Origin of the sequence: Pseudomonas sp. LRP2-20, from assembly GCF_024349685.1 — a bacterium.
Lineage (GTDB): Bacteria > Pseudomonadota > Gammaproteobacteria > Pseudomonadales > Pseudomonadaceae > Aquipseudomonas.
Genome location: NZ_AP025944.1, coordinates 2,646,986 through 2,704,656, shown reverse-complemented (window position 1 = coordinate 2,704,656; position 57,671 = coordinate 2,646,986). Strand labels below are relative to the sequence as shown.

The 57,671-nt window shown below is 64.3% G+C and carries 46 protein-coding genes and 1 pseudogene (1 of these 47 cut by a window edge); 21 read left to right on the top strand and 26 right to left on the bottom strand.

Annotated elements, in window-relative coordinates; all coding sequences use genetic code 11:
• Positions 1–1,052: the 5' portion of an MFS transporter gene (locus OCX61_RS11940; protein ID WP_261943989.1), read on the bottom strand. Its footprint begins 148 nt before the window's first position; 1,052 of the gene's 1,200 nt are visible here — the first part of the coding sequence; it begins with the start codon at positions 1,050–1,052; its stop codon lies off the left edge, out of view.
• A 113-nt stretch (positions 1,053–1,165) separates the two neighbouring features.
• On the bottom strand, positions 1,166–2,065 hold the full coding sequence (locus tag OCX61_RS11935) for a LysR family transcriptional regulator (protein ID WP_261943988.1): 900 nt from the start codon (positions 2,063–2,065) through the stop codon (positions 1,166–1,168).
• 118 nt (positions 2,066–2,183) lie between these two features.
• Here OCX61_RS11935 and OCX61_RS11930 point away from each other — a divergent pair, with 118 nt between their 5' ends.
• From OCX61_RS11930 to OCX61_RS11920, 3 genes are all read left to right on the top strand, one after another.
• On the top strand, positions 2,184–2,537 hold the full coding sequence (locus OCX61_RS11930) for a cupin domain-containing protein (RefSeq protein ID WP_261943987.1): 354 nt from the start codon (positions 2,184–2,186) through the stop codon (positions 2,535–2,537).
• Between the two features lie 218 nt (positions 2,538–2,755).
• The gene (locus tag OCX61_RS11925) at positions 2,756–5,173 is read left to right on the top strand and encodes a glucose/quinate/shikimate family membrane-bound PQQ-dependent dehydrogenase (protein WP_261943986.1); all 2,418 of its coding nucleotides are present in this window, start codon (positions 2,756–2,758) and stop codon (positions 5,171–5,173) included.
• Between the two features lie 99 nt (positions 5,174–5,272).
• Positions 5,273–6,541 (top strand): carbohydrate porin, encoded by a 1,269-nt coding sequence (locus OCX61_RS11920; protein ID WP_261943985.1) that lies wholly within the window; start codon positions 5,273–5,275, stop codon positions 6,539–6,541.
• Between the two features lie 87 nt (positions 6,542–6,628).
• On the opposite strand, the gene argE is transcribed toward OCX61_RS11920, so the two are convergent.
• Positions 6,629–7,789 (bottom strand): acetylornithine deacetylase, encoded by a 1,161-nt coding sequence (gene argE / locus OCX61_RS11915; protein ID WP_261943984.1) that lies wholly within the window; start codon positions 7,787–7,789, stop codon positions 6,629–6,631.
• Positions 7,782–8,459: a DUF1028 domain-containing protein gene (locus OCX61_RS11910; protein ID WP_261943983.1), complete on the bottom strand. Its 678-nt coding sequence runs from the start codon at positions 8,457–8,459 to the stop codon at positions 7,782–7,784. Before OCX61_RS11910 ends, argE begins: the two co-directional genes overlap by 8 nt.
• Positions 8,460–8,752: 293 nt before the next feature.
• On the opposite strand from OCX61_RS11910, the gene OCX61_RS11905 reads away from it, so the two are divergent.
• Both OCX61_RS11905 and OCX61_RS11900 read left to right on the top strand, forming a co-directional pair.
• Positions 8,753–10,072, top strand: a complete 1,320-nt coding sequence (locus tag OCX61_RS11905) for a flavin-containing monooxygenase (protein WP_261943982.1) — start codon at positions 8,753–8,755, stop codon at positions 10,070–10,072.
• Positions 10,072–10,488, top strand: a complete 417-nt coding sequence (locus tag OCX61_RS11900) for a RidA family protein (RefSeq protein WP_014590706.1) — start codon at positions 10,072–10,074, stop codon at positions 10,486–10,488. The genes OCX61_RS11905 and OCX61_RS11900 overlap by 1 nt, the downstream gene beginning before the upstream one ends.
• A 121-nt stretch (positions 10,489–10,609) precedes the next feature.
• On the opposite strand, the gene OCX61_RS11895 is transcribed toward OCX61_RS11900, so the two are convergent.
• Both OCX61_RS11895 and OCX61_RS11890 read right to left on the bottom strand, forming a co-directional pair.
• The gene (locus tag OCX61_RS11895; RefSeq protein ID WP_103447619.1) at positions 10,610–11,515 is read right to left on the bottom strand and encodes a LysR family transcriptional regulator; all 906 of its coding nucleotides are present in this window, start codon (positions 11,513–11,515) and stop codon (positions 10,610–10,612) included.
• Positions 11,516–11,930: 415 nt separating this feature from the next.
• A complete protein-coding gene (locus OCX61_RS11890) occupies positions 11,931–12,851 on the bottom strand; it encodes a LysR substrate-binding domain-containing protein (protein WP_261943981.1) in 921 nt (306 codons plus the stop codon).
• A 150-nt stretch (positions 12,852–13,001) separates the two neighbouring features.
• Here OCX61_RS11890 and OCX61_RS11885 point away from each other — a divergent pair, with 150 nt between their 5' ends.
• The 4 genes from OCX61_RS11885 to OCX61_RS11870 all read left to right on the top strand — a co-directional run bounded on the left by OCX61_RS11885 (position 13,002) and on the right by OCX61_RS11870 (position 16,992).
• A complete protein-coding gene (locus OCX61_RS11885; RefSeq protein ID WP_261943980.1) occupies positions 13,002–13,751 on the top strand; it encodes an SDR family NAD(P)-dependent oxidoreductase in 750 nt (249 codons plus the stop codon).
• A 75-nt stretch (positions 13,752–13,826) separates the two neighbouring features.
• Entirely contained in the window at positions 13,827–15,125 is a 1,299-nt protein-coding gene (locus tag OCX61_RS11880) for an MFS transporter (RefSeq protein ID WP_261943979.1), read from the top strand.
• Positions 15,126–15,148: 23 nt separating this feature from the next.
• The gene (locus tag OCX61_RS11875) at positions 15,149–15,997 is read left to right on the top strand and encodes a transketolase (RefSeq protein WP_261943978.1); all 849 of its coding nucleotides are present in this window, start codon (positions 15,149–15,151) and stop codon (positions 15,995–15,997) included.
• The gene (locus OCX61_RS11870; RefSeq protein ID WP_261943977.1) at positions 15,994–16,992 is read left to right on the top strand and encodes a transketolase family protein; all 999 of its coding nucleotides are present in this window, start codon (positions 15,994–15,996) and stop codon (positions 16,990–16,992) included. Before OCX61_RS11875 ends, OCX61_RS11870 begins: the two co-directional genes overlap by 4 nt.
• Positions 16,993–17,010: 18 nt before the next feature.
• On the opposite strand, the gene OCX61_RS11865 is transcribed toward OCX61_RS11870, so the two are convergent.
• The gene (locus OCX61_RS11865) at positions 17,011–17,475 is read right to left on the bottom strand and encodes a hypothetical protein (RefSeq protein WP_261943976.1); all 465 of its coding nucleotides are present in this window, start codon (positions 17,473–17,475) and stop codon (positions 17,011–17,013) included.
• Between the two features lie 212 nt (positions 17,476–17,687).
• Here OCX61_RS11865 and OCX61_RS11860 point away from each other — a divergent pair, with 212 nt between their 5' ends.
• Positions 17,688–18,074 (top strand): VOC family protein, encoded by a 387-nt coding sequence (locus tag OCX61_RS11860; RefSeq protein ID WP_261943975.1) that lies wholly within the window; start codon positions 17,688–17,690, stop codon positions 18,072–18,074.
• A gap of 75 nt (positions 18,075–18,149) precedes the next feature.
• Positions 18,150–18,719: a hypothetical protein gene (locus OCX61_RS11855; protein WP_261943974.1), complete on the top strand. Its 570-nt coding sequence runs from the start codon at positions 18,150–18,152 to the stop codon at positions 18,717–18,719.
• Between the two features lie 98 nt (positions 18,720–18,817).
• Here the strand turns inward: OCX61_RS11855 and OCX61_RS11850 are convergent, their stop codons facing one another.
• The 4 genes from OCX61_RS11850 to OCX61_RS11835 form a co-directional block, all read right to left on the bottom strand.
• Positions 18,818–20,491, bottom strand: a complete 1,674-nt coding sequence (locus OCX61_RS11850; RefSeq protein WP_261943973.1) for an MFS transporter — start codon at positions 20,489–20,491, stop codon at positions 18,818–18,820.
• 189 nt (positions 20,492–20,680) lie between these two features.
• On the bottom strand, positions 20,681–21,460 hold the full coding sequence (locus OCX61_RS11845; RefSeq protein ID WP_261943972.1) for an alpha/beta fold hydrolase: 780 nt from the start codon (positions 21,458–21,460) through the stop codon (positions 20,681–20,683).
• A complete protein-coding gene (locus OCX61_RS11840) occupies positions 21,457–21,876 on the bottom strand; it encodes a VOC family protein (RefSeq protein ID WP_261943971.1) in 420 nt (139 codons plus the stop codon). The genes OCX61_RS11845 and OCX61_RS11840 overlap by 4 nt, the downstream gene beginning before the upstream one ends.
• 76 nt (positions 21,877–21,952) lie before the next feature.
• On the bottom strand, positions 21,953–22,879 hold the full coding sequence (locus OCX61_RS11835) for an alpha/beta fold hydrolase (protein WP_261943970.1): 927 nt from the start codon (positions 22,877–22,879) through the stop codon (positions 21,953–21,955).
• 254 nt (positions 22,880–23,133) lie between these two features.
• Here OCX61_RS11835 and OCX61_RS11830 point away from each other — a divergent pair, with 254 nt between their 5' ends.
• A complete protein-coding gene (locus OCX61_RS11830; RefSeq protein WP_261943969.1) occupies positions 23,134–27,873 on the top strand; it encodes a leucine-rich repeat domain-containing protein in 4,740 nt (1,579 codons plus the stop codon).
• Positions 27,874–27,876: 3 nt separating this feature from the next.
• Here OCX61_RS11830 and OCX61_RS11825 read toward each other — a convergent pair whose 3' ends face one another.
• A complete protein-coding gene (locus OCX61_RS11825) occupies positions 27,877–30,288 on the bottom strand; it encodes a UvrD-helicase domain-containing protein (RefSeq protein ID WP_261943968.1) in 2,412 nt (803 codons plus the stop codon).
• 220 nt (positions 30,289–30,508) lie between these two features.
• Here OCX61_RS11825 and OCX61_RS11820 point away from each other — a divergent pair, with 220 nt between their 5' ends.
• Positions 30,509–31,207: a pirin family protein gene (locus tag OCX61_RS11820; protein ID WP_085677671.1), complete on the top strand. Its 699-nt coding sequence runs from the start codon at positions 30,509–30,511 to the stop codon at positions 31,205–31,207.
• A gap of 137 nt (positions 31,208–31,344) precedes the next feature.
• Here the strand turns inward: OCX61_RS11820 and pgm are convergent, their stop codons facing one another.
• The 6 genes from pgm to OCX61_RS11790 form a co-directional block, all read right to left on the bottom strand.
• Positions 31,345–32,982 carry a phosphoglucomutase (alpha-D-glucose-1,6-bisphosphate-dependent) gene (gene pgm, locus OCX61_RS11815; RefSeq protein ID WP_261943967.1) on the bottom strand — a complete coding sequence of 546 codons (1,638 nt, stop codon included), beginning with the start codon at positions 32,980–32,982 and terminating at the stop codon, positions 31,345–31,347.
• A gap of 86 nt (positions 32,983–33,068) precedes the next feature.
• Positions 33,069–35,330, bottom strand: coding sequence for an ATP-dependent DNA helicase (locus tag OCX61_RS11810; RefSeq protein ID WP_261943966.1), 2,262 nt, complete (start codon positions 35,328–35,330; stop codon positions 33,069–33,071).
• Positions 35,327–36,976 (bottom strand): VRR-NUC domain-containing protein, encoded by a 1,650-nt coding sequence (locus OCX61_RS11805; protein WP_261943965.1) that lies wholly within the window; start codon positions 36,974–36,976, stop codon positions 35,327–35,329. The genes OCX61_RS11810 and OCX61_RS11805 overlap by 4 nt, the downstream gene beginning before the upstream one ends.
• Before the next feature lie 85 nt (positions 36,977–37,061).
• Positions 37,062–38,375: an aminotransferase class I/II-fold pyridoxal phosphate-dependent enzyme gene (locus OCX61_RS11800; RefSeq protein ID WP_261943964.1), complete on the bottom strand. Its 1,314-nt coding sequence runs from the start codon at positions 38,373–38,375 to the stop codon at positions 37,062–37,064.
• Positions 38,375–39,721: a hypothetical protein gene (locus OCX61_RS11795; RefSeq protein ID WP_261943963.1), complete on the bottom strand. Its 1,347-nt coding sequence runs from the start codon at positions 39,719–39,721 to the stop codon at positions 38,375–38,377. Before OCX61_RS11795 ends, OCX61_RS11800 begins: the two co-directional genes overlap by 1 nt.
• Positions 39,722–40,182: 461 nt before the next feature.
• Positions 40,183–41,205 (bottom strand): zinc-dependent alcohol dehydrogenase family protein, encoded by a 1,023-nt coding sequence (locus OCX61_RS11790; RefSeq protein ID WP_261943962.1) that lies wholly within the window; start codon positions 41,203–41,205, stop codon positions 40,183–40,185.
• A 206-nt stretch (positions 41,206–41,411) separates the two neighbouring features.
• Between OCX61_RS11790 and OCX61_RS11785 the strand changes: the two genes are divergently transcribed.
• A complete protein-coding gene (locus tag OCX61_RS11785; RefSeq protein ID WP_261943961.1) occupies positions 41,412–42,326 on the top strand; it encodes a LysR family transcriptional regulator in 915 nt (304 codons plus the stop codon).
• Positions 42,327–42,529: 203 nt separating this feature from the next.
• On the opposite strand, the gene OCX61_RS11780 is transcribed toward OCX61_RS11785, so the two are convergent.
• From OCX61_RS11780 to OCX61_RS11765, 4 genes are read right to left on the bottom strand one after another with little or no spacing between them, the layout of a single operon-like run.
• Entirely contained in the window at positions 42,530–43,015 is a 486-nt protein-coding gene (locus OCX61_RS11780; RefSeq protein WP_261943960.1) for a GlcG/HbpS family heme-binding protein, read from the bottom strand.
• A 60-nt stretch (positions 43,016–43,075) separates the two neighbouring features.
• Positions 43,076–44,407: a cytochrome c gene (locus OCX61_RS11775; RefSeq protein WP_261943959.1), complete on the bottom strand. Its 1,332-nt coding sequence runs from the start codon at positions 44,405–44,407 to the stop codon at positions 43,076–43,078.
• Between the two features lie 10 nt (positions 44,408–44,417).
• Positions 44,418–46,043 (bottom strand): GMC family oxidoreductase, encoded by a 1,626-nt coding sequence (locus OCX61_RS11770; protein WP_261943958.1) that lies wholly within the window; start codon positions 46,041–46,043, stop codon positions 44,418–44,420.
• Complete coding sequence (locus OCX61_RS11765) at positions 46,036–46,539, bottom strand: sugar dehydrogenase complex small subunit (protein WP_410011106.1); 504 nt, start codon at positions 46,537–46,539, stop codon at positions 46,036–46,038. The genes OCX61_RS11770 and OCX61_RS11765 overlap by 8 nt, the downstream gene beginning before the upstream one ends.
• 765 nt (positions 46,540–47,304) lie before the next feature.
• Here OCX61_RS11765 and OCX61_RS11760 point away from each other — a divergent pair.
• The 3 genes and pseudogenes from OCX61_RS11760 to OCX61_RS11750 form a co-directional block, all read left to right on the top strand.
• A pseudogene (locus tag OCX61_RS11760) lies at positions 47,305–47,589 on the top strand (SDR family oxidoreductase); the annotation flags it as partial.
• A gap of 303 nt (positions 47,590–47,892) precedes the next feature.
• A complete protein-coding gene (locus tag OCX61_RS11755; RefSeq protein ID WP_261943956.1) occupies positions 47,893–48,432 on the top strand; it encodes a type 1 glutamine amidotransferase domain-containing protein in 540 nt (179 codons plus the stop codon).
• A gap of 141 nt (positions 48,433–48,573) precedes the next feature.
• Positions 48,574–49,431 (top strand): SDR family oxidoreductase, encoded by an 858-nt coding sequence (locus tag OCX61_RS11750; protein ID WP_261943955.1) that lies wholly within the window; start codon positions 48,574–48,576, stop codon positions 49,429–49,431.
• A 16-nt stretch (positions 49,432–49,447) separates the two neighbouring features.
• Here OCX61_RS11750 and feaR read toward each other — a convergent pair whose 3' ends face one another.
• The gene (gene feaR / locus OCX61_RS11745; protein ID WP_313712979.1) at positions 49,448–50,347 is read right to left on the bottom strand and encodes a transcriptional regulator FeaR; all 900 of its coding nucleotides are present in this window, start codon (positions 50,345–50,347) and stop codon (positions 49,448–49,450) included.
• Positions 50,348–50,611: 264 nt separating this feature from the next.
• On the opposite strand from feaR, the gene OCX61_RS11740 reads away from it, so the two are divergent.
• Positions 50,612–51,238, top strand: a complete 627-nt coding sequence (locus tag OCX61_RS11740) for an NIPSNAP family protein (protein ID WP_261943954.1) — start codon at positions 50,612–50,614, stop codon at positions 51,236–51,238.
• Here OCX61_RS11740 and OCX61_RS11735 read toward each other — a convergent pair.
• Together OCX61_RS11735 and OCX61_RS11730 are read right to left on the bottom strand one after the other, a co-directional pair.
• On the bottom strand, positions 51,224–52,165 hold the full coding sequence (locus OCX61_RS11735) for a ketopantoate reductase family protein (RefSeq protein ID WP_261943953.1): 942 nt from the start codon (positions 52,163–52,165) through the stop codon (positions 51,224–51,226). The two genes, OCX61_RS11740 and OCX61_RS11735, sit on opposite strands and share 15 nt — an antisense overlap.
• 83 nt (positions 52,166–52,248) lie before the next feature.
• Positions 52,249–53,460 (bottom strand): MFS transporter, encoded by a 1,212-nt coding sequence (locus tag OCX61_RS11730; protein ID WP_261943952.1) that lies wholly within the window; start codon positions 53,458–53,460, stop codon positions 52,249–52,251.
• Between the two features lie 293 nt (positions 53,461–53,753).
• Between OCX61_RS11730 and OCX61_RS11725 the strand changes: the two genes are divergently transcribed.
• Genes OCX61_RS11725 through OCX61_RS11715 form a run of 3 tightly spaced genes read left to right on the top strand, consistent with a single transcriptional unit; the run spans position 53,754 to position 56,667 of the window.
• Positions 53,754–54,893: an ornithine cyclodeaminase family protein gene (locus tag OCX61_RS11725; RefSeq protein ID WP_261943951.1), complete on the top strand. Its 1,140-nt coding sequence runs from the start codon at positions 53,754–53,756 to the stop codon at positions 54,891–54,893.
• 33 nt (positions 54,894–54,926) lie between these two features.
• Entirely contained in the window at positions 54,927–55,349 is a 423-nt protein-coding gene (locus OCX61_RS11720) for a Rid family hydrolase (protein ID WP_261943950.1), read from the top strand.
• A 22-nt stretch (positions 55,350–55,371) separates the two neighbouring features.
• Entirely contained in the window at positions 55,372–56,667 is a 1,296-nt protein-coding gene (locus OCX61_RS11715; RefSeq protein ID WP_261943949.1) for an NAD(P)/FAD-dependent oxidoreductase, read from the top strand.
• Here the strand turns inward: OCX61_RS11715 and OCX61_RS11710 are convergent.
• On the bottom strand, positions 56,643–57,605 hold the full coding sequence (locus tag OCX61_RS11710; protein ID WP_261943948.1) for a helix-turn-helix domain-containing protein: 963 nt from the start codon (positions 57,603–57,605) through the stop codon (positions 56,643–56,645). The genes OCX61_RS11715 and OCX61_RS11710 overlap by 25 nt on opposite strands.
• Between the last annotated feature and the right edge of the window lie 66 nt (positions 57,606–57,671).

The following is a 57,671-nucleotide window of genomic DNA, read 5'->3' as shown; positions in this document are numbered from 1 at the left end:
ATGTACAGCGCATTCAGCCGCCCGCGGCTGGCCGGGTCCAGTGCATACACCTCACGCTGACCAATCACCATGTTCATCTGCACCGCAAAATCCAGCAGTACCCCGGTCAGCCCCAGGCCGATCACGCTGTAACCGGGCGTGGTCAGCCCCAGCAGCAGTGCCACCGGTGCCAACACCAGCGCCAGCAACGAACCGGCCCGGGCATGGCCGGCGTCGGCCAGGCGGCCCGCGATCGGTGCAGCGATGGCGCCAACGGCACCGACCAGGGCAAACAAGGCGATCTGGCTCTGCGACAGGCCATGCTCGCTGGCCAGGGCCAGCGGCACCGCGGTCCAGTAGAGGCTGAACGCCGCAAACATCAACGCCTGGTACAGCGAGCGCTGACGCAGCACCGGGTGCTGACGCAGCAGTGCGACCAACGACAGCATCAGGCCGGCATAACTCGCTTTGTGCTCTGGCACCCGGCGCGGCAGCGTCAGCGCCAGCAACAGGATGATTGCCAGCATCAGGCCGGCAGCGCCGATGAACACCGTGCGCCAGCCAAAGTGGTCGGCAACCAGGCTCGACAACGGCCGCGCCAGCAGAATGCCCAGCAGCAGGCCGCCCATGATGTTGCCGACCACCCGCCCGCGCTCCTGCTCAGGGGCCAGGTGCGCAGCCAAAGGGATGAGCATCTGCACAGCCACCGAACTGAAACCGATCAGCAAGGCATAGGCCAGGAACAGCTGCCCCTGGCCACTGCTGCTGGTCCCTGCCAGCAACAGGCTGACGCAGGCCAGCACGGCGGTGATGATCATCAACCGGCGGTTTTCCACCAGGTCGGCCAGTGGCACCAGCAACAGCAGGCCCAGTGCGTAACCCAGCTGGGTCAGCGACACGATCAGGCTGGCGCGCTCGGTGGACAGGCCCAGGTCCGGGGCGATCAGCCCGACGATGGGCTGCGCGTAATAGATATTGGCGACGATCGCGCCGCAGCAGAATGCCAGCAGCGCGACCAGGGCACGGCTCAGGCTGGCATGGGCTGGCTGGGCAGCAGCAAGGGAGGAATTCATGCGAGGTACCTCGGCATCGGGTTGGAATATGCCTGGCACCTTACCGAGCGCTTGCCGCTGCGAGAATCCGGCAGCGGCGCAACGGGGCTTTGCGCCAGGCGCAACGCTGGGGATCAGGGGTTGAGCAGGCCTTCGCAAAAGCCGATGAACGCGTTGACCCGCCGAGAGCCGCGATGGTTGGGCAAGTACAAGGCATTGATGCTGTCGTTGGCGGTACCGGGGCTGACCTGCCACTGCGCGAACAACCGCTGCAGACGCCCGGCCGCGACATCCTCGCGCACCAGCCAATCAGCCAGCAAGGCGATACCGCTACCGGCCAGCGCCGCTTCGCGCAACAGGTCGGCGTTGGCGCTGCGCAGCGGTCCGCTCACTTCCAGTTCCAGCACCTCATCCGCGCGTTGCAGGCGCCAGGCGCGCGCCTTCTGCCCATAGCGAAAACGCAGGCAGGCCTGCTGCAGCAACTGCTCGGGGTGCAGCAGCGCGTCACGCTTGGCCAGGTAGTCCGGGCTTGCCACCAGCCAGCGCTGAAAGCGGCCCAGTTGCCGGCACACCAGTTCGTCGTTCGGTGACGGGTCGCCGAGGCGAATGGACAGGTCGTAGCGGCCGTCGAGCAGGTCATCGAGCCGGTCGCTCATGTCGATGTCCAGCTCCAGCGACGGGTAACGGGCCAGGAATGGCCCCAGGTGCGGTGCGATCACCCGCCGGCCGAACTCCACCGGCAGGCACAGGCGCAGCACGCCGACTGGCTCATCGCCGCGGTCGGCGACGCTGGCGTCTGCCTCCTCCAGCGCGTCGAAGATTTCTCTGGCGCGCGCATAGTAACGTGCGCCCGCTTCGGTCAGGCTGACCTGGCGTGTGGAGCGATTGAGCAGGGTCGTACCAAGTTCCGACTCCAGCGCATCGACCAGGCGCGTCACCGACGAGGTAGCCACGCCAAGCCGACGCGCCGCTGCGGAAAAGCCTTGTGCATCGACTGTCGCGGTGAACATCTGCATCGCCAGGAGCTTGTCCATAGCTACTCCAATTTTCAGATTTCGGAACACTCCTACAATCCACAAGGCGGGTCAAGAAGCGCGCAACAGAGCGATCAGGTCCATAGTGGAAGCACCTCCATCAGAGCGAGAATTTCCCATGACCATTACCAATCTGCTCAATGCCCTGCCCCATTGCGACCCGGCCGCTGGCGAGCGGGTCGATGAACTGCTGCAGCGCCCTGGCCTGCGCATCGAACGCATCGTGTCCTGCGGCCAGGCCAGTCCGCCCGGTTTCTGGTACGACCAGGCCGAAGGCGAATGGATCATGTTGTTGGCCGGCAGCGCAGGGCTGCGCCTGGAGCATGAGGACTACACCCGCTTGCTGGCCCCGGGCGACTGCCTGGACATTCCGGCGCATTGCCGGCACCGCGTGGAATGGACTGCAAAGGGGCAGCCGACCATCTGGCTTGCCGTGTTTCATGGCATCGACACACCCTGGCCGAGCCATTGAAACACCCATCGTTCATGCTACAAAAGTCTAAGCCGTCACATTTACATGCCGCCTAAACACTGCGTTTACTGCAATTTTCAGAACGTGTTCTAGACTTTTAGTCGCATATTCGCAAGTTCAGCCCTGCGACAATCAGCCTCAGAAAATTATGTACCAACTTGTTAATTAGCAAGCTAAGGGCTTAAACTGCGCACATTCCACCTGCTGAGATCCCTGGCATGAACGAAACACCGCGCGCCTCTGGCGCTACAAAAATCATTCTGGTCGGCTTGGGCGTGATCGTCGCCCTGCTCGGCCTGCTCCTGGCTGCTGGCGGCGTCAAGCTCGCCGGCCTGGGCGGTTCCTGGTACTTCCTGATCGGCGGCCTGGCCATGGCCATCGCCGGTATTCTCATCGCTCGCCGCAAGCAGGCCGGCGCCTGGCTGTACGCGGCGTTCCTGGTCGGTACCGCGATCTGGGCACTGAGCGACGCCGGCCTGGTGTTCTGGCCACTGTTCTCGCGCCTGTTCATGTTCGGCGCGATCGGCATGGTGGTGGCGCTGGTCTACCCGATGCTCGCCCGTGCCAATGGCGCCAGCGCCGGCCGTGGTGCCTACGGCATCGCCGGCGTGCTGGCCGTGGCGCTGGTGATCGCCGTCGGCAACATGTTCGTCGCGCACCCAAGCGTTGCTCCAACCGGCAAAGGCCCGGGCATGACCCCGGTCGAAGCCGGCAAGGAGCAGAAGGACTGGGCCCACTACGGCAACACCGAAGGTGGCAGCCGCTTCGCCGCGCTGGACCAGATCAACCGCGACAACGTCAACAAGCTCAAGGTGGCCTGGACCTACCACACCGGTGACGTCGCCATCAGTGACGGCAACGGTGCCGAAGACCAGCTGACCCCGCTGCAAATCGGCAACAAGGTGTTCATCTGCACCCCGCACAACAACTTGATCGCCCTTGACGCCGACACCGGCAAAGAGCTGTGGAAGAACGCGATCAACGCGCAGTCCAAGGTCTGGCAGCGTTGCCGTGGCATGGCCTACTTCGACGCCACCGCCGCGATCGCCCAGCCGACCCAGCCGAACAGCTCGCCTGTCACCAGCGTCAGCGTCGCAGCCGGTGCCAACTGCCAGCGTCGTCTGCTGACCAACACCATCGACGGCCGCCTGATTGCCGTCGACGCCGACAACGGCGAGTTCTGCCAGGGCTTCGGCAACAATGGCCAGGTCGACCTCAAGGCCGGCCTGGGTGACGTGCCGGACTCCTACTACCAGCTGTCCTCCGCGCCATTGATGGCCGGCACCACCGTGGTGGTTGGCGGCCGTGTCGCTGACAACGTCCAGACCGACATGCCTGGCGGCGTGATCCGTGGTTTCGACGTGATCACCGGTGAAATGCGCTGGGCCTTCGACCCGGGCAACCCGGAAGACCGAAAGGCGCCAGAAGGCGACAGCACCTATGTGCGCAGCACCCCGAACAGCTGGGCACCGATGTCCTACGACCCAGCGATGAACACCGTGTTCCTGCCGATGGGCTCGTCGTCCACCGACATCTACGGTGTTGAACGCAGCAAGCTGGACCACACCTACGGCGCGTCCGTCCTGGCGCTGGACGCCACCACCGGCAACCAGAAGTGGGTCTTCCAGACCGTGCACAACGACCTCTGGGACTTCGACCTGCCGATGCAGCCAAGCCTGATCGACTTCACCAAAGACGACGGCAAGTCCGTGCCTGCGGTGGTGATCGGCACCAAGGCCGGGCAGATCTACGTGCTCGACCGTGCTACCGGCAAACCATTGACCCAGGTCGACGAAGTACCGGTCAAGGCGAGCAACATCCCCAACGAGCCGTACTCCCCGACCCAGCCTAAATCGGTAGGCATGCCACAGATCGGCGCGCAGACCCTGAGCGAATCGGACATGTGGGGTGCCACGCCGTATGACCAGCTGCTGTGCCGTATCGACTTCAAGAAGATGCGCTACGACGGCCTGTACACCGCGCCGGGTACCGACCTGTCGCTGAGCTTCCCGGGTTCGCTGGGTGGCATGAACTGGGGCAGCATCTCCACTGACCCGGTACATGGTTTCATCTTCGTCAACGACATGCGCCTGGGCCTGTGGATCCAGATGATCCCGTCGCAGAACAAAGGCAACGCCGCTTCCGGCGGTGAAGCGCTGAACACCGGCATGGGCGCCGTACCGCTCAAGGGCACCCCGTATGCCGTGAACAAGAACCGCTTCCTGTCGGTTGCCGGCATTCCTTGCCAGGCTCCGCCATTCGGCACCCTGACCGCCATCGACATGAAGTCGCGCCAGGTCGCCTGGCAGGTACCGGTCGGTACCGTGGAAGACACAGGTCCCCTGGGCATCCGCATGCACCTGCCGATCAAGATCGGCCTGCCGACCCTCGGCGGCACCCTGTCGACCCAAGGCGGCCTGGTGTTCATCGCCGGTACCCAGGACTTCTACCTGCGCGCCTACGACAGCAGCAACGGTAACGAAATCTGGAAAGCCCGCCTGCCAGTGGGCAGCCAGGGTGGCCCGATGACCTACGTTTCGCCGAAAACCGGCAAGCAGTACGTGGTGATCACCGCTGGCGGTGCGCGCCAGTCGACTGATCGTGGCGACTACGTGATTTCTTACGCGCTGCCGTAAACCGCGTCGCTTCTGCAACGACCAGGCCCGCCCCCATCGATCCATATGGGGGCGGGCCTGATCGCGAGTGGGCCCTGAACAACAACACGAGACACAGCAATGCCATCCGCTATCCGTATCACTCCAACCCTGCTCCTGGCCCTGGCCAGCACCCCTGCCCTGGCCGACGGCGACCTGCTCAACCGCAGCACCATGACCGGTGACTGGGGCGGCCTGCGTCACCAGCTCGAAGAAGACGGCGTCAAGATCACCGGCGACTACAGCGGCGAAACCGCCTACAACACCCACGGTGGCCTGCACCGTTCGGCGCGCTACTCGCAGAACATCAAGCTCGGTGCACAGTTCGACCTGTCGAAACTGTACGGCCTGGAAAACGGCGGCAAGGTCCAGTTGACCATCAACGACCGCCGCGGCAACAGTGCCTCGGAAGACCTGGTCGGCAACCGCCTGCCGATCCAGGAAAACTACGGTGGCCTGTACACCCGCCTGACCGAACTGAGCTACGAGCGCACCCTGTTCACCCCGGCACTCAACGTCAAGCTTGGCTACATGGCCATGGGCAACGACCTCGGCGGCCTGGACAGCGGCATCCTGTGCAACTTCATGAACGCCGGCTTCTGCGGCCACCCGCTGAACATGTCCGGCGGCAGCGGCTGGACCAACTACCCCAACGCCCACCTCGGCGTGCGCGTCAAATACGACCTGTCGCCGTCCTGGCAGCTGCGCGTGGCGGCGTTCAACGTCGACCCGGAAAGCAACGGCAACTCCAGCCGCGCCTGGCACCTGGGGCCCAAGCACACCACCGGTACCGTGGTGCCTGTGGAGCTGGTGTACAAGCTGCAGGGCGAACTGCCAGGCGAGTACAAGCTGGGTTACTACTACGACAGCTCCGACGTGAAACGCGTCGACAGCAGCAAGGAAGTATCCGGTCGCGGCGGCCACTACCTGCTGGTCGACCAGGCGGTATGGAATGACGCCGGCTCGCCGGGCCGTAGCCTGCACGCCTTCGGCCAGTACTCGGCCGCGAGCGAGGCTGCTTCGCCGTTCACCAAGTGGTATGGCGCCGGTGTGGTGCTGTACAAGCCGTTCGAAGGCCGCCCGCGCGATACCGTGGCCCTGGGTTATGGCCGCGCCGTGCCGAACCCGCGCAGCCGCGATGTGCTGGAAGACGCCGCCTTCAACGCCGGGCAGCAGTTCCCCAACATCGACAATGCCGAGCAGCTGATCGAACTGAGCTATGGCTACCAGGCCACGCCGTGGCTGAACCTGCGCCCGGATGTGCAATACATCATCGAGCCAGGTGCGTTCTCCGGTAAAGACATCGACAACGCGCTGGTGGTGGGCCTGCAGGTCAAGGCTACCTTCTAAAACTGCCGGGGCCGCTCTGCGGCCCCTTCGCGGATAAATCCGCTCCTACAGGTACGGCACGGCGCGCAAGGGCGGTGATATACCCGCTCAAGCCTGCCTGAGGTAATCCACCAGCCTCTCCAACATCGCATCACAGCCCTGCAGTTGCTCGACGCTGACGAACTCGTCCGGCTTGTGCCCTTGGTCCATGCTGCCTGGCCCACACACCACAGTGGGTATACCAGCCTGGTCGAACAAACCGCCTTCGGTGCCAAACGCCACGGTACCGAAATCATCCGAGCCACTGAGCAAGGCCACCAACCGCGCGGCTTCGCTGTCAGCTGGCGTGGCCAGCCCTGGATACGCACTGAGCGGTTGCAGGCGAATTGCACTGGCCGCGTTGACCTTGCGCATGCGCGGCAGCAACTCGGCCTCGGCGTAGGTCTGCAACTGGTCGGCCACGGCCTGTGCTTCGTACCCCGGCAAGGCGCGCACTTCGAAATCGAATGCGCATTCCTCCGGCACGATGTTCAGTGCCCTGCCGCCTTTGATCACCCCGGTCTGCACCGTGGAGAACGGCGGGTCGAAGCGCTCGTCATGATGCGCCGGCAAGGCCAGCGCCTCACCGATCTCGCCCAGCTTGCCGATCAGCTTTGCGGCGTACTCGATGGCATTTACCCCGTAAGGGGCGTACGCCGAGTGGCACGCCGCGCCATGCACTTCGCAACGCACCGCCAGCTTGCCCTTGTGGCCAAGCACCGGCTTGAGTTCGGTGGGCTCGCCGATCAGGCACAGCCGCGGCTTGTGCGGGCGTTGTTGCAGTGCGGCCAGCATCGAGCGCACGCCCAGGCAGCCGACTTCCTCGTCATAGGAGAACGCCAGGTGCACCGGCAGGCGCAGCGGTTGCGCAAGGAACGCCGGCACCGCAGCCAGCACCGAGGCAATGAAACCCTTCATGTCAGCCGTGCCGCGGCCATACAGGCGCCCATCGCGCTCGGTCAGGGCAAAAGGCGGCAGCGTCCAGGCCTGGCCTTCCACCGGCACCACATCGGTGTGCCCGGACAGCACCACACCGCCGACATCCTGGGGGCCGATGGTGGCGAACAGGTTGGCTTTGGTGCCTTCCGGGTTGTGGAACAGCTCGCACTCCACGCCAAACCCGGCCAGGTAGTCGCGGATGAAACCGATCAGTTCGAGGTTGGAATCGCGGCTGACCGTGGCAAAGCCGATCAGCCGCTCCAGCAAGGCGCGGCTGCTGAATTCACTCATCGCCCGGCACCCCGTAGCTCGGCGCGGCGGTCGGGTCGAGGGCGCGGGTGACATAGTCCTGCATCTGCGGGCGGTACGCCTGCCACAGGCCATCGAGCACGCCGATCGGGTCTTCCTCAGCCCAGTCGACACGCAGGTCAACCAATGGCCAGGTCAGCTCGCCGGCGATCTTCAGCGCCGCCGAGTGCACCGGGCCGGCTTCGCCACCGGCCGCCATCGCCGCATGCATCGCCGCCAGCAGGCGGTCAGCCAGATGCCCGCCGGCCTGTTCGAAAGCCTGCACCATGGCCTCGATCACCTGCAACGAGGACAACAGGTTGCCAGCGGCCGCACATTGCTCACCCGCCACGGCGTTATGCACGCCCAGCGCCTCCTTGCCGGTGAACAGCGCCACCTGGCCCTGGCTGTCGATTACCGTGACCTGGCGATACTCGCTCCAGCCATTGGCGCTGAGTACCCGGTCCAGCGCGGCGGCTGGCGGCAACTGGCCCTGCTCGAGGGCATCGAGGATCTGCGGGCCGAGTGCCGGCAAGGTGATGTTCTGGGTGGACACGGCGCCGACACCGGCACGTACCCAGGGGCAGCGGGCGCCCACGGCGATGCTCGACGAGCTGATGGCGATACCGACCTGGCCGGTTTCCTGGCAGCGACCGATGATGGAGAAGGTCATGGTAGAGCTCCTGTTGTTCTGTGCGATGCCCAGCATTCTGGGCGGAACCTTCAGGGCCACGAAACCAACATTTTCCTGTGCCTTGAACAGGAAAAAACTAAGGCCCGCCAATACACCTGGAAAAGCCCTGAGAACCCCAGTCAAGCCCTTGCAAATCGGGGCCTTCGCCGTTTTATCGGCAAGCCCCAGCTAAATACTATTTTCGCGAATTTCCAGGCGTCCCTAGTCTGGCCCCAGGCAACGGCGGTCCTCCAAACCGACCTGACAAAAACCGCCTGAACAAGGGCTCGGACATGACACTGAACAACATCGAAATCGACACCCTCGTGGTTGGCGCCGGCCAGGCCGGCGTGGCCATGAGCGAACACCTGAACAAGCTTGGCGTGCCGCACCTGGTACTGGAGCGCAAGCGTATCGCCGAGGCCTGGCGCACCGGCCGCTGGGATTCGCTGGTGGCCAACGGCCCGGTCTGGCACGACCGCTTCCCGGGGCTGGAGTTCAACCTCGACGCCGACGCCTTCGCTGGCAAGGACCAGGTCGCCGACTACTTCGAACAGTACGTTCGCAAGTACAACCTGCCGGTACGCACCGGCATCGAAGTGAAGAAGGTGGTGCGCAACGCCGACCGCCCCGGCTTCACCATCGAAACCAACGAAGGCGTAATCCGCGCCAACCGCGTGGTGGCCGCCACCGGCCCGTTCCAGAAGCCGGTCATCCCGGCCATCGCGCCGAAAGACGCCAACCTGCACCAGATCCACTCTGCTGCCTACTACAACCCAGAGCAACTGCCTGAAGGTGCCGTGCTGGTGGTGGGCGCCGGTTCCTCTGGTGTGCAGATCGCCGAAGAACTGATGCGCGCCGGGCGCCAGGTGTACCTGTCGGTCGGCGCCCACGACCGACCGCCTCGGGCCTACCGCAACCGCGACTTCTGCTGGTGGCTGGGCGTGCTCGGCGAGTGGGACGCGGAAATCGCCAAGCCGGGCCGCGAGCACGTGACCATCGCCGTCAGCGGCGCCCGTGGCGGCCACACCGTGGACTTCCGCGCCCTCGCCCATCAGGGCATGACCCTGGTTGGGCTGACCCAGTCGTTCGAAAACGGCGTAGCGCGCTTCCAGGACAACCTGGTCGAAAACATCAACCGTGGCGACGAAAACTACCTGGCCCTGCTGGACGCCGCCGATGCCTACATCGAGCGCAACGGCCTGGACCTGCCGCAAGAGCCCGAAGCGCGCAAGCGCCTGGCTGATCCGCAATGCATGGTCAACCCGCTGCAGCAACTGGACCTGGCCCAGGCCGGCGTCACCAGCATCATCTGGGCCACCGGCTACGGTGTCGACTTCAGCTGGCTGCAGGTCGACACCTTCGATGCCAACGGCAAGCCCCAGCACCAGCGCGGCGTAGCCCGCGAGCCAGGCGTGTACTTCCTCGGCCTGCCCTGGCTGTCGCGCCGTGGTTCATCGTTCATCTGGGGCGTATGGCACGACGCCAAGCACGTCGCCGGCCATATCGCCACGCAACGCACCTACCTGGCCTACCGCGACCGCGAGCAGCGCGAAGCGGATGCCCAACAAGACCACTCGATCAGCAACGTCAGCACCCTCGGAGCCCACTGATGCCTACCCATACTCGCATCCGCATGTTCAACACCAAGGAAACCTACCCCAACCAGACCCTGGACAACGACCTGTGCCAGGCCGTGCGGGCCGGTAACACCATCTACGTGCGCGGCCAGGTCGGCACCGACTTCGAAGGCAAGCTGGTAGGCCTGGGTGACCCTCGGGCGCAGACCGAGCAGGCGATGAAGAACGTCAAGCAACTGCTTGAAGAGGCAGGCTCGGACCTGTCGCACATCGTCAAGACCACCACCTACATCACCGACCCGCGGTTCCGCGAGCCGGTGTACAAGGAAGTGGGCAAATGGCTCAAGGGGGTGTTCCCGATTTCCACCGGGCTGGTGGTGGCCGGTCTGGCCCAGGCCGAGTGGCTGATGGAAATCGATGTGATTGCGGTGGTACCGGATCAGCAGTGATCCTGTGAAAACGCCGGGGGCGCTCTGCGCCCCATTCGCGGGCAAGCCCGCTCCCACAGGTACCGCGCAGACCTAAGGTTCGGCGCAACCCTGTGGGAGCGGGCTTGCCCGCGAAGCATTTTCAGAACTTGGCCAGTTCTTCGCGGCAGAACTCGACGAACAACTGCGCGGGTTTGGTCAGCTGCACCCGCTTCAGGTGCGCCGCCGCCAACCCCGACAACGCCACCGGCTCGGCGATGTCGATCATCACCAGCTTCTGCCCGTCATAGGTGCATTCCGAATGCGGCCGGGTCACCAGCAGCGAAAAGCCGAAGCCCTGCCCCACCATCCCGCGCACCATCTCGATCGACGGCGAACTGAAGACGATGTTCGGCGTCAGGCCCATTTCATTGAACAAGCTGACGAAGTAGGTCCGGCTCGGCGCCACGTCCAGCAAGATCATCGGCTCCGGGCACAGGTCGCGCAGCGACACCTGCGCCTGGCCGGCGAAGCGGTGCTTCTCGGGCAGCAGCACGTAAGGCTTCTGCGGCGGCATCAAGGGTTCGGCTTCGATGGTGCCGTCCAGATCATGGTCATACAGAAACGCCAGGTCGAAGGTGCCGGCGGTCAGGCCCTGGATCAGGTCTTGCTGCTCGCCGTCGCGCAGGCGGATGTCCACGCCCGGATAGCGTTCGCGAAAGCCGGCGATCAGCCGCGGCAGGTACAACGGCGCCACGGTCTCGAAGCAACCGATGTCGATCTGCCCGGCCACTGTGTCGTTGTCGGCCAGGGCGTTCTGCTCGAACTCGTGGGCCATCTGCAGCAGCGACTTGGTCTTGGCGTAGAAGCGCTTGCCGCTAGGGGTCAGCGACACCCCTTGGGCGTGGTGGCGGATGAACAGCTGCACGCCGAAGCTTTCCTCCAGGCTCTTGATCGCCGTGGAGATCGACGGCTGGGCGATGTACAGCTGGCGCGAGGCCTCGGCGACGCTGCCGGCCTCGACGGTGGTGACGAAGTATTTGAGTTGTCGCAGGGTGTAGGAAGCCACAGGCACCTCGTTGGCGCCCTGGGCGGGCGCCTTGGTATTTTCCTGTCACTTTACCTTGTGGCCTGATTCAGCGGGCTGCTGGGTGATGAAGGATTTGCCTAAGGCTTGCACATAGTTTTTTTATTCCTCGAATGGCTTGCCCTCTTCGGCGCCTGTGAGATCGAGCGCCGCCCGCGCGGCGCATCGCGAGCTTTGCTCGCTCCTACGTTTGTTTCGGGCCAATTATTCCTGGCGGATTTGCGCGCGAACGCTTTGGTGCATGACGCGATATCGCGTCGTACAAACAAGGCGGTCGCGCGCGCCTGTCACAGGCGTTACTGGCCCGAAACAAACGTAGGAGCGAGCAAAGCTCGCGATGCGCCGCGCAGGCGGCGCTCGATCTCCACAACACCACAACTACAACGTCAAACACACCTCAATAACTGAAATCATGCCCCAACTGTCCCTGCATCCACTGCAGGAACGTGCGCACCCTGGCCAACTCGGCATGCCCCCGCGGAAACACCAGGTGGTGAGCACTCACCGGGCTTGCCTGGTCGGTACCGAACACCGGCACCAGCTGCCCCCTGGCCACGTAGTCCTGTGACAACAGTGAGCTTTCCAGGGCGAACCCGTAGCCATGGCTGGCCGCCTCCAGGCTCATGTACGAACGGTCGAAGCTCAAGGCGAACGGCGCCTGTGGCAACGATACGCCTTGTTGGGCAAACCACTGCGGCCATTGCACCAGCGCCGATTCGGAGAGAATCAGGTTCTGCCCCAGCAGGTCGGCAGGCTGGTGGATCGGCTGGCGGGCCAGCAACACCGGCGACGCCAGCACCGTGGCCCGCTCGTAGCGGATGGTGCGCACCTCCAGGCTCGGCCAGTTGGGGTAGCCATGGCGGATATCGACGTCGATCTGATGGCGGCCAAAGTGCAGCGTTTCATAGGAACACGACAGGTTGATCTGGATATCCGGGTGGCTGGCGCGAAAATGTTCCAGCCGCGGCAACAGCCAGAGCAGGCCGAAGCTCGGCGCCGAATGCAGGCGCAGGCAGTCGAAGCCGACCGCGCTGCCAGCCCGCTCGGTGGCCATGGCCAGGCTCTGCAGTATGCCCGATACCTCGCGCAGGTACTGGTCGCCTGCCGCCGTCAGCGTCACCCCCTTGGCCGTGCGCAGGAACAACGGCCGGCCGATCAGCGCTTCCAGGTTGGCGATCTGATGGCTGACCGCCGACGGTGTCAGGTTGAGCTGTTCGGCGGCGCGCGCGACGTTGCCAAAGCGCGCCGCCTGCTCGAAGGCCTGAATCGCTTTCAGCGGCGGCAGTTGCAAGGGCTTCTTGCCCGGATCGTGGTTCATCGCATTCCTTGGGTGTAACGGGCCTCGAACGTGGTCACGCCCCTGCCCTGTGCTGAATTTTTTTCAGCATAGGCTGAAGTGCACTGCGTTGCCCAGCCCTCGCGTGGGTCCCAAGCTGTACCCACAACAACAAACATCCGGAGTACACCCATGCTGCTCGAAGGTAAAATCGCAATCGTCACCGGTGCCGCCTCTGCCCGCGGTATCGGTCGCGCCACCGCCCAGGCCTTTGCCGACCAGGGCGCCAAGGTGGCCATCCTCGACCTCGACCTGCAAGCCGCCCGTGACGCTGCCGCGCAATTGGGCGCAGGCCACCTTGGCCTTGCCGCCAATGTCGCCGACGAAGCCCAGGTGCGCGACGCGGTGGCCGAGGTGCTGGCGTACTTTGGCCGCATCGACGTGCTGGTCAACAACGCCGGTATCACCCAACCGGTGAAAACCCTGGAAATCACCGGCAAGGACTACGAGCGCATCCTCGACGTCAACCTGCGCGGCACACTGTTGATGTCCCAGGCCGTGCTCCCTGCCATGCGCGCCCAACGCTCGGGCAGCATCATCTGCATGTCGTCGGTGTCGGCACAGCGTGGCGGCGGCATCTTCGGCGGCCCGCACTACAGCGCCGCCAAGGCCGGCGTACTGGGCCTGGGCAAGGCCATGGCCCGCGAATTCGGCCCGGACAATGTGCGGGTCAACGCCATCACGCCCGGCCTGATCCATACCGACATCACGGGCGGGCTGATGCAAGATGAGCGCCGTCACGCCATCATCGATGGCATCCCCCTGGGCCGACTGGGCGAAGCCCGCGACGTGGCCAACGCCGCGCTGTTTCTGGCCAGCGACCTCTCCAGCTATCTCACCGGCATCACCCTGGACGTCAACGGAGGCATGCTGATTCACTGATCGACCCTGGCACTGTGTTTTGCATCTGAGCCCCGCCACGCGGGGCGATCGATAACAACAAGAGATCAGATCGACATGACCCTCCTAACCCTCGACGCGGCCACGGTCGCGCGTAGCAATGCCTATCGCAAGACCGCCTGGCGGCTGATGCCCTTTCTCATGCTGTGCTACCTGTGCGCCTACCTCGACCGGGTCAACGTCGGCTTCGCCAAGCTGCAGATGATGGATGACCTGGCCCTGTCCGAAGCGGTCTACGGCCTGGGCGCCGGGATGTTCTTCATCGGCTACTTCCTCTGCGAGGTGCCGAGCAACATCATCCTGCACAAGGTCGGCGCACGGCGCTGGATCGCCCGCATCATGATCACCTGGGGCCTGATCTCGGCCCTGTTCGCCTTCGTCGAGACGGCCTGGCAGTTCTATGTGCTGCGTTTCTTACTCGGCGTCGCCGAAGCCGGCCTGGCACCCGGCCTGCTGCTGTACCTGACCTACTGGTTCCCGTCCTACCGGCGGGCGAAGATGACCGCGCTGTGGTTCATCGCCATCCCGCTCTCGGGCATGGTCGGCGGGCCGCTGTCGGGCTGGATCATGGAGCGTTTCGCCGGCGTGCATGGCTGGGCCGGCTGGCAGTGGATGTTCGTCCTCGAGGCCGTTCCGACCGTGCTGGTGGGCATTCTGGTACTCAGCTACCTCAAGGACGGTGTCCATCAGGCGCACTGGCTCAACGATGAAGAAAAGGCGTTGCTGCGCAAGGAGCTGGCCGAGGATGAGCAGCACAAGGTGCAGCACGGCTCGGTGGCCGACTTCATCCGTGACCGTCGCCTGTGGCTGCTGGCCGGTATCTACTTCTGCGTAGTCATGGGCCAGTACGCGATCACCTTCTGGCTGCCGACCCTGGTGCGCAATGCCGGCGTCGCCGACCCGCTGCACATCGGTTTGCTCACCAGCCTGCCCTACCTGTGCGCCATCGGTGCCATGCTGCTGGCCGGACGCAGCGGCGACCGCCACCGCGAGCGGCGCTGGCACCTGGCAATCCCGATGCTGGCCGGCGCCCTGGGCCTGACCTTGGCCGCCGTGTTCGCCAGCCACCTGAGCCTGTCGATCCTCAGCCTGTGCCTGGCGGCATCGGGCATCCTCTCGGCCTCGTCACTGTTCTGGATGCTGCCGACCACACTGCTCGGGGGTGTTTCAGCCGCCGCCGGCATCGCCGCCGTCAACAGTTTCGCCAACCTGGCCGGGTTCTGCTCACCGTTCCTGATCGGCTGGGTCACCAGCACCCTGGGCAACAACGCCATCGGCATGTACCTGATCACCGCCGTGCTGATCTTTGGTGCCGCCCTGGTGTTCCGCGTGCCGGCGAGCCTGGTCAACCGTTAATTTCCCTGTAAAGGAGTCACCCCATGAATGCCGTACCCGCTACCCCGGGTGCGCGGCCTCTGGCTGCGCGCGCCCACAACATCCGCCGCAATGCCCTGCGCATGGGCCAGGTCCAGGGCCAGGGCTACATCGGCCAGGCCCTGGGTGCTGCCGACCTGCTGGCCGTGGCCTACTTCCACGCCCTGCGCCTGGACCCGGCCAACCCCGAATGGGAACAGCGCGACCGCTTCTACCTGTCCATCGGCCATTACGCCATCGCCCTGTACGCGGCGCTGATCGAAGCCGGGGTGATCGCCGAAGACGAACTGGAAAGTTACGGTTGCGACGACAGCCGCCTGCCGATGTCCGGCATGGCCGCCTACACCCCCGGCATGGAAATCACCGGTGGCTCGCTCGGCCACGGCCTGGGCATCGCCGTCGGCGCCTGCCTGGGCCTCAAGCGCAAGGGCTCGGCCAGCTGGGTGTACAATCTGCTGTCCGACGGCGAACTGAATGAAGGCTCGACCTGGGAAGCGGCGATGTCCGCCAGCCACTGGCAGCTGGACAACCTGATCGCCATCATCGACGTCAACAACCAGCAGGCCGACGGCCACTCCAGCGAGATACTGGCCTTCGAGCCGATCGTCGACCGCTGGCAGGCTTTTGGCTGGCATGTGCAGCGGGTCGATGGCAACGACCTCGACGCCTTGGTCCAGGCCTTCGACCAGGCCCGCGCGCACCGCGGCGCGCAACCGCGGGTGATCATCTGCGACACGCGCATGGGCAAGGGCGTGCCCTTCCTCGAGAACCGCGACAAGACCCACTTCATCCGTGTCGACGAACACGAATGGGACCTCGCCCTGCAAGCACTGGACGCCGGGAGCCGCGCATGAACAGCCAGACCGCACCTGCCAAACGCCTGACCACTTCGGCGATGATCGCCTCGATCGCCGCCGAAGGCCAACCCACCCGCCCGGCCCCCTTCGGCCATGCCCTGACGGCGCTGGCCGAACAGCGCCAGGACATCGTCGGCCTGAGCGCCGACCTGTCCAGGTACACGGACCTGCACATCTTCGCCAAAGCCCACCCACAGCGTTTCTACCAGATGGGCATGGCCGAACAGCTGCTGATGAGCGCCGCAGCGGGCATGGCGCGCGAAGGCTTCACCCCGTTCGCCACCACCTATGCGGTGTTCGCATCGCGGCGCGCCTACGACTTCATCTGCATGGCCATCGCCGAGGAGAACCTCAACGTCAAGATCGTCTGTGGCCTGCCCGGCCTGACCACCGGCTATGGCCCCAGCCATCAGGCCACCGACGACCTGGCGATCATGCGCGCCATGCCCAACCTGATGGTGGTCGACCCTTGTGATGCCCTGGAGATCGAACAGGCCGTACCGGCCATCGCCGCTCACCAGGGCCCGGTGTACATGCGCCTGCTGCGCGGCAACGTGCCGCTGGTGCTGGACCGCTACGACTACCGCTTCCAGCTGGGCAAGGCCCAGGTGGTGCGCGGCGGCCGCGACGTGCTGGTGATTGCCAGCGGGCTGATGACCATGCGTGCGCTGGAGGCAGCCGAACAGCTGCACAAGGATGGCGTGGACGTGTCGGTGCTGCATGTGCCGACCATCAAGCCGCTGGACGAGGCAACCATCCTGGCCGAGGCGCGCAAGCCGGGGCGGCTGGTGGTGACGGCGGAGAACCACTCCATCGTCGGCGGGTTGGGTGAGGCCGTGGCCGGCGTGCTGCTGCGCAATGGCGTGACCCCGACCTTCCGCCAGATCGCCTTGCCCGATGCATTCCTCGATGCCGGGGCGTTACCGACCTTGCATGATCGCTATGGCATCTCCACCGCGGCGGTGGCGCGGCAGATCAAGGGCTGGCTGTAGCCTGCGCAGACGCTGCCGTCAGGGTTGCTGCCAGCGCACGCCGGCATGATCGGTAGCGGTGTTCGCAGCCTGCACGAAGCTGCCATGCTGTGGTGGAATGCCCTGGTCCGAATGGGCCAGGGCTTGCTGCGTGAACACCTGCGTCTGGTTGTCGAAGGTCAGATCGTGCCTGGCGACATTTCCGCCCCAGTCTTCGGAGGGTAGTGAGATGTAGCTGATCTTGTACACCTCGTCGGTCGACTGCCCCTCGATCACATACACGCCATAGTGATCTTCGCCCGGCGACACGATCTTGTAGATGCCATTGTCGTAGTAGTAGATGGTCGCAAGCTCGAATGGCTTTTCGCTGTACATCACCTGGTACTTCAAATGATGCACAATGGTCGGCGCCCCGACGGCGACCGTGATCGGGGTAGCTGTGGCAGCGTGGGTGATCGCGCAAATACCTGTGGCGACGGCAGCGAGCATGGATCGGAGTTTCATGGCTGGACCTCGTGCGGTTGAAAAGAAGCCGCAAGATAGCGGGATAAGCAACGAAACAAAGCGGCCTGGCGCAGATAGCGAACAACCGTACATCCTTAAGCGACTGCTCTTACAAGTGTGAGGCCTAGCGAAGTGCTTCTTGCCCTTCGCTGGAGAAATGGGCCAGAGCGTCTTTACTGTCAGGTAACGACCCGCAGGAACGGTGTGCGCCTATGAAGATCGTTGTCACCAGCATCCTCGTCGACGACCAGGCCAAGGCCTTGGCTTTCTACCATTACGTACTGGGCTTCGAGCCCAAGCACGACGTCCCCATGGGCCAGCATCGCTGGCTGACGCTGACCTCACCCAACGACCCCAATGGTGTCGAGCTGCTGCTGGAGCCCGATGCGCACCCGGCGGCCAAGGTCTACAAGCAAGCGCTGAAGCAGGACGGCATTCCCGCCACTTCCTTCGGCGTGCGGGATATCCAGGCCGAGTACACGCGGCTGTGCAAGGCCGGCGTGAAGTTCACCAAGGCGCCCACCGACCTGGGCCCAGTCACGGTCGCGGTGTTCGACGACACCTGCGGCAACCTGATCCAGATCGCCCAGAAACACTGAGCCGCGGCCATGGCAGCCGATGCTGCCATTGGCTACATTGCAGCTGTATCCCGTGCGCCACAATAAGGAAAACAGATGCGCCACGAATTCAGCGAAGTGCTCAATGACTTGGTCGACTACTTCCTGCTGGGCGATATCCAGCTGCTCGACCGCTTCAAACATGACAACAACCTGTCCGACGACCTGGCCCGCGAGTTCACCCGCAACGACAGCGGCGACAGGGCCGTGGCCGAAGGTGTGGTGATACCGCTGGCGGGGGTCGACAACCTGCCCTACCACATCCTGTTCACCCTCGATGGCTCCACGCCCGCCCTGCTCGAACCCGGCAGCCGCCTCAAGCACCGGCGCAACGGTTATGTGCTGCAAGTCGAGAACCGCGCGGTGATGCTCTACACCTGGCGCATCCTGCAGCACTTCACCCCCAAGACGCTGGGTGACCTGATCGCGCGCTATCAGGTGCCGGGGCGGCCGATCATCGAGCTGGACAATGGCTGGTATGACGTCGAGGTGCTGGCGGGAGCGCTGATCAGGGATGGGTTGTACGAGCCGGCGTTCGAGTTCGTACTGAAAAAGCGCTGGAGCCGGGGTGAAGCCAAGGGCGTGGATACCGGGTATGCCTTTAGCCTGCGGGGCTACTTCGATTGATGTGTACCTGTGCCGGCCTCTTCGCGGCTGAAGCCGCTCCCACAAGGCCTGCGCGGCACCTGTGGGAGCGGCTTTAGCCGCGATGGGGCCGGACCTGCCTAAGTGATATCCCGGTCCTTGGTCTCCGGCAGGAAGAAGATCCCCAGCACCGCCGTCATCACCGCAATCACGATCGGGTACCACAGCCCGTAGTAGATATCCCCGGTTGCCGCCACCATGGCGAACGCCACTGTCGGCAGGAAACCGCCGAACCAGCCGTTGCCGATGTGGTACGGCAGCGACATCGAGGTGTAGCGGATGCGTGCCGGGAACAGTTCCACCAGCCAGGCGGCGATCGGCCCGTAGACCATGGTCACGTAGATCACCAGCAGGGTCAGCAACAACAGCACCATCGGATAGTGAATCTTCGCCGGGTCGGCCTTTTCCGGGTAACCCGCTTCTTTCAGGGCGCCAACCATGGTCGCGGTGAAGGCGTCACTCTGGGTCTTCAGGTCGGCGGCCGCCAGGCTGCTGCCGTCGATGCTCGGGATCACCCGCTCACCGATGCGAACCTGCGCCACGCTGCCAGGCTCGGCCGCCTGGTTGGTGTAGGGAATCGCCCGTTTGGCCAGCAGGCTCTTGGCGATGTCACAGGAGCTGGTGAATTTGGCCTTGCCCACCGGGTCGAACTGGAAGGCGCACTGGCCAGGGTCGGCCACTACCACCACCGGGTTCTGTTCCTGAGCGACGAACACGTCCGGGTTGCCGTACTCGGTCAGTGCCTTGAAGATCGGGAAGTAGGTCAGCGCGGCGATGATACAGCCGGCCATGATGATCTTCTTGCGGCCGATGCGGTCCGACAGGCTGCCGAAGAAAATGAAGAACGGCGTGCCGATCAGCAAGGACCCGGCGATCAGCAGGTTGGCGGTCTGTGGGTCGATCTTGAGCATCTGCAGCAGGAAGAACAGCGCATAGAACTGCCCGGTGTACCACACCACCGCCTGCCCGGCGGTGCCACCGAGCAGCGACATGATCACCACCTTGAGGTTGTCCCAACGGGCGAACGACTCGGTCAGCGGCGCCTTGGACGCCTTGCCCTCGGCCTTCATCTTCATGAACACCGGCGACTCGTTGAGCTGCATGCGGATGTACACCGAGATCGCCAGCAGCAGAATCGACAACAGGAACGGCACCCGCCAGCCCCAGGCTTCGAACACCTCGGTGCCCATGGCGGTGCGGCAGGCCAGGATCACCAGCAGCGAGAGGAACAGGCCGAGCGTGGCGGTGGTCTGGATCCACGCGGTGAAGAAGCCACGCCGGCCCTTGGGCGCGTGCTCGGCCACATAGGTGGCGGCACCGCCGTACTCGCCGCCCAGCGCCAGGCCCTGGAGCAGGCGCAGGGTGATCAGGATGATCGGTGCCGCCACGCCAATCGCTGCATAGCTGGGCAAAAGCCCCACCACGGCGGTGGACAGGCCCATGATGACGATGGTGATGAGGAAGGTGTACTTGCGCCCGATCATGTCGCCCAGGCGGCCGAACACGATGGCGCCGAACGGCCGCACGGCAAAGCCGGCGGCAAAGGCCAGCAAGGCGAAGATGAACGAGGTGGTTTCATTGACGCCGGCAAAGAAGTGCTTGGCGATGATCGCCGCCAGCGAGCCGTACAGGTAGAAGTCGTACCATTCGAACACGGTGCCCAGCGAGGAAGCGAAGATGACCTTGCGCTCCTCTTTGGTAATGCCCCGTTGGGGCGCGCTACTGCCCGTGGAAGCGCTATCGAGTACCGCCATGGGGTGCCTCCGTCTTGTCGTTGTCGAAGGCCGGAGTACCTCACACCCATTTCACCGTCGCACCCAGGCCCTAGGGCTAGCATTGGTTGCGCGAAGCACGACGAGGCTGGCCGCCTCGAATCGCAGCAAGGTAACTGAAGCATAATCGGCTTTGCCGCAATATCCACTTGCCAGCATCCCCATATTCCGTCACCCCAGAAACCGCTGCACCTCGGCCAGCACCACTTCGGCTTGCTCCCGGTGCGGGACATGCCCGCAGCCCGGCAGCAGGCGCATCACGCTCGGCCCGGCGGCCAACGTGGTGAAACGCCGGGGATGCGCTGGCGAACCGAATTCATCCTGGTCGCCATGCAGGCTGAGCAGCGGGCAATGCACCTTCGCCAGCAGCCCATCCAGGTTCCAGTCGGCGAAGGCTTCGTCAAGCCAGGTGTCCACCCAGGCGCGCAGCACCCATTCGGCCTTGTCGCCGTGGTAGCGCGCCAGGCGCTGCAACTGCCCTGGCTCGGCGAACTGCCGATTGGCATCAGCAATACCCTGCAAGGTCAGGTCTTCGACAAAGGCCTGGGCCGATTCGGTGATCAGGCCTCGACAATGGTTGCCATGGGTCGCGGCGCAGCCGACGGCCATGCCGCCGCCGACGCTGTGACCAAAGACGATGAAATCGCCGATCTCCAACTGCCGCCGCAACGCCGCGAAGCCCAGCTGCGCCTCGGCCTCGACAAAGCCCCGGCGCAAGCGGCCCGGGTGCGCATCGGAGCGGCCAAAGCCCAGCCGGTCATAGGCAATCACCCAGTGCCCGGTCGCCACTGCCAGCCGTTCGGGGAAGTCACGCCACAAGGCAACGCAACCCAGCGAATCGTGCAGCAGTATGATCGGCACGCCCGGTGCGTTTTGTGGTCGCCAGTGCTGGGCGAACAGCGTGCCGTCGGGCGTATCGATCCAGTGCTCGGCCAGGGTGATCTGCGTCATGCCGCCCCCTCGACCGGGCCCTTGAGTTCGACTTGATTGCCATCAGGGTCGAAGCAGTACAGCGACAGCCCCTCGCCTTCAGCGCCATAACGTTTTTCTGCCGGCTCGACCGCTACCCCAGCCGCGTGCAGGTAAGCCGTCAGCGCCTGCTCGTCGAACCGGTCGATGCGCAGGCAGAAGTGGTGCAGGTTGCGACCTTCCGCGCCCGGCGCCGCACCACCGGGCAGGCCCAGCGGGCCGTCGAGCGTCACCAGGTCGATCATTGCCGACCCGGTTGCCAGGTGAACCATGCCCAGATCCGGGCGTTCACGGCTGACGGTGCAACCCAGCAGGTCGCGGTAAAAAGCCACGCTGCGCTGCAAGTCGGTGACCCGCAGTACCAAATGGTCGATGTGCTTGATGGCGAACGGCCGCATGCCAGGTCTCCTTGTGGCGATTGCCCGATAGCGTTCGCCACCATAGCCCAGGACCTGGTCCGCTGGCCATTACCCGCTACTCATTCACCAGCCGCTGCAACAGACCGCCCTCATGCCGGGCGAGGATGCGCAGGATCTGGTCGACCAGCGCCCGGTCCGGCGCCTCCAGGTGGAAATGGTGCCCACCGGGGTGCCAGGATACCTTCGCGTGGCCGGGCAACGCCGCCTGGCGCTTTTCGAACCCATTGCCAGCAAAAGCGCCCTGCCTGCCGAACATCAGGTACAACGGGCAACGGACTTCCCGCAGCAGGTCGCAGGCCTCGCGTTCGGTCAGCGGCATCGGCTCGGGCAGCACCAGGCGCGGGTCGTGGCGCCAGCAATAGCCTTCGGCCAGTTGCAACAGGTCGCGCAAGGCCAGCAGTCGTGCGGCGTCTTCCGCCAACTCGCCATCCAGGCGCTTGCGCCGTTGCTCGAGCGCGGTTTCCAGGTTGTCGAATCGGCTGTTGGGGGTTTCGGCAAAACCTTGCAACTGGCTGCGCTGGACCATCCGCTTGAGGCGGTAGGCACGTGCCAGGTGCTGCACGCGGTCATCCTCGGCCACGGTGAATGGCGCCCCCATGCCATCGAGGAAGATCATGCTGGCAATGCCGCTGGTCATGGCGGCGAGCAGCGAGGCAATGCCGGTCCCCATGCCATGGGCGAGTACATGAAACTGGGACAGGCCCAGGCTATCGGTGACCGCCAGCATGTCCTCGGCATGCTCCCAGAGGTAGTAACCGCTGTCGTGGCGGCGGTGATCGGAACGACCGTGGCCGACCAGATCAGGGGCTACCACGAAGCAGCCCTCCAGCAATGGCCCCAGGCGCTCGAACGAAGCGGCGTTATCCAGCCAGCCATGTACGGCCAGCACCGGAATGCCATCTTCCGGCCCCCAGGTGCGTACCGCTATTTCAATACCGTCGAGGTCCAGCAGGTGATCCTTGGGACTGCACAGCGAATGCATCGAAGTTCTCCCTGACAGAGTGCCGGCCCGTGGCCAGGCATCACGTGGCGTCGGCCCACTCCCCGTGCGCCGACGCCACCCACACGGCATGCCCACGCCATGCCGTACTCCACCATCCCCCAGGCAACCCGTCCACGCTGCTCCCCTACCGACCCTCGCGTGCACAGGACCGACCTGCGCATGCAATTAAATACCACCACAGCGCCAGGCGATACCGGTCGACTGATGCCTCCCTCAACCACGGAGCATCGCGCATGAACAGCACTACCGTGCCCTATCACCAGGCCCAGATTGTCCGCACCCTTCCCGCCTGGGCTCGGACCCTGCACCCCGAACACATCAGCCGCATCGTGCAGCGCGTACGCAAGGACTACCTCGACGAAAACGGCTCGCCCCATGCCTGGTTCGCCGCCGCCAGCGCTGAAGATCAGACTCAAGTTCGCCAGCTCATCGCGTTGCGCGATATGCAATACAAGGCGCTGCGAACAGCGCTCAAGGACTTCAGGCAGATCGGCGAATTCTGCAAGCCTTTGCTGGAGCGCCGGCTGGCCCAGGCTATCGACGTCGAAAAAGCCCAATACCTGCACCAGCCGTTCAAGGTCTATACCACGCAGCAAAATCCCCCTGGCCTGGATTTCGGCAATGAGCCTGAACTGATCAAGCGCCCTGATGGGCCGGCACAAAGGCGCTCATTACTGGAGGCCGCACTGCACAATTTTCAGGGGCCAGACGACCTGGGCCCGTTCGACGCCCTGACCGTTGGCCCGAACAACGACGCACCGCTGCCCGACCTCGAACTTCAAGCGTTCGTCGACCTTTGCCGTGATCTGGACCTGGGCCGCCAGTATCAGGAACACCTGCAGAGTATTTACGACGGCCCGGCACAGGCGACGATCCAGCAGCTGTGGATAGACGCAAGCCGACAGGCGTTGAGCACCGAGGCAGAGATCGCTGCACTCAAAGACCTGCTGTCGAGCAAAGGTCGCGATGCCCTGGCTCAACTGTGCGACGGCACCAGCACGCCACGCTACGGTGAGCACACGCTGCACTGCTGGCGCTTCAGCCTGTTCGACATCCCGATACATGATGTTCTGCTGATCGGCCCGGATGAGGCCAGCCAGATCAACCCCTGCATTCTCTACATCCCCCAGGACAGCGAGCACCCGGTAAGGGAATTTGCTTCATCGGCAGAAGCCCGTGCGCACCTGCGCCAGCGCTTGCCGCAAACCACCTTCCGCCAGCGTCTGGTCGGTTTCGCAGAGAAGAACAACCAAGCCGAACTCAGCCGCAAGTTCGATGACGCCTTGTTCGAAACTCGCGACGGGGTGCGCAAACTGCGCAAGAAGCCCGAGCTGCGTTTCAACCGAACCCGCCTGGTCTTGTCCATCTGGCCAGTGCTGTTCCACAGCCACAAGCGCCGCCTCAAGGCAGATGCCCGCGCCATCGCAGTGCCCACCGCCGATGCCAACGCCAAGGCCCGCAAGGCGCGGCTGCAGCAATGGGTGGACGCAGGCATGAACCTGCTAAATGTCGCCGCTTTCTTCGTCCCCGGGCTGGATGCGGTGATGCTCGGGGTGTTTGCCTACGACTTGATGGACTCGGTATTCACCGGTTTCGAGGCGTGGGAAGAAGGCGACACCCACGAGGCACTGCAGCAACTCGAGTCGTTGGCCATCAATGCCGTGGTGGCGGCTGGTTTCGCGGGTGCCAGCAAGGCGCTCAAGGCATCGGGGTTCGTCGACGCGCTGGAAAGCGTCAGGAAAGAAGGCAAGGAGGTACTTTGGAACTCCGACATGACCGGCTACTTCAGCGACATGACCTTACCCGAGTCCGTGCTGCCTGATGATCAAGGTCTCTACCACTGCGACGGCAAGACCTATGTGCAACTTGATAACCAGCTTCTCGAGGTCTTTGAGGAGCGCTCGGGTCAGTGGCATGCCCGTCACCCCAGCGACCCGACGGCCTATTCCCCGCAGCTGCACGGCAACGGCCAGGGAGCCTGGCGCCTGGCCCACGAGCAGCCCCATGACTGGAATGATGCAAAGCTCCTGCGCCGCCTGACGCCGTTTGCCAACGTACTTGAGGATACCGAACTGACCGGCGCCCTGCGCTGCACCGGCATCGACATCGCCACCTTGCGTCGGGTGCACCTGACCAGTGAGCCTGCTCAGGCGCGGTTACTGGATGCCTTACAGCGCCTGACTTGGGACCACGAGGCAGACCAGATTGCCGAACGCGTCCGCCAGAGCAAGCCTTTGGTCGCTTACAAGCACTATGCATTGCCGCAACTGCTGCAATTGACGGGCTGGCCGGACAATCACGTGCTCAAGGTATTCGAAGGCCCGGAGCCTTTTGGCAACCATGTGCGCCTGGGCGCACCGTGGGCCCCTGGCCAGATGGAGATCGAGATCACCCTGAACGACCTGGAGAGCGGCGAATTGTGCCAGGCAGTCACGCGCCAGCTGAGTGACGATACCCTGCGCGCCCTGCTGGCCGACACGCCAAGGGCGCAACAGGCAAAAGCGCTGGCCGGCAAGCTCGGTGACCAGTTGCAGGGCAAGCGCGCAGCGATCTTCGACAGCTTGGTGGCGAGCAACCGCCAACCTCTCGATCCTGCCCAGACCGCATTGGGCAGACAGTTCCCGCGCTTGCCCGACAGAGTACTGCAAGAGATCGTCAGCCTGGCCAGTCCCGATGAGCGGGAGCGCCTGACGCTATCGCGCGTACCGCTGCGCATCGCCGAACAGGCGCGTCTGCAGCAAGCCGCTGTGCAACTGGACCGCGCCTTGCTCGGCTTGCTTCGCCCATCGCTGGCCAATACCGACAGCCTCAAACTGGACGCGGCCCTGCAGGCTCAACACCCAACCTCAAATGCAGCGCAACGTTTCGAAATGATAGCTGCCGACCGCGTCCAGGCTGCTCGCCTGCTCGGTCAACGCGCGATCAAGCCGCGTTTCGTGGCGCCGCATCGGCTGCCAGAGGGTCGCCTCGGCTATCCCCTGGCGGGCTGGAAAAGCCTCAAGGCATGGGCTGGTCTGGGCCAACAGGGCATAGAACAGCGCCGCCTGCAGCGGCTGTACCCGACGCTCGACGCCACCCAGCGCGATGCCTTGCTGGCCACATTGCGCCAACGTGGCAACGTAGGTGAACAGATCACTGCCCTGGAACGGGAACAGCTGAATCTGGATGACCATCTTCGTACGTGGGTGGTCGCCGGCACCCCCGAGCAAAAGGCATCACGTGCACGCCTGCGAGAACAGATCAACCGCGTCTGGCGCCGGGACTTCTCTGAGCGCTTCACCCTCGAATCCATGCACATCGAAATCCTGCCCTCCCTGCCAGCAAGGATGGATCACATCGTCCGCCTGGATATTGATGCGATCGGCCTTGAACAAATACCGGCAGACTTCCTGCAGAGTTTTCCGAACCTGCGCCACCTGAGTGTGTCTGGCAACCCCCGGTTACAAGTGCCTTCGCTGCTCGCGGCGCTGGCCAGCGCCCGCAACCTGCGCGCTCTCGACCTGAGCAACAATGGGCTGACGGAGCTGACGATCACCGAGGGCGATTCGCTTGCCTCAATGCCTGACCTGCAGTCGCTCGGTCTGCACGGAAACCCGATTCGCAGCCTGTCAGGCCTGGAGCACCTGGCGCATCTGGCCACATTGAACCTCAACGATTGCGGCCTGAGCGTCTGGCCAGGCGGATTGACAGCGCTGATGGAACGACCGGCACCGGGTTTACACACGCTGGAACTGAACGGCAATGCCTTGACCGAAATACCGGATCTGCAGCGCGTACTGCAGAGTCCCTTCGTGGCCGCACTACGCACCGCTCAGGAGCCGACCCGCTGGCGTTTCCGGCAGAACGACCTGGCTGACGCCATTGCCCAGCAGCTCGCAGAACGGGGTGTACAAATTGAAGCCAACCGCTGGCTACTCGGCGCCAACCAGGCACGGCGGGCACTCTGGCAGCAGCTGTTTGACAATGACGGACACCCGCTGCTGGAAGACCTGATGATCCGCGTTGCCGACATTCACGCAAGGGGGATAGACGTCGATGTTTGGCCCCTGCTAGAGCAGGTCAGCGAAAACCGCACCCGGGCGGGTACCCTCGGCAACCCGGACCTTCCGAGCCATATGAGGCAACGCCTGGAGACCGTTGCTGGCCGCTTCGAGTTCGCAGAAGGCAACACGTTGGCAGACGCCTTGAGCAGTGTTCGGGTGCTGGTCGATACTCACATGGAGCTGGTGACCAATCGTAACCCCCATAGCATGTTCCTGGCCATGAGCCGGCTGTACGCCCGCGAAAATGTGAATGCCTGCGCGCGTGCCATCCATGAAGGCCGAGAAGCCAGCCGCGCCCAGCTCAGGCAAGTGCTGGAGCGCGAGCCGCACGCAGATATCTCGGTATTGCAATTGCCGCACCTGGCCCACCTGGATGATATCGCCCCCGACCTGGTGCTGCGTGACGATGCCGACCTGGAGGAAATTCGCCTGAGCCTTCGTGAAGAGCTCGCAGACTTTCTCGACTTCCCGGAACCCGGCCCAGCCCAGTGGTTCGGCGCAGCACCGCCGCTGTCGGCCACCACCTACTTCAACATAGAGCAGCACGTGCAGAGCCTGGTTGACGACCGCGCGGGGTGCCGCGCGTGGATCGCACGCGATCCGGATTGGCGCATCTACCTGCGTACTCGTTTTGCCCAGCGCTTCGAGGCGCTGAGCAATCGCTGGGTCGACGTGATGAGCCATTTGCAAAGCTTGCTGGAGGCCCCCTCCGCGGATGACAGCGACCTGACCCCTGAAGTACGCGACGGGGTGATCGACCTGCTGCGCGAGGTACTGCCAGAATCTCCGGTAGACGACTCGGGTCGGCTGAAACCGGTCACCTTCAATGAGGGCCACTACCTTGCAGCTTACAACCTTACGCCTGCCAGGGTCGCGCAAGAGCAAACTGCCCTGATCGAGCAGTTGACCGCTGACGCCGACCCGGACTGAAGCCTATTGACCACGCAGGTCTTCGAAGAAGGCCTGCCGCCCATCCACCTGGCTGGACGCACGCGGCGCTGCCGCCGCGTCACCATTGGCCGCCTCGACATGCCAATAGCAGTGCCTGACAGCGCGGGTCACCGCCACATAGGCCAGGCGCTGCACCTCCTCCTTCTGCGCAGTGTCGAACGGCTGTGCATCACCGGCCTTGCCCAGGCCGGCCTGCTGGTACACCTGGTTCTTGTAGGGCGAGCTGGTCAGGTACTGGCAATCGCCCAGCATGAACACGGCATCGGCCTGCAAGCCTTTGGCGCTATGGTAGGTCAGTTGGCGCAGGCGCCGTTGCTCGGCGGGCAACTGGGCTTCGGCGTTCAGGACGCTGTGCAGGTGCTCGTTCATCAGGGCTTTGTCGCTGCCCTTGCGGTACAGCATCATCACCGACTCGCCGCGCTGGTAATGCTCGATCAGCGTCTGGCCCAGCGCCGCCTCGTCACGGTCGAAGACCCGTACGGGCGCGCCCGGCAGCTCGGCGGCCGGCCCACTGGCCCGCGCCTTTTTGCCGGCAATGGCCGGCGTGCCCTTCACCAGGTGCTCGGCGGCATCGATCACCTGCTGCTGGCAGCGGTAGTTGTCGACCAGCATCACGCGGGTGTTGGCCGGTGACGGGAAGGCCTTGGTGAACTCCATGAAATACTTCGGCGAACTGCCGCGCCAGCCATAGATCGACTGCCAGTCGTCGCCCACACACATCAGCGATGAGTGCTGGGCATTGCGCCCGGTATGCATGGCCGGGCCACGGCGGCGGATTTCCGCAAGGCTGGCGCGCAGCCAGCTGACGATTTGAGGCGAAACGTCCTGGAACTCATCGATCATCAGGTGCGCCAGCGGCCTGAGCAGCGAGTCGGGCAGCAACTGCAGGTTTTCCGGGTTGTTCTCGCCGAACAGGGCGAACATGCGGTTGTAGCTCATCACCGGTGGCGACTGGTCGAGCAGGTGCGCCTCCAGGGCTTTCCAGTACAGGGCCAACGCCTCGAAGAACAACGCATCGGGATCGCCGGACGGGAAGCTCATGGCCGCCACGGCCGGGTTCACCTCAAGGCCCAGGTTCTCGATGAAGTTGGCGGCGCCGACAAAGGCATCGAGCAGCGGTGCCGGGGCCAGCTCGCCCTTGACCTTGTACTCGAAACCGGGCCCGGCCACGGCATCGCCGGCCAGTGAGGCGGCCAGGCGCCGGGCCATGGCGTAGTTGTCGAGCCAGATCAGCGGCTTGTCGCAGAACGCCTGCAACAAGGTGCGCTTGACCGCCCACTCGGCACGCACCGCCAGCTTGGCGCCGGGCCGTTGATACTGGGCACTTTCCGCCGGGTCGAAGCCCAGCACCACCCAGGCATCGAGGCCTTCCAGGCGGCCATGCACATGGAAGCGGCTGCCGCGGATCTGGACCGTTTCGCGGCAGGGCTCGATACCCTTGATCGGCCAGGCGCCAGCGGCGAACCACAGGTCTTCGATCACGTCGCACAGTTCTTCGTCACGCTGGGCGGCCAGCTGGGTGACCTGCACGCGCTTCTGCACATCCGGGTGGTCCGGGTCCAGCGGCTTGAGTTGCAGGGCCTCGCGGCGCAAGGTGGCGACGATCTCGGCGAAGCGCGGGCTTTGCCCGAGCAACTGGCTGTAGCACTGGTTGAGCTGCTGGCGCTGGGCATCGTTCAGGCGCAGGTCGAACGGGTTGCTGTCGGCCTCGGCCTCGCGGCCAGCCGGCATCTCGTTGCCCAGGGTCTCGAACGCGCGCACCTGGCCGAAACCCGGCAGGCTGCGCACCAGCGGCAGGATCCGCGAATGGAAGGTGCGCACCAGCTCGCGCGCCTTGGCCGGTTGCAGGTCAAGCTGCCAGAGGGCGAACACCTGCACCAGGCGCTTGATGAAATCCTTGCGCGACTCACGGGTGAAGGTGACCACGGTCATCGCGTCCAGCTCGTAGCCCAGGTAGTGGCGCAGCAGCAGGATGCGCAGCACCAGCGAGGTCGACTTGCCCGCCCCGGCACCGGCCACCACGCAGGTGGACGGCGTGTCGCTGAAGATCAGCTTCCACTGCGCCGCGCTGGGCTGGGCCTCGCCAGGCAGGCGCTGGGCAACGTCGGCCTTGAAGCGCTTTTTCAGCTCCGCAGTCAGGGGCAGGCGCCAGTCATCGAAGAGGTTGTCGTCCCGGTCGGGCACGGCGGCGGTATCCGGCCGTGAATCGCGGATCACCAAAACCTGGCGACCGGCTTCATAACCCTGTGCGTGGCCGAGGTTCCAGGATTCGCGATGTTGCGCCTGCAGGCGGTTCAGGCCACGGCCCAGCAAGCGGGCAGCCAGGCGGCGAAACCAGGGCAATTGGGCGGGCGGGGTCAGTTCGGCGAGGGCCTGGGGTTGCTCGTTGGCCACGGTCACTCCGTTGAAGATCGAATCAGCGGACCATGGTGGCTGGATCCGCCGAAAATCGCCAGCGAATGCTTGCAGATCAGTGCATTAGGCGATGAATCGCATAATCCACATCGCCATTATCAATCCGCTAAACTGATCATAATCAGCCGATATTTACGCTTATTTTCGATCTATTTTTGTCGCATCATGGCTCCATTCCACTGATTCAAGGAGCACGACCATGCTGCAACTGCGACCGTTCGAAGGCCTCGGCCACGCCAACCACGGCTGGCTTGACGCTCACCACCACTTCTCGTTCGCCGAATACTACGACCCGGCGCGCATGCACTGGGGCAACCTGCGGGTCTGGAACGACGACCTGATCGCTGCCGGCAGCGGCTTCCCGCCGCACCCGCACCGCGACATGGAAATCATCACCTATGTGCGTGAAGGCGCCATTACCCACCAGGACAGCCTGGGCAACAAAGGCCGTACCGAGGCTGGCGACGTGCAGGTGATGAGTGCCGGTAGCGGCATCGTGCACAGCGAGTACAACCTCGAAGAGGTCGATACCCGCATCTTCCAGATCTGGATCGTGCCGGAGCGTACTGGTGATGCGCCGTCGTGGGGGACCCGCCCGTTCCCGAAAGGTGAGCGCGGCGAAGGCTTCGTGACCCTGGCCAGTGGCCGTGCCGGTGATGAAGACAGCCTGCAGATCCGTACCGACGCACGGTTGGTGGCCGCGACGCTGCGCGCTGGCGAAACCGCCGAATACCGCTTCGACGCCGGGCGCCGGGGTTACCTGGTGCCGGCCAAGGGGCTGGTGGAGGTCAATGGGCTGCGTGCCAAGGGCCGGGATGGGGTGGCGATCGAGCAGGAGGAAGTGCTCAAGGTCACCGCGATCGAGGACAGCGAAATCGTCCTGGTCGATGTCGCGTAAGTGAAGGGGGCCGCTTTGCGGCCCAATCGCCGGCAAGCCGGCTCCCACAGAGACCGCACATACCTTGAGACTTGTGCAGTTTCTGTGGGAGCCGGCTTGCCGGCGATTGGGCTGCAAGGCAGCCCCGCTCAGGTCATTCAGGCAATCGCCGCATCCACCAGCACCTGCGCCTCTTCCACCAGGCGCTTGAGGTGCGCCTCGTCGACAAAGCTCTCGGCGTAGATCTTGTAGATGTCTTCGGTGCCCGATGGCCGCGCGGCGAACCAGCCGTTGGCGGTCATCACCTTCAAGCCACCGATCGCCTGGCCATTGCCCGGCGCATGGCTGAGGATCTGCACGATCGGCTCACCGGCCAATTCGGTCGACTTCACCTGCTCCGGTGCCAGCTTGCTGAGCGCCGCTTTCTGCCGTGCATCGGCCTTGGCCTCGACGCGGGTGGAGAATGGCTTGCCAAGCTTGTCGGTCAGGTCGTTGTAGGCCTGGCTCGGGTTGCGCCCGGTGCGTGCAGTCATCTCGGCTGCCAGCAAGGCCGGGATCAGGCCGTCCTTGTCGGTGGCCCAGACCGAGCCGTCCTTGCGCAGGAACGATGCGCCAGCGCTTTCTTCGCCGCCAAAGCCCAGCGAACCTTCGAACAGCCCCTGGGCGAAGAACTTGAAGCCCACCGGCACTTCGAACAGCTTGCGGCCCAAGGCCTGGGTGACGCGATCAATCAGGCCGCTGGACACCACGGTCTTGCCCACCGCTGCGTCGCTGCGCCATTGCGGACGGTGGCGGTACAGGTAGTCGATGGCCACCGCCAGGTAGTTGTTCGGCTGCAGCAAGCCGTCTGGCGTGACGATGCCGTGGCGGTCGTGGTCCGGGTCGCAGGCGAAGGCCACGTCGAAACGCTCGCGCAGGCCGATCAGGCCTTGCATTGCGTAAGGCGAGGATGGGTCCATGCGGATCTGGCCGTCCCAGTCCACGCACATGAAGCGGAAAGTCGGGTCGACTTCGGTGTTCACCACTTCCAGGTTCAGCTGGTAGCGCTCGGCGATCGCCGACCAGTAGCGCACCCCTGCCCCGCCCAGCGGATCGACGCCCAGGCGCAGGTTGGCGCCACGAATGACGTCGAAGTCGATGACATTTTCCAGATCGGCCACGTAGTTGGCCACGTAGTCATGGCGCTGGGTGGTGGCAGCTTGCAACGCCTGGGCATGTTCCATGCGCTTGACCCCGGCAAGGCCGGCGGCCAGCAGTTCGTTGGCCTTGGCCTCGATCCACTTGGTCACATCGCTGTCGGCCGGGCCGCCGTTGGGCGGGTTGTACTTGAAACCACCGCTTTGTGGCGGGTTGTGCGACGGGGTGATGACGATGCCATCGGCCAGGCCCTGGCTGCGGCCACGGTTGTAGCAGAGGATGGCATGGGACACCGCCGGCGTCGGGGTGTATTCGTCGTCCTTGGAGAGCATCACCTGCACGCCATTGGCGGCCAGCACTTCCAGCGCACTGGCCGCAGCTGGCGCAGACAGCGCGTGGGTGTCAGCGCCGATAAACAGCGGGCCATCGATGGCTTTTTCCTGGCGGTACAGGCAGATGGCCTGGGTAATCGCCAGCACATGGAACTCGTTGAAGCTCAGGTCGAACGAGCTGCCCCGATGCCCCGAAGTGCCGAAGGCCACGCGCTGGGCCGCCACGGCGGCGTCAGGGCGGCCGGTGTAGTAAGCGGTGAGCAGGCGGGTAATATCGACCAGCACGCTGGCCGGAGCCGGCTTGCCTGCCAAAGGACTGAGCGTCATGCAAAAACCTCGAGTTCAACAGATGTTGGTGTTGGAACACGCAGTGTACTGGGAGTTGCAATGCCGTGCGATGGGGCCGCCCAGGATTATTTAACGGCCACCTGCCACCAGGCGGGGAACATCTGTTGTACCCGTTGTTCGGCGAAACGTTCGTCGATCAGCACCAGCACGCCACGGTCCTGGTCGCCACGAATGACCCGCCCGGCGGCCTGGATGACCTTGCGCACGCCGGGGTACAGGTAGGCGTAGTCGAAACCGGCGCCAAACTGCCGACCCAGGCGCTGCTTGAACTGTTCGTTGACCGGGTTGACCTGGGGCAGCCCGAGGGTGGCGACAAAGGCCCCGATCAGGCGCGTGCCAGGCAAGTCGACGCCCTCGCCGAATGCCCCGCCGAGCACGGCAAAGCCCACCCCCTGCCCGTTTGCCACGAAGCGATCGAGAAAGGCCTGGCGCGCGGTTTCGTCCATGCCTGGCGCCTGGGCCCACAGCGGGATACCAGGAAAACGTTCGGCGAGCAGGCTGGCAACCTGCTGCAGGTATTCGAAGCTGCTGAAGAACGCCAGGTAGTTGCCGGGCTGGCGCTGATACTGGTCGGCAATCAGCTCGGCGATCGGCGCCAGTGACGCCTGGCGTTCGCGGTAGCGGGTCGAGATCTGGCTGGCGATGCGCACCTCCAGCTGCTCGGCGCGAAACGGTGCCGCCACCTCCAGCCAGGCGGTATCGGCCGGCATGCCGAGCAGGTCGGTATAGAAATGCCGTGGGCTCAAGGTGGCGGAAAACAGCGTCACACTGCGCGCCGCCTGCATGCGCGGCGCAAGCAGCCGGGCCGGGGTGACATTGCGCAGGCACAGGCTGGCCAAACGTCGCTTGCGCGGGCCTTCACGCAGGCTGACATCGAACAGGAAATGCTCATCGAACAGCTCGGCCACGCGGCTGAACTGCAGCGCCTGGTAGAAAAACTGCAACACCTGGGCATCGACCTCGGCGGGTTTTTCGTTCATGCGTTCCTGGATCAGCCCGATACACTGTTGCAGGGCCCGCAGAAAGGCCTCCGGCAGCTGCTCACTGGCCTGGTACGGGGCCTGCTGCGCCTTGTACAGCGCGTTCCACTGCCGATTGAGCCGGTCCAGGGCGCTGCCGAGCCCTTGCGGTTTGCTCTGGCGCAAGGCGAGCAACTGGCCCTGGTCGAGGCTGGCGCTGTACATGCCACGACCGCGCTCGACCAGGTTGTGCGCCTCGTCCACCAGCACGGCCACCCGCCATTGGTTGAGCTGGGTCAGGCTGAACAGCAAGGCATGGGCGTCGAAGTAATAGTTGTAATCGGCCACCAGGACGTCCACCCAACGGGCCATTTCCTGCCCGAGGTAGTACGGGCAGACCTGGTGCGCCAACGCCACTTCGCGCAAGCCGGCGCGATCGAGCATAGGCCGCAACGCCGCCGCCTCGCGTGCGGCAGGCAGGCGGTCGTAAAAGCCTTGGGCCAACGGGCAGGACTCGCCATGGCAGGCTTTGTCCGGGTATTCGCAGGCCTTGTCGCGGGCGATCAGCTCGAGGGTGCGCAAGGCCGGCTGCGGCGTGCCCGCGCTGATCTGGCCCAGCGCGTCCAGCGCCAGCGCCCGGCCCGGGGTCTTGGCCGTGAGGAAAAACACCTTGTCCAGCTGCTGCGGGACCATGGCCTTGAGCAGCGGGAACAAGGTGCCGAGGGTCTTGCCGATGCCAGTGCTGGCCTGGGCCATCAGGCAGCGCCCGGTGCTGACCGCCTTGTACAAGGTTTCGGCCAGTTGCCGCTGGCCCTGGCGAAACTGCGGGTAAGGAAAGCCCAGTGCCTGCAAACCCTGGTCGCGCTCGGCAAGGCGCTGTTGCTGAGCCTGGGCCCAGGCGAGAAACCGTTGGCACTGCACTTCGAAGAAGTGCTGCAACGCCTCGGCGCGATAGTGCTCACTGATCAGCGTCTGGCTGTCGGTGTCGACGTCCAGGTAGACCAATGCCACCTCGATGGCCGCCAACTGCCGCGCCTGGCACAGCAGCCAGGCATAGACCTTGGCCTGGGCCCAGTGCAACTGACGGTGGTTGGCCGGCTGCCGCGCCAGGTCACCGCGGTAGGTCTTGATCTCTTCCAGGCGATTGGCGGCCGGGTCATAGCCATCGGCGCGCCCGCGCACCAGCAGGCCCTGATACTCGCCCTCGAGAGCGACTTCCGCCTCATAGCCCGCAGCGCGCCGGGCGACTACCCGGCGGTGCCCTTCGATACCTTCCTGAGCCGTGGGTGACGGGGTAAAGCGCAGGTCCAGGTCACCGACCTTGGCGCTGAACTCGCACAACGCCCGCACCGCCACGCGATAGCTCACGCTGGCTCGCTCCAGCGCACATGGCAGACCGCCACCGGCAAGCCGTGCTCAGCGCAGAATGCCAGCCAGCGCAGTTGATTGTCCTGCAGGCGGTCACCCGGCCCCTTGACCTCGACCATCCGATAGCACTGCTGCTCCGGCCAGAACTGGATCAGGTCCGGCATGCCGGCGCGGTTGTTGCGGATATCCTGCAACAGGCGCAGGAAGCACTGTTTCAAATGCACGGCGGGCAGGCACGCCAGCGCCTGATCGAGCAACGCTTCGCTGAGCATGGGCCAGAACACGAACGGCGATTGCAGGCCTTGCTTGGCCGCGTAGCAATCGAGGATGGCCTGGCGATGGGAACCGTCGTCAAGGCGGCCCAGGCAGGCCGCGAAAGCTTCTGCGCGCCGTTGCTGGAAATCGCTGTCATGCAAATCCTGCGGCGCGGCCTGGAACGGGTTGAAGAAGGCCCCCGGAACCGGAGCGAAGATCGCCTCCCAGCACAACAGGCCAAACAGGCTGTTGAACAGCGTGTTCTCCACGTAATGCGCCTGCCCACCCGCTTGTGCCAGATGTTGGCGCACGGCCTCCTCGACACCCAGCGCTGCCTGCTCACGCGGCAACTCCAGTTCGATCAGCTCCAGGGGCGCGGCGCGCCGGCGGGGCTGTGCGGGGCCGCCAAGCTTGCGGGCCAGCCGCGGCAACATGCGCTCCAGGGCTTGAACTTCCAGGGCGTTGGCCGGTGCGGCAGCCAGTTGCCGGGCCAATGCGTCGGCCTGCGCCCAGCGCTCGCTGCGCTCGTACACACGAACCTGGCGGATACGCGCTTGCGCATGGCTGCTACGGGCATACACCGCCAGGGCCTGATCCCAATCACCCAGGCGCTCGCACTGCTGGCCCACGGCGAACAGCAACCGCCCATGGCGCCGTGCCAGCCAGGGGTTGTTGATACTCAGGCCGGCAAGCGTCGCCAGGATTGATCCAGGGTCCTCACCCAGTTCCAGACGCTCGGCGCACTGGTGCAGCGCGATGGCCTGGTCGACCTCGCTGCGCTGCTGCAGGGCACGTGAGTCGGGGCTGAACGCTACCTGCTCGTAACGCAGCAGGCCCAGGTCGGCCAGCACGAAGTCCGACCAGTCCTGGTACAGGTTGCCGAAAAACAACAGGCGCATGCGATCGCACAGCGGCTGCAGGCACCACTGCACGATTGCCACCGGGGCCTGGGCGAACCACTCGCGCAAGGGCCGGGCGGCCAGCGACAGGGGCCGCAGTTGCTCAAACAGGTCGGCCTTGGCCGCCCGCGGACGGCTCAACTGCGCAGCGAAACCGAGGGCAAGTTCATCCTTGCGCAACAGTGCAAACAGCTGCTCAAGGCTCAGGGCCTCGGGCTCGCGCACCCAACCCAATGCCAACAGCGGTTGCAAGGCCGCCATGCTGTCACCGATTTCGGCATAGTCCAGGCGGTCACAGCGAAACAGCTCGCCCTTGCGCATCACCATGCGCACCATCAGCGCCTGGGCCGGTTGCGCCAGCTCGGCAAAGGCATGCAGAAAGGCCATTTCATGCTCGTCGAGCAAGTCGGCATAACGTGACTCGACCCAGAGTAGTACCTGGCGGAAGTTGTGCAGGTAATACAGCGGGTCATCGACAGAGTGGGCGATCACAGGACAGGGTCGGGCAGCAAAAGTGAGCACTGTTTATACATACAGATCAGGCACACAGGCAAGCCCCCAGGCCCGTTGCGCCGCCCTACCGACGAATGGCGTCAAACGCCAGGGCCCGCGCCAGGTTCTCCAGCGCCTCGCTCAGCGCCTCAGGCTGCTCACCCAACCAGCTCAGCGCCAGGAACTGCCGGTGAAGCCCGTGCAGACTGAACTGCTCCCCTTCCAGCACCTGCAATGCCGAGTCCATTGTCGCCGCCACGGCTTGAGCGCTTACCATGGTCGGTGACAGGCGCACCCACAAGGCGTACCCACCTTCAGGCATGTCAAAGTCCACCTGCTCGCCCAACACCCTGCGCAGGTGCTGGCACAACTGCTCCATGCGCCCACGCAGTGCCACCCGCATCCGGCCCAGGTGCTCGTCGATTTCCCCGGAAGTGATCATCTGCGCCAGCGCCTGTTGGCGCATCGGGGCGAGCTGGAAAGCGCGCTGGGCGAACGCTTCTGCCAAGGCCATATGGCGCCCCAGCAGGTAGGCATAGGGCGCCTCGCCGCCCACTGTCGCCTCCAGCGAACCCAGCACCAGCAACCAGCGCGGGTCCACCCAGTCACGCAAGCGTGAGCTCGGTGGCCCGGAGAAGCACAGTTCGCTGTCCAGATCGTTTTCCAGCAACCAGACCGGGTGCACGGCCAGCAGGTCGGCAATCTGCTGCTGATCGCGCTCGGGCACCAGGCGCCCCACAGGGGTACCCAGGCACGAAGGCACGATCACCATGCGCACCGGTTCACCGCCCAGCAGCCTGGACAGGCTACCGATATCAGGGCTGCCGCCGGCAACCAGCGGTACCTCCAGGACCCGCACGTCGCAACGTTGCAAGGCCCGCAATATGCGCCAACAGCATGGGGAGGCGACCAGTACGGTACTGCCGCGCAGCGCCAATGCCTGCAGCAGCGTTTCCAGCAACGCCTGCACATCAGGGCCCAGGTGCACATCCTCAGGCCGCCAGTACTGACGGGAAGACTGGGTATAGCGCTCGGCCAGGGCATCTCGCAGGCGTGGCCCGCCCAGCACGTGTGTGGGCCGCGCACGCAGCCGCCCCAGGCGCCGCTCATGGGCGAACAGCGCGCGCTCCAGCAGTGGCTGCGCCGGTAGCGCCTGGGCTGCATCGGCCCGGCCGGCCTGCACGCCCACCTGGGCGAAGTAGCCAGACCTTGGCACCGACTGCACACGCCCTTCGTGCTCGAGCAGGCTGTAGGCAGCCTGCACCGTGGCCAGCGAGACGCGCAGGCGCCTTGACAACGCCCGCAGTGAAGGCAAGCGTGGCTGCCCGCCCCGCTCTGCCTCTTCGATCAAGGCGACCAGGTAGCGGTACACCGCCTGATAGGCGAACTCGCGCCCCATCAGGATGAAGCCTTGCGCGTCGCGCCGCCCACAAACCGCAACTGCACATCCCGCCGCGCCAGGTTGGCCAGCAGTTGCCGTCCCCCCGCCCCCAGCCGCCCTTTGTAGACCATGCGCAATTGCGCCAGTGGCAGGCCGCTGGTGTTCACGATCCAGTCCTTGACGGCATCAGGGCAGGATCTGCCCTGCAAGGCCCGGTGCAGGTAAGGCAAGGCGACCAGCATGTCGGCGTGACGGCACTGCAGAAACCGCTCCAGCCCCGCCCCCTGGTTGGCAAACGGCCGATACAACAGACAGGCAAGCTGGGTCTGCTCCAGCCCGTAAGCCTTGGCAAAGCGCGCCTGCTGAGGCGCTTGAGGCCTGACCAGGCGTAGCACTTGCCTGGACGCAGCAAGCGCCTTGCAGCGCCCGCCTATCTCGTACAGCTGCGCCAGCGCCAGAGGGTCGACAAATGCTGCCAGCGGCGCGCCTTCGTGCCCAAGCTCGATACCCCAGCCCATCACCCGGTCCAGTTCGCTGGCAGTGAGCAACTGGGCGAGCAGATCGTCGATCACGATGACCCGCAGCGGCAATGCCCTTTCCTGGGCGATGCCCGGCGCGTCAATCACCCTGCCCGGTGAAGCTGCGACGGCATGCAACCGGGCCAGCCACGTGGCCAGGCTGGCTACGCACTGATGCAGCGCGTCGGGGCTGGCGACACCTGCATGGCGCAGGCTCCGCCGGGCCCAGGCCGCAAAGCGGCGCCGCTGGCTGGCAGGCATGGCGGTTATCAGCGCATCGGCGCCCGGGTATTCGGCCAGTGCCAGGCGAACACCATCGGCCAGTTCCAGATGTGTGCGACTGCCCAGCAGCGCTTCCGGGCGTGCATCTACGAGGTGGCCGAACAACAGCAAGGCTTCGCGTGACAAGGGTAGATGCCCGGCCGTGGCGCCAGCCTGGTGACAGAAAGGCACAACGGCCGCTCCCTCGACCATAAGCAGTTGTACCCTTGGATCATCATGCATGAACAAGGCGTTGAAACTGCGCTCATGCTGCTCGAGCAACGCGCTGCTGGTGGCCGGCAAACAGGTCACCAGGACCCGCAACTTGAAGGTCACCGGTGCTCGCAAGGCAATGCTCAGCTGGGCGGCACGCAATATGGCCAACAGCCGGGCGCTGCGGCGGTCTGCCCCCTGAACCACCAGCAACCTGAACGTACCGATGTATTCCGGCCCACCCGCGGCCACCAGCAAGCGCTGGATCAACAACTGCAGCGAAGCGCGTTGTTCTTTGGACATATGATTCAACAGGCGCTCCAGCACTTGCTGATAGATAAAGTGCATAGCCTGGTCGTGAACAATACTCACGGCGTTACCTCACAACTTCATTCAGCACAAAAGCACGCCACCTGAACACCAAGGCAGCGGAACTAACTTGAAGAAACTTCCTACAATTAATTAGGAAATTTTGAAGTTGCTAAACGCTGTCGCCACACCATTGAAAAATACGAGCCCGCCCAAGGACCCGCTACCGCCTTGAACCGCGCACCGCCGTGCCTGCTCTTCTCCACTGCACGCTCCTTGCACCAACTATCAATGCGCCATTATCGAGCGTTGAATATGGATTAAAAGATACAGATCCTGATGAAAATACCATTCAGAAATCAGCAAACGCACAATGCGCAGAGCAGAAAAGCCCACCAGGAAGCTGGCAATGATTAACCAGCAACATCAACTTACAAAACCAGCAACTTCACCCTGTTCAAATATAGTCAGGCAAAAATGCAAAAACCGGGCATCAGCCCGGTTTTTCGTTGCCAAACATGCCGTCAGCGCGGCGCCATATCGAGCACTACACGCCCACCACAGGGGCATTCGTCCATGTAGCGATGGGCCTCGACCACTTCGGCGAACGGGTACACCTTGATGATCTGTGGCGTCAGCAATTGATCGGCGGTGAACTGGTTGATATCGCGCAAGGCCCGCTGCAGGGCCACCTGGTCCTGGCTGATGCCCAGTTCCGGCTTGCCGGTGAAGTTGCCGATACAGTGCACGTAGAACTGGATGTTCTTCTGGAACGCCGCGCAGGCCGGGAATGGCGTCTGGTTGCCGCCCTGCAGGCCGTACAGCACCAGGCTGCCACGCGGTGCCAGCACATCGCCGAGCAGCGACATCTGCGGGCCGCCCATGCCATCGAGGACCATGTCGACGCCGCGCCCATCGGTGTACTTGCCAACCTGCATGAGCAAGTCCTGCTCTTCGCTGACGATCACCTTGTCGGCGCCCAGGCCCAGCAGGTATTCACGCTGCTCGGGTTCCTTGGTGACGGCAAATACCTTCAGGCCGAGAGCCTTGCCCAGCTGCACGAAGGCAGGCCCGGCACAATGGCTGGCATCGGTGACCAGCGCGGTCTGCCCGGCCTTGGCCCGTGCCAGGTCGACGTAGGCGAAGTAGGCGATCAGCAGCGGCGTGTAATGCACGCTGGCCTCGATCGGCGTGAGCACATCCGGATAACGGGTGATGGCGCTGCGCGGCAGGACGATGACATCGCCATACACTGGGTGATCGTTGGCACTGGTGGCCGGGAAGCTGGCGACCCGGTCGCCCACCGCGATGTCATCGACGCCTTCGCCGACCGCCGTCACCACACCGGCCATCTCATGGCCGATCCCTGCGGGCAGACGGGCTTGGGATGGCGCCAGGTTCTGCCGCCAGAGCACGTCATACCAGCTCACGCCGATCGCCTCGACGCGGATCTGCACCTCGCCGACGGCAGGTGACGGTTCGGCCTGCTCCTCGCAACGGAGCACATCGGCAGCGCCGAACTTGTGGAAACGGATCATGCGGGACATCGCATACCTCGCCTGTGTGAATCTCGTATTACCACGGACTTTATCCGGGCTTTTGCCGTTAGACCATCAGTGGCTATTAATAGTCGACATGCCTGTCATCGATTGGGCACCTGACTTTCCTGTGCATTGGCCCCCGGAAAACGGTGCAGGGTAACAGCCTTTGGCCTTAAGATTCACCCCTGCCCCACTTTAGGCGAAGCGCACCGATGAATCGAAACGACCTGCGTCGCGTAGACCTCAACCTGCTGATCGTGTTCGAAACCCTCATGCATGAGCGTAGCGTGACCCGTGCCGCCGAGAAGCTGTTCCTCGGCCAGCCGGCAATCAGCGCGGCCCTGTCGCGCCTGCGCAACCTGTTCGACGACCCGCTGTTCGTGCGCACCGGGCGCAGCATGGAGCCGTCGGCCAGGGCTCATGAAATCTTCGCCCTGCTGTCGCCGGCGCTGGATTCGATCTCCACCGCCGTCAGTCGTGCGGCCGAGTTCGACCCGGCCACCAGCAATGCAGTGTTCCGCATCGGCCTGTCGGACGACGCCGAGTTCGCCCTGCTGCCACAGCTGCTCAAGCGCATTCGCGCCGAAGCCCCCGGCATCGTCCTGGTGGTGCGTCGGGTCAACTACCTGCTGATGCCGACCCTGCTGGCCTCGGGCGAGATTTCCGTGGGGGTCAGCTACACCAGTGAATTACCGGCCAACGCCAAGCGCAAGGTGCTGCGCCGCAGCAAGCCCAAGCTGCTGCGCGCCGACAGTGTGCCGGGCAGCATCAGCCTCGACGACTTCTGCGCACGGCCGCACGCGCTGGTGTCGTTTGCCGGTGACTTGTCGGGCTTCATCGACGAAGCCCTGGAAGAAATCGGCCGCAAGCGCCATGTGGTGCTGGCGGTGCCGCAGTTCAATGGTTTGGGGAGTTTGCTGGCGGGGACCGATATCGTCGCCACGGTGCCGGACTACACAGCCGATGCCTTGACCGCAGCCGGCGGGCTGCGCGCTGAAGACCTGCCGATCGAAGTGCGCACGTTCGAGCTGCACATGGCCTGGCGCGGGGCGCAGGACAACGACCCAGCGGAACGCTGGCTGAGGTCGCGGATACAGATGTTCTTCGGGGACCCGGATAGCCTGTGAGTGGGTTCCACGGGATTCTGATAAATCAGGATGCCTGGCTTTTCGGATCCTCCGCGCCCTACCAGCGGCATACACTGGCGCTTGGATCAGTAGCTCCTCGCGGTCGATAGCAGTCAGGCCTGACCGCTATCTTTCAGCAAACCGCTACACGTCAATCACTCGTCCCAAGCAAGCGCTTGGCAGTCACTGCGCGCACTACAACCTTAGCGTGCGCCGTCCACCGCGTGGGCAGCGGCCACCGCAATCGGATCATCGTGTGCGCCCACCGCGGTGCTCACGCCCACCGCACCAATCACCTTGCCCTCTACCAGGATCGGCTGGCCACCGGCCAATGTGGTGACGTCCAGTGCCAGCAACGCCGGGTGGCCATCATTCACACGGTTCTCAAAATTCACGCTGGGGGCGCCGAACAGAGCCGATGCCTTGGCCTTGCGCATCGCAAGGTCCGCGCTGATGGCGGTGGCGCCATCCATGCGGCGGACCACGATGGGGTAGCCGGCGTTGTCGACCACGGCGATCGAGCCCACCCAACCCTGTTGCTTGGCGTACTGGTCGGCGGCCTGGGCGATACGCTCGGCAGCGGCCAGGTCCAGTTGCTTGATCGAAGGCAGTGCTACCGAATCGGCGGCTGCGGCGGTGCCGGCGAGGCCCAGGGCGAACGCGGCGGACAGCAGGAATCGTACGGACATGAGGTTCTCCTGACGATTTAGCGAAAGCGCCCGGCAAGCCGGGCGCGCGAGTAAAGGGTGTCAGCGCAGTTTGGCTACCTCTGCTGCGGTGACCTGAACTTGGGAGTTGCCGAACTGCTTGAACAGGAAGGTACCCAAGGTCGCCACTTGGGCATCACTCAGGTTGGCGAAGCCAGGCATGAACACCTCCTGGCCATCGACCTTGCGGTGCACGCCGCGCAGCAGCACCGACACCACATTGGTCGGGTCGCCTGCGCCCAGCACGCTATTGCCGAACAGCCGCGGGTATTCGCCCACGCCCTTGCCGGTGACCGCATGGCAGGTGGCGCAGTTGGCGTTGAACATCACTTCGGCACCCAGCGCGTCGCTGTTCGGGTCGTATTGCGGATGGCTGGCGCGCAGCGCAGTGGTACCGGTGTAGGCCTGGCCCTGACCGGTACGGGCGGGTGCACTGTTCGGTGTTCCGCTTACCGGCAAATCGCGCAGATAGGCGACCATGGCGTGCAGGTCAGCATCGGGCAGGTGGTTCAGGCTGTTCTCTACCGCCTCGGCCATGGGGCCTGCGGCGTTGGCCTTGCCATGCACGGCACCGGTCTTGAGGTAGGTGAACAGCTCCTGATCGCTCCAGGAGCCGATACCACTCTGGCCACCGGTGATGTCGTAGGCCTTCCAGACCCCAAGATTGCCACCGCCCAAGTCCGGATGGCTCAGACCCTGGATGAAGTTGCGCGGGCTGTGGCATTCGCCGCAGTGTTCCAGGCTCTGTACCAGGTAGGCGCCGCGGTTCCATTCATCGCTCTTGCCAGCTACCGGCAACTGGCGCCCGGAGCGGAAGTTCATGACGTTCCAGAAGGCCATGGCCCAGCGCTGGTTGAACGGGAAACCCATGGTGTTTTCTGGCGGCTTGCTGTCGATCGGCTTGATCGTGCGCAGGTAGGCGACCAGTGCCAGTGCGTCGTCGTCGGACATCCCGGTGTACGAGGTGTATGGCATGGCCGGGTACAGGCGTCTGCCGTGCCGGGAGATGCCATTGCGTACCGAGCCGACGATCTCGGCGTCGGTAAAGGCGCCAATCCCGTTGACCGGGTCCTGGGTGATGTTGGTCGAGTACAGCCTGCCGAACGGTGTGTCGAACGCCATGCCGCCCGCATAGGGTTTGCTGGCGTCGGCGGTGTGGCAGGCCACGCAGTCAGAGGCCAGGGCCACGGCGCGGCCGCGTTCGATCCATGCCGCGCCATCCTGCCCAGGCTTGGCCACCGGCATGTCGATCTGCGCTTGTTTCCAGATCACGCTGCCGGCACCGATACCCGCCGCGACCGCTACGGCAATACCGCTCCAGGCCAGCGCCCGCAAGCGGGCGCGCGCTTTTGTCGATCCTGTTTTCATCAACATGCGTAGCACCTCACACCGAAGCCTTGATGATGCTGTCGGCGGCCAGCAGCGACAGCGCCACCCCGGTCAGCGTCGAGTTGACCAGCGCTGCGGTCGGCATCACGCCAGTGCCGCCGAAGTACAGGTTTTCGTGGTCGTGGGCCTGGGCCAGCTTGTTGCACACCGAGGTGTGCGGGTCGTTGCCCATGCTCAAGGTGCCGGTGATGTGCTGGCTGTTGGTGTACTGCCCGCGCTCGGAGAACTTCGCCTCGCTGCCGCCGGAGGCCGTCACGCAGTCAGCGAAGTGCTCGCGGCAGGCGTCGTAGCCACGGTGCACGTACTCGGGGAAGCGGTAGTGGATTTCCATCCTGGGGATGCCCCAGGCGTCCTTCTGGTCGCTCAGGACGATGCGGTTTTCCGGGTCCGGCAGCATTTCGAACATCGACTTGAGCAGCACGAAGCGTTCGCCATCGCGCTTGATCTTCTCGTTCAGCTCCTTGCCGTAATAACCCTGAGCAACGTACTTCTCGGTCAGGTAACGGGTCGGGTTGTCGTTGTGCACATCGATGCGCAAGGCCGAGCGCTCGCTGCGGAAGGCACCGTCGCGGGTGTTGTTGATGCTGCCCGGGCACATCGGGCCGCGGCCGACGTACAGCGGCTCGTCTGCCAGGTACTCCACGGCGCTGGCAGGGTGGTCCATCAGGCGGCGGCCGACCTGGTCGGTGGCGTTGGCCACGCCGTTGGGATTGCGCTCATCCTTGGACATCAGCAGGATCTTGACGCTTTCCATGGCATTGGCGGTGAGCAGGAAGTGCTTGCCGGTGACCCGATGGACCTTCTTGTTGTGGTCGATGAAGTGGGCAGCGACGATACGGTTGCCTTCCCCGGTCTCGAGCTTGAACACCACGGCATTGCTGATCAGGTTCAGCCCCAGCCCTTGGGCACGGCGCACCGACATGCTGCCGTTGTACTGGGCGCCGATCGGGCAGATGGGCATGCAGTTGTTGTTGCCACAGCAGGCCGGGCGATCGTCGTAAGCGGTGCTGTTGCGCGCTTGCGGGCCTGGCAGCAGCTCCAGGCCGACCGCCTCGTAGCGCTGGCGCAGGCGCTCGAACCCGTAGGGCAGCGGCAGGACGTCCATGGGGTACGGCATCGAGCGTGGCGAGCCGTAGTCACCCGCCAGTGCACCGCCGCCGGAGACGCCCATCTCGATCTCCGCTTCGCAGTAGTAGGGTTCGAGATCGTCGTAGCTGATCGGCCAGTCGACCGACTGCCCGTACAGCGACTGCATGCGGAAATCGTTGGGGATAAGGCGCCAGGCCTGGCCCGCCCAGTGCCAGGTGGTACCGCCCACGCCGCGAATGTACTGCGCGGTGTACGGGGCCGGGCCCTTCTGGATCAGGTAACCGTTGTCGTGGGGAACGAAGTTCGGCTGGGGCGCCCATGGCATCGCTGGGTAGGGCGCCATGTGGTTGTTCTTGTACGCGCCATTGCGGTAGTTGGACACCAGCATAGCCTGGTCCAGCGGTGCGCCGGCCTCGAGCATCAGCACCGACAGGCCTTTGCGCAGCAGCTTGACGGCAGCGGCGCCGCCCGCGGCACCGGCGCCGATGATGACCACGTCGGCCGACATTGGGGTGGAATTCGAATCAGGCATGGCGTTCGGTATCTTTCTGCAGGGCGTAGGCAGGGGGATTTACCCAGAAATTCGGGCTTCCGGTGCAGTAGCTTGGGGGCTCGACGAAATCGGACACGGCCTGGTAGGCCACGACGCTTTCGAAAGCGACGCACTCACGTACCCCTTCGCCGTCTTCGACGGTGCCCAGATACAGCGCGGTGTTCAGGCGAAGGAACAGGCTTTTGAGGTCCGGGTCTTTGCTGGCCAGCAACTGCAGGCGCTCGGCCGGGGACTTCAAGACGGACAGTTCGGGTAGCGTTGCCAGCAACTGCTCGACCAGCTGGGGGAGTTGTGGGAGTGTCGGCTGAAGTTTCTGGTGCACCAGGTTGACCAGTTCGCGATCGACACCGATCTGGCCGGAGAGCTGGTCAGCCAGAGAGATGAACGGGAGCGGGGCAACAGGGACTTCGAGTGCGCCGCTGGCCGCCATGGCCTTGGGCAGAAGTTTGGGTGCGCCCAGGGTCAGCAGCATCATGCCAGCGCCGCTGGAGACAAAAAATTCTCGTCTACTAAGCATGGGAAGTACCAATGAATGGGAAGCTGCCCAAGCGGGATGGGCACACGCCCCCCTGCAAGGCGGCGCCACCCTAGCACATGTTACTAAATGTGTAGTTAACTTTTATGATCGCTGAAATGCCCTTTCTAGAGCGGTTCAACACATTGACTTGCGACCAAAGGCGAGTGGATTGATGCAGGAAAAACCGCTAGCGCGCAGTACGTTGAGGATCAAGGCAAAAACGTTCATGGCACGCCGGCTGGGCGTGATCTCACCCAGCTTGATGACACTGATTCGTGGCGCAAGCGTGCCTAGGCACAGCCTGGCCAGGCGTCTGAAGCCCAGCAATTACGGGCTCCAGATGCGGGTGGAGACCAGGGCGCCGCTTGCAATTCGCGACCCGTGGCGAGCTTGTAGCGATAGGCTCGTGAAGGGTCGCGCTCAAGGCGAACGACTCAGGGTCGCCTGCGCTTTTCCTCAGTTTGTTGCTGTCGTTGGAGCATTCTTGAAATGCACAGTTGCTCGCCTAAGGCGCGTTCGATAAACGCACACTTTCTCTTCGACCGGCAGGCTGAAGCGCTCTCGCCATACAGTCGGTAACGCGATTCGCATGAAAAAGGCCGGTCGATGGCAGTTACCCATCGCCACCACCGACGGCTGAATCGAAGCCCACTGGTCAGTCCTTCGGAACAGTTCTGCTCCGCCCAGTCTCCATCGCTTTAACAACATAGGGAGGCGGTGGCCATGATTGATCCAACAACCGGCATGAAGGCGGGTGAGCGTTACTCGGTAGAAAACGTCGAACGCGCACATCAATTTCCAGGCTTCTTTCTCGATGGCAAATACTACCTCGGCCCCGAGTTGCTCACCGCTGTGGGCTGGCTGGAGGGCACGCGCTTCATCTACGACAACCTCGATGCGGCAGGCGAACCGGTTTTTCCTGATCGCGCAGCGGGGGATATCAAAAACCTGACGCTGACGTTGGTGGACGGCACAGCACTGAAGCTTGCCCGGATAGAAGTCAGTGCCCCGACCGAAGATATCGAGGTCGCCCGTCACACACACAACGGTGGCGCAACCCGCAACGCTGCCAGTGCGCCGACGTTCTCCGAACACCCGCCCACCTCACCGGGCGGACAGCTGGGCATGGAGGGTGTCGGCATTACCCGTAAAGACACCGTACCGCTGTTATTGAGTGCCGCAGTCATGGGCTTGCTCGCCGGGCTGCTCATCACCCATGCACAGCGCAGGCGCCGCTGAAGCATCGAGTTTGAACTTCACGCCCGGATCAGGGCCTGCCCTTTCAGGTCTATCGCAAACGGAGATTCAACAATGAGTGCACAACTTAACGGCAAGCGTGTGGCCTTCCTGGTCACCGATGGTTTTGAACAAGTGGAGCTGACGGGGCCCCGTGACGCGTTGCAAAAAATCGGTGCGGTGGTCGACATCCTGGCGGACAAGGAAGGAAGGGTGCGCGGCTGGCATCACGACAAACCCGCCGACGAATTTGCCGTGGATGCCACCTTCGACAGTGCCCACCTCGATCTTTACGACGCCATCGTGCTGCCTGGCGGCGTACAGAATTCCGACAACATTCGGCTGATACCCGGCGCTCAGAAACTGGTGAAAAGTCACCATTCGGCCAACAAGCCGCTGGCGGTGATCTGCCACGGCGCCTGGCTGCTGGTGTCCACAGGCCTCGTCAAGGGCAAGCGGATGACCAGCTACAAGACCTTGCAGGACGATATTCGTAATGCTGGCGGCAACTGGGTGGATGAAGAAGTCGTCGTCGACGGCAACCTGATCAGCAGCCGCAAACCTGAAGATATCCCGGCCTTCAACGAGCAGTTGATCAGGGCACTGGCTGGCTGATCGTCTCTCCACGGCCCCTGTCGTGCGCATGCACCGAGCCGGGGCCGCACCGCTCGTCGCTGCAACTGCGCATCGAAACCAACGTCCAGACCTCAGGCGTTTCGAATGGTATGAGCGTACTCAACTGCAGGAGCTTCCCTGATGCGAGATTTCCCTACTCCCCCCTTCCCGTCACAGCCACAGGACGTGCCAGGCTCCCAACGCAGGATGGAGCCGATTCCAGACTGTGGGGAGCAGTCGTATACCGGCCACAACCGACTGCACGGCAAGATTGCCCTGATCACCGGCGCCGACAGCGGAATTGGGCGGGCTGTAGCGATTGCCTATGCCCGTGAGGGTGCGGACGTTGCCATCGCCTATCTCAATGAACATGAAGATGCGCAAGAGACCGCACGTTGGGTAGAAGCCGCTGGCCGGCAATGCCTGCTGTTGCCAGGGGACCTTGCGAACAAGCAACACTGCCATGACATCGTTGCAAAGACCGTGGAGCGGTTCGGTCGTATCGACATCCTGGTGAACAATGCAGCGTTCCAGATGACCCATGAGACCCTCGAGGAGATCGACGATGATGAATGGGTGAAGACGTTCGACATCAACATCACCGCCATCTTCCGGCTCTGCAAGGCGGCACTGCCCTCCATGGCAAAGGGCAGCTCGATCATCAACACCAGCTCGGTCAATTCCGACGACCCGTCCCCCAGCCTGCTGGCCTATGCCGCAACCAAGGGCGCGATTGCCAACTTCACCGCTGGCTTGGCCCAGTTGCTGGGCAAAAAGGGGATTCGGGTCAACAGTGTGGCGCCAGGCCCCATCTGGACACCCTTGATTCCGGCTACCATGCCCGATGAGGCCGTGAAGAACTTCGGTTCCGGTTACCCCATGGGGCGGCCAGGGCAGCCGGTCGAGGTCGCGCCGATCTATGTGCTGCTGGGTTCCGATGAGGCCAGCTACATCAGTGGCTCACGTTACGCGGTAACCGGCGGTAAACCGATCCTTTGAGCAAGCGGGTCTTGGCCTACTGGCCTTGGCTGCGATAACCGCTCGGCGTCATGCCCAACTGCTTCTTGAAGGTCTTGGAGAAATGCGCGGAATCGGCGAAGCCCCAGCGGGTACCGATGTCGGTGATCGAGCGATGCCCATAGGCGGGGTTGCGCAAGTCCTGGGCGGCCTTGTGCAACCGTTCGCGCAGGATGTAACGACAGACACTGTCGCCGCTGGCTTCGAACAGGCGATACAGCTGGCGGCTGGAAATACCCAGTTCCTCGGCCAGGGCGACGGGCGTCAGGCGCGGCGAGTCCAGGCGCTGCTGGATCAGCGACTGCACTTCGTGCAGGTGCAGGCCGGGCGAACTGTCACGCGCGCGATATTCCAGCACCGAGCCGAGCAGCCCGACCAGCGCGGCCTGCAGCCCGTCACCGTCTTGTGCGCAGGCCCACTGTTCGAGTTCGCCTTCGGCCACCTGGCGCACCATCGTCGCCAGCAACTGCCCGCATGCGCCGGCGGTGGACAGCTTGCCGAAACGGCTGGCATCCAGATTCTTCAAACGCTCACGGGGTAGGTGGATGGACACGTGGGAGAACAGCCCGCGGGGGATCATCTTCATGGCCTGCGCCGAGTCCAGCAGGGCCATGTCACCTTCGCGCAGGTCCATCACCCGGTCGCCCAGTTCGATGGACATTTCCCCGGTCTGTTGTAACACAAGGAAACAATGTGAATCGCCGTCACGCCCAATGTCGCGTCCTGAGCGAGCGATCGCATGGGCATTGCTGCGGATATGGGCGACCCGCGTCGTACCCAGTAGCGACGGGCGCAAATCGCCGATGAAAAGGCTCTGACAGTGGTCGTAGCGGGTTTCGAAGCGCCCGCAAATAGCGTGGACACTGGCGTTCCAGACAGACATCGCTTGACCGTTCATCAACCACCTCTATCGAAAGCACGCGCCATATTAGTGCAATATTCACGTGATTTTGGGTAACAAAAAAGCTGTGCCCAAAGCGTAAGCACATACCGCGCCACATTGCCCACGCCGGTCTGCGACAGGAAGGTCGTTGCGGACATCGCAACAACATTGCTCCCGCCTGTCATTGAGCGCCCTGCCCGCCTCCCTTTAGCGTGCCCTACCGGTTTGCCCGGCGATGCCGTACGAAAGTCCGGGCCTTTCATCCAGGAGTTACGCTTGATGTCCCACCACTACGAACTGCTGCGCTTCACCTTGCGCGTGCGCACCCCAGGCCAGGCCCTGCCACGCCTGCAGCTGGCCTTGCAGGCCGCCGTCGAAGGCGTCGAGCTGATCGGCTGCTGGGTTTGCGAAATCGGTCCGCAGAACACCATCGCCGTGCTGCGACGCTTTGCCAGCATCGAGGTCCAGGCGGCCGAACGCGAGCGTGTGTTAGTGGCCAGCGACGCCTTCGGTATCGGTGAGTTCGTGCTCGAGCAGCACATGGACGACTACCGCCTGTTCCCTTTCCTCGAACCACTGGCGCCCGGCAAGCATGGGCCGTTCTACGAGCTGCGCGAATACGACCTGGTCAGCTCCGGCCTGGCACCGACCCTGGCCGGCTGGCGCAAGGCGGTCGGGCCGCGCACCGGCGCGCAGTATTCGCCGGTGTATGCGGCGTTCTACGCCACCAATGGCCGGGTGCCGCGCTACCTGCACATCTGGCCCTACGCCAGCCTGGAGCAGCGCCTGGATGTGCGCAGCCGCGCCGTCGGCGACGGGGTATGGCCGCCGGAGAATTCTGCCCCGCAACTGCAGAAGATGAATTCGGTGGTCTATCTGCCCGCGGCCTTTTCACCGCTGCACTGAGGCCATCGCGCCGCGCCGCTGCGCCCGGCGCAGTAGCCTGTCGACAGCGGCCATGGCCGGGGCGCGCACGCCTTGGCGCCGGGCATGGGCGAGCAACGCGCCGGACAGCGCGTCGATCTCCATGCGCCTGCCATGCTCAAGGTCCTGGAGCATGGAAGGCTTGTGCCCGGCGTGCACGACGAATGCCTGCTGCACCGTCTGCGTGACTCGCTGCGGGTCCAGCGCCACGCCCAGCGACGCGGCAATCATGGCGGCCTCGGCGACCAAGGCCAGGGCCATTTCGCGTCCACGGTCGCAGCGGCCAAGCTCGCCCACGCTCTCCCGCGCCAGGGCGCACAGCGAGTTCAGGGCCGTGTTGAAGGCGACTTTCTCCCAGATGCTCACCTCGATATCCGGGTCTTCGATGCAGTGCATGCCGCCGCGGCGCAAGCAGTCGATCAATGCCTGCAACGGCCCGGCCTGTTGCGGCTCAGGCAACAGCCCGCGCAAGCGCACTTCGCCAGCGCCGCAGCTGCGTACGCTGCCCGGCGCCAGCACATCGGCCGGGTACAGGGTCATGCCGATCGCCAGGCAACGGTCAGCCACGTACTCGCGCAGCACCGGCACGCTGTCCAGGCCGTTCTGCAACGTCAGTACCAGAGTCTGTCGGCCGAGCAGATGCCGACTTGCCTGCATGGCCTGGCGGGTGTGGTAACTCTTGGTCAACATCAGCATGGCATCGACCTCGCCTTGCAACTGCTCGGCACGCGCCACCTGAGGCCAGTACACGCGGGCGCCCTGTTCGTCCTCCAGGCGCAGGCCATGGCTGCGCAAGGCGTCGAGCAAACGCTCATCGACATCCACCAGGGTCACCTCGGCACCGGCATCGATCAACCTGGCGGCAAACAGGCTGCCCATTGCCCCGGCCCCGATCACAGCAATCTTCATGTCTGGTTTCGTCCTTGCTTGCGCGAAATGAAAAAGCTCGCCGGGTCATCCCCGGCGAGCCTCGTTTACCCTGGCTGCATCCCTCACAGCTTTGGCAAGGTGACCGCATCACCAAGCGGCTGGCGTTTACCCGCCTGCTGCGAACGCAGCACGGCAGCACCGTAGATCGCCAGCACGCTGATCGAGCAGGCACCGGAGAACAGCAGCACCGCCGTGTAGCCGTAGGCTTCGATCAGCAGGCCACCGACCGCCGGCCCCACCGCCGCGCCGACCGACAGGCACAACGCCCCCAAGGCCACCAAGCGGCCCGACAGGTCGAACTCGGCCATCACGCCGAAGGTGTAGGCCAGCACGAAGCTGATCGAGAACAGGAAGCACATCACCCCAGCCACGTAGGTGGTCAGCGAGTCGAACTGGGCCAACAGCACCAGGCCGGCTACCTCGGCCGCGATGATCACCGCCACCGGCAGGAAGCGCCCGGCTTTCAGGCCGACCGACGAGGCGATGAAGCCGCCGCCGGCATTGATGATGAAGCCCAGCGCCAGCACCGAGCCGATGGTGTCCGAAGACAGCCCGCTCTTCTTGCCCATCAGCTCGAGGAACGCCCACACCGACATGATTCCGGTCAGGAACACCAGGCTGGCGAGCAGGCTCAGCCAGGCAATGGTGCGGCTCTCGCGGCACACCACCGGCGCCTCGCCGGCGCGCGCTTGCAGCTGCCGCGCGCTGCGGCTCGGCACCCACGGCAGAGGGGCTACGCCCATCAGCAGCATGCTGATGACCAGGGTCACCAGCATGCCCTGGAAGCCCCACTGTGGCGCCACCGCAACCGGCAGCACGATCAGCAGCAAGGCGCCGGGCACGGTCTCCATGCCCAGCTTGAAACCAAATGCCCGCTCAGGTTGCGCGCTGTCGCCAAAAATGGTCATCGCCAGGGCATACAGCGCACCGGTGCCGGCACCTGCCAGGGCCATGAGCAGCATCAGCGTCTCGTACGTGGGGCTACCCAGCATGCCGGCCAGTGCCACCGCCACCAGCAGCGAGGCCAGGGTGGAAATCACCCGCCAACTCAGGCGCTGGATCCACAGCAGCGAGGCCAGGCCAAGCACGCCGAAACCGAGGTTCATGGCCATGGCCAGACTGCCCAGTTGCTGTTCGCCATAACCGAACTGCTCGGCCAGGGCACCGAACAGCACCGGCAATACATTGAGCAGCAGCGCCCCGCCAGCGGAAACCAGGCCTGCGCAGATGTACACGGACGTCTTGTCAATCGGATTGGATGTTGTTGTTTTCATGGACTGATCCTGAATTGAGGGGCCTTGTCACCGCCTCAGTGTGCAACGCCCGAAGGCGTGCGGCATGTACCGCATTGCCGAGCTTTTGGTCATGGCTGCCAACACGGCTGCGGCCCGAAACCCGCCGAAAACGCGTAAAGCCCCACGCTAGACAGCACAGATCGACATGCCTGCAAACACCCCGTCATTCCTGACCAATTCGGGATAGCCGGGCGCCCTGGCGGGTTCCTAACATCGGCACCGTCGGCAGCAGTCTTCGCTGTCGGCCCTCTTCCTCCGCCCCGAGATGAGCCATGACTACAACGACAAGAATCGACTTTCTCTACCTGTCCGAGCAGGACATGATCCGCGCCGGTGTCACCGACATGCTGGCCTGCGTGAACACCATGGAGCAGATGTTCGCCCTGCTGCACCACGGCGACTACCGCATGGCCGGGCCGAACAGCGACTCCCACGGCGCGATGATCACCTTCCCCAAGGATTCGCCCTTCCCCAACATGCCCAAACCCACCGCCGACCGGCGCATGATGGCGATGCCGGCCTACCTGGGCGGCGACTTCTGCACCGCCGGGGTCAAGTGGTACGGCTCCAACATCGCCAACCGCGACAAGGGCCTGCCGCGTTCGATCCTGATGTTCACCCTCAATGACCCCGACACCGGCGCCCCCTTGGCGCACATGTCGGCCAACCTGCTGTCGGCCTACCGCACCGGCGCCATCCCCGGTGTCGGCGCTCGCCACCTGGCCCGCCGCGACTCACGGGTGATCGGCCTGCTCGGCCCGGGCGTGATGGGCAAGACCACCGTGGCCGCCTTCATGGCCGTGTGCCCGCAAATCGACACCCTCAAGCTCAAAGGCCGCGGCCAGAAAAGCCTGGACGACTTCATTAGCTGGGTGCGCGACACCTACCCGCAAATCACCACCATCGACGTGGTGGACAGCATCGAGGCGGTGGTGCGTGGCTCGGACCTGGTGACCTACTGCACCTCCGGCGAAACCGGTGACCCGTCCAGCTACCCGCTGGTCAAGCGCGAATGGGTCAAGCCCGGCGCATTTCTCGCCATGCCGGCCGGCTGCAGCATCGACGCCGGCATGGAACAAGCCGACGTGCGCAAGGTGGTCGATAACACCGGCCTGTACGAGGCCTGGTTCGAGGAGCTGCCCAAGCCCGCGCACAACCATGTGCCACTGGTGGGCGTGCGCTTCATGGACATGATCGCCGAAGGCACGCTGCCGGCCGAACAGCTGGAAGACATCGGCAAGATCGTCGCAGGCGTCGCGCCCGGCCGGCTCAACGACGCGGAGATCATCATCATGTCGGTGGGCGGCATGCCGGTCGAGGACGTGGCCTGGGGCACGGTGGTGTACCGCCAGGCACTGGAGCGCGGCGTCGGGGTACGCCTGAACCTGTGGGAAAGCCCGGCGCTGAGCTGATTCATCCACCTTTTCAATCGCAAGGACACTGCCATGCTGCAGATCACCAAACTCAAGACCGGATCGAAATACGAGACCCTGGGCAGCTATTCGCGCCTGGTGGCGGTGGACGACTGGATCTTCGTTTCCAACACCGCCGGGCGTAATCCGGCAACTGGCGAAATCCCCGAGGACCTCGAGGCACAGACCCGCCAGGTGTTCGCCAACATCGAAGCGGCGCTGCACGCCGTGGATGCGACCCTGGCCGACGTGGTCTGCTCACGGGTGTTCATCCAGAACCCAGAGGATGTCGCCAGCGTGATGACCATCGTCGGCGAAGTGTTTCGCGGCATCGACCCGGCCAGCACGGTCACCTGCCCGCCCCTGGGGGCGACGGTCTACCGGGTGGAGCTGGAGGTCACCGCCTACCGCGGAGCATCGCGCGCCACCACCCAGCTGATCGACCTTTCGCGCTAGCCCGTCCCGAGGAGAACCGCCCATGTCCCCTGTCATCGCGCCGGTGCACTGCGCAACCACACCCCCCAGTACCACCACCGTGGTCATCATCGGCGGCGGCATCGTCGGCCTGACTGCTGCACTGACCCTCGCCGAACGCAACATCCCGGTGGTGGTGCTGGAGAAAGGCCGCATCGCCGGCGAGCAGTCTTCGCGCAACCTCGGCTGGGTGCGCAAGACCAGCCGCCACCGCGAGGACCTGCCCCTGGCCTTGGCCGCAGACCGGCTATGGGCGCAAATGCCCGCCCGGGTGGGGCGCGAAGTCGGCTACCGGCAGGCGGGCATTCTGTTCGCCGCCCGGGAACCCGAGCAAATGGCAATGCACGAGGCCTGGCTGAAGTCGGTGCAAGGCTTGCCGGTCGGTTCGCAGCTGCTGAGCAATGCCGAAATCGCCCAGCGTGTGCCAGGTGGTCAAGCAACCTGGGCCGGCGGCATCTTCACCGAAACCGATGGCCGTGCCGAGCCGACCCTGGCCAGCAGCGCCATCGCCAGCGCCGCCATGGCCCGTGGTGCGGTGATTGTCGAGCACTGCGCCGTGCGCAGCGTGACCACCGCCGCCGGGCGCATTGACGGCGTGGTGACCGAACACGGCGAAATCCGCTGCGAGCAGGTGCTGCTGGCCGGCGGCTTGTGGTCGCGGCGCCTGCTGGGCAACCACGGCGTCGCCCTGCCGACCTTGCCACTGAATTGCTCGGTGCTGCGCACGGCGGCCATGGAAGGCCCGACCGACATCGCCGTGGGCGGCCCGGACTTCTCGTTCCGCAAGCATATCGACGGCGGTTTCATCATCACCCAACGGGGTGCCCTCGATGCGCACCTGACCCTCGATCATGCCTTGCTGGGGCGGCGCTACCTGCCGCAGTTCCGCGCGCAGCGGGGCTTGCTGCGGGTATCGTTCGGCAAGCCCTTCTTCAAGGACCTGGCGCTGGCACGGCGCTGGTCGCCCACGTCAGTCTCCCCGTTCGAGCGCATCCGCACCCAGGACCCTGCCGCCAACCCGGCCTTGAACCAGGAGGCGCTGAATAACCTCAGGGCCGCCTGGCCGGTGTTCAAAGAGGCGCGTATCGAGCAGGCGTGGGCCGGCACCATCGATGTGACGCCCGACTCGCTGCCGGTGATCGGGCACGTTCGACAACTGCCGGGGATGGTGCTGGCGACCGGCTTTTCCGGCCACGGCTTCGGTACTTCGCCCGCGGCCGGGCAACTGGCGGCAGACTTGGTCGATGGCAGTACCCCGCTGGTCGACCCCGCGCCTTACCGCCTGGAACGCTTTGCCTGAACGACGCTGTCCTGGCGAGCGGTGTGCGAAGGCAGTTCACCGAACAGCGCGCGGTAGGCGCCGGAGAAATGCCCGAGGTGGGTGAAGCCCAGATCGCTGGCCACCCGGGCGACGGTGAACTGCTCGGCTGCGGTGCACTGCAGCCGTTGGCGCACGGCATTAAGGCGTACCGCGCGCAAGTACTCGACCGGGCTCAGGCCGGTGACCCCGAGAAAACTGCGCTGCAAGGTGCTGCGGCTGACATCCAGCCGCTCACAGATCTGCAAAACCGATAACGGCTCGTCCGGGCAATCCAGGGCCAACTGGTGCGCCTGCCGGACCAGGTAGGCGCTGACCGCAACATTGCCCGCACGCCCCGCGCCGCCTTGGCTGATGTGGTCCAGCAGCACCAGCATGCATTCCAGCAGCAAGTCTTCGAGCTGCGCTTCCACCAGTGCCTCGCCCTGCAGCGCCGCATCGATCAGCCCCTGCAGTTGCAGGCGTATCGCCCCCAGAAAAGCCGGGCTGACGTTCAGCCGCGTGGCCCGGTTCAAAGCACGCAGTTCCTGGGCGCTGAACTCACGCTCGGCCAATTGCTCCAGACGACCGGCATCGACACTGACCGCCAACAGGTCCATGCCTTCAGGCGCATGGACGAAAAACTCCTGACCACTGTGAAGAAGCGTGACATCCGCGCTGCCCACACTGCTGCCCTGGAACACCCCGGCACGCGCACTGCCAGCGGGTATCGCCAGGCAAAACCGCCGCGCCGGCGCCACCCCGTGCTGGACCACACGCTTGTCCAGGCATTCACGAAAAATCTGGAAGCGCTGTGCGGTCAGATGCGTCAGTTCGGTGTGGGCACTGCCGGCGCTGATCTGGTCGTAGGTTTGCTGCCAGCCCAGGATGGCGCTGGCATGGGTGTTGACGTCATTGAAGCGGTGGCGTTGGGCATGCATGGCGTGCGTGTTACTTCCTGTTGCAATTTGCAAATGGAAGCAAGGACTGGGCCACTGGGTTAACCA

Bases quoted from the DNA above. Each gene is read 5' to 3' on its own strand.
- OCX61_RS11935 (WP_261943988.1), bottom strand. From the start codon at position 2,065: ATGGACAAGCTCCTGGCGATGCAGATGTTCACCGCGACAGTCGATGCA.
- OCX61_RS11930 (WP_261943987.1), top strand. From the start codon at position 2,184: ATGACCATTACCAATCTGCTCAATGCCCTGCCCCATTGCGACCCGGCC.
- OCX61_RS11925 (WP_261943986.1), top strand. From the start codon at position 2,756: ATGAACGAAACACCGCGCGCCTCTGGCGCTACAAAAATCATTCTGGTC.
- OCX61_RS11920 (WP_261943985.1), top strand. From the start codon at position 5,273: ATGCCATCCGCTATCCGTATCACTCCAACCCTGCTCCTGGCCCTGGCC.
- argE (WP_261943984.1), bottom strand. From the start codon at position 7,789: ATGAGTGAATTCAGCAGCCGCGCCTTGCTGGAGCGGCTGATCGGCTTT.
- OCX61_RS11910 (WP_261943983.1), bottom strand. From the start codon at position 8,459: ATGACCTTCTCCATCATCGGTCGCTGCCAGGAAACCGGCCAGGTCGGT.
- OCX61_RS11905 (WP_261943982.1), top strand. From the start codon at position 8,753: ATGACACTGAACAACATCGAAATCGACACCCTCGTGGTTGGCGCCGGC.
- OCX61_RS11900 (WP_014590706.1), top strand. From the start codon at position 10,072: ATGCCTACCCATACTCGCATCCGCATGTTCAACACCAAGGAAACCTAC.
- OCX61_RS11890 (WP_261943981.1), bottom strand. From the start codon at position 12,851: ATGAACCACGATCCGGGCAAGAAGCCCTTGCAACTGCCGCCGCTGAAA.
- OCX61_RS11885 (WP_261943980.1), top strand. From the start codon at position 13,002: ATGCTGCTCGAAGGTAAAATCGCAATCGTCACCGGTGCCGCCTCTGCC.
- OCX61_RS11880 (WP_261943979.1), top strand. From the start codon at position 13,827: ATGACCCTCCTAACCCTCGACGCGGCCACGGTCGCGCGTAGCAATGCC.
- OCX61_RS11875 (WP_261943978.1), top strand. From the start codon at position 15,149: ATGAATGCCGTACCCGCTACCCCGGGTGCGCGGCCTCTGGCTGCGCGC.
- OCX61_RS11870 (WP_261943977.1), top strand. From the start codon at position 15,994: ATGAACAGCCAGACCGCACCTGCCAAACGCCTGACCACTTCGGCGATG.
- OCX61_RS11865 (WP_261943976.1), bottom strand. From the start codon at position 17,475: ATGAAACTCCGATCCATGCTCGCTGCCGTCGCCACAGGTATTTGCGCG.
- OCX61_RS11860 (WP_261943975.1), top strand. From the start codon at position 17,688: ATGAAGATCGTTGTCACCAGCATCCTCGTCGACGACCAGGCCAAGGCC.
- OCX61_RS11855 (WP_261943974.1), top strand. From the start codon at position 18,150: ATGCGCCACGAATTCAGCGAAGTGCTCAATGACTTGGTCGACTACTTC.
- OCX61_RS11850 (WP_261943973.1), bottom strand. From the start codon at position 20,491: ATGGCGGTACTCGATAGCGCTTCCACGGGCAGTAGCGCGCCCCAACGG.
- OCX61_RS11845 (WP_261943972.1), bottom strand. From the start codon at position 21,460: ATGACGCAGATCACCCTGGCCGAGCACTGGATCGATACGCCCGACGGC.
- OCX61_RS11840 (WP_261943971.1), bottom strand. From the start codon at position 21,876: ATGCGGCCGTTCGCCATCAAGCACATCGACCATTTGGTACTGCGGGTC.
- OCX61_RS11835 (WP_261943970.1), bottom strand. From the start codon at position 22,879: ATGCATTCGCTGTGCAGTCCCAAGGATCACCTGCTGGACCTCGACGGT.
- OCX61_RS11830 (WP_261943969.1), top strand. From the start codon at position 23,134: ATGAACAGCACTACCGTGCCCTATCACCAGGCCCAGATTGTCCGCACC.
- OCX61_RS11820 (WP_085677671.1), top strand. From the start codon at position 30,509: ATGCTGCAACTGCGACCGTTCGAAGGCCTCGGCCACGCCAACCACGGC.
- pgm (WP_261943967.1), bottom strand. From the start codon at position 32,982: ATGACGCTCAGTCCTTTGGCAGGCAAGCCGGCTCCGGCCAGCGTGCTG.
- OCX61_RS11800 (WP_261943964.1), bottom strand. From the start codon at position 38,375: ATGGGGCGCGAGTTCGCCTATCAGGCGGTGTACCGCTACCTGGTCGCC.
- OCX61_RS11790 (WP_261943962.1), bottom strand. From the start codon at position 41,205: ATGTCCCGCATGATCCGTTTCCACAAGTTCGGCGCTGCCGATGTGCTC.
- OCX61_RS11785 (WP_261943961.1), top strand. From the start codon at position 41,412: ATGAATCGAAACGACCTGCGTCGCGTAGACCTCAACCTGCTGATCGTG.
- OCX61_RS11780 (WP_261943960.1), bottom strand. From the start codon at position 43,015: ATGTCCGTACGATTCCTGCTGTCCGCCGCGTTCGCCCTGGGCCTCGCC.
- OCX61_RS11775 (WP_261943959.1), bottom strand. From the start codon at position 44,407: ATGTTGATGAAAACAGGATCGACAAAAGCGCGCGCCCGCTTGCGGGCG.
- OCX61_RS11770 (WP_261943958.1), bottom strand. From the start codon at position 46,043: ATGCCTGATTCGAATTCCACCCCAATGTCGGCCGACGTGGTCATCATC.
- OCX61_RS11765 (WP_410011106.1), bottom strand. From the start codon at position 46,539: ATGATGCTGCTGACCCTGGGCGCACCCAAACTTCTGCCCAAGGCCATG.
- OCX61_RS11755 (WP_261943956.1), top strand. From the start codon at position 47,893: ATGAGTGCACAACTTAACGGCAAGCGTGTGGCCTTCCTGGTCACCGAT.
- OCX61_RS11750 (WP_261943955.1), top strand. From the start codon at position 48,574: ATGCGAGATTTCCCTACTCCCCCCTTCCCGTCACAGCCACAGGACGTG.
- feaR (WP_313712979.1), bottom strand. From the start codon at position 50,347: ATGAACGGTCAAGCGATGTCTGTCTGGAACGCCAGTGTCCACGCTATT.
- OCX61_RS11740 (WP_261943954.1), top strand. From the start codon at position 50,612: ATGTCCCACCACTACGAACTGCTGCGCTTCACCTTGCGCGTGCGCACC.
- OCX61_RS11735 (WP_261943953.1), bottom strand. From the start codon at position 52,165: ATGAAGATTGCTGTGATCGGGGCCGGGGCAATGGGCAGCCTGTTTGCC.
- OCX61_RS11730 (WP_261943952.1), bottom strand. From the start codon at position 53,460: ATGAAAACAACAACATCCAATCCGATTGACAAGACGTCCGTGTACATC.
- OCX61_RS11725 (WP_261943951.1), top strand. From the start codon at position 53,754: ATGACTACAACGACAAGAATCGACTTTCTCTACCTGTCCGAGCAGGAC.
- OCX61_RS11720 (WP_261943950.1), top strand. From the start codon at position 54,927: ATGCTGCAGATCACCAAACTCAAGACCGGATCGAAATACGAGACCCTG.
- OCX61_RS11715 (WP_261943949.1), top strand. From the start codon at position 55,372: ATGTCCCCTGTCATCGCGCCGGTGCACTGCGCAACCACACCCCCCAGT.
- OCX61_RS11710 (WP_261943948.1), bottom strand. From the start codon at position 57,605: ATGCATGCCCAACGCCACCGCTTCAATGACGTCAACACCCATGCCAGC.